This window comes from Hymenobacter sp. YIM 151858-1, from assembly GCF_025979705.1.
Classification (GTDB): domain Bacteria; phylum Bacteroidota; class Bacteroidia; order Cytophagales; family Hymenobacteraceae; genus Solirubrum.
In genome coordinates this window covers 1875700-1933370 of record NZ_CP110136.1, presented here as the reverse complement: position 1 = coordinate 1933370, position 57671 = coordinate 1875700, and the positions used below count along the sequence as shown (strand labels likewise).

The 57671-nt window shown below is 61.7% G+C and carries 49 protein-coding genes and 2 tRNA genes (1 of these 51 running past the window's edge); 22 read left to right on the top strand and 29 right to left on the bottom strand.

All coding sequences use genetic code 11. The annotated features are described in order from the left end of the window. Positions 1–5 precede the first annotated feature (5 nt). From OIS50_RS08610 to OIS50_RS08590, 5 genes are all read right to left on the bottom strand, one after another. Positions 6–554 (bottom strand): ArsI/CadI family heavy metal resistance metalloenzyme, encoded by a 549-nt coding sequence (locus OIS50_RS08610; protein ID WP_264693904.1) that lies wholly within the window; start codon positions 552–554, stop codon positions 6–8. A 52-nt stretch (positions 555–606) separates the two neighbouring features. Continuing rightward, a complete protein-coding gene (locus tag OIS50_RS08605) occupies positions 607–957 on the bottom strand; it encodes an ArsR/SmtB family transcription factor (RefSeq protein ID WP_264693903.1) in 351 nt (116 codons plus the stop codon). A gap of 193 nt (positions 958–1150) precedes the next feature. Beyond that, a complete protein-coding gene (locus tag OIS50_RS08600) occupies positions 1151–1447 on the bottom strand; it encodes a hypothetical protein (RefSeq protein ID WP_264693902.1) in 297 nt (98 codons plus the stop codon). A gap of 113 nt (positions 1448–1560) precedes the next feature. Continuing rightward, on the bottom strand, positions 1561–1827 hold the full coding sequence (locus tag OIS50_RS08595; RefSeq protein ID WP_264693901.1) for a hypothetical protein: 267 nt from the start codon (positions 1825–1827) through the stop codon (positions 1561–1563). 18 nt (positions 1828–1845) lie between these two features. Continuing rightward, on the bottom strand, positions 1846–2031 hold the full coding sequence (locus tag OIS50_RS08590; RefSeq protein WP_264693900.1) for a hypothetical protein: 186 nt from the start codon (positions 2029–2031) through the stop codon (positions 1846–1848). Positions 2032–2161: 130 nt separating this feature from the next. Between OIS50_RS08590 and OIS50_RS08585 the strand changes: the two genes are divergently transcribed. Beyond that, positions 2162–2437, top strand: a complete 276-nt coding sequence (locus OIS50_RS08585; RefSeq protein ID WP_264693899.1) for a GNAT family N-acetyltransferase — start codon at positions 2162–2164, stop codon at positions 2435–2437. A gap of 228 nt (positions 2438–2665) precedes the next feature. Here OIS50_RS08585 and OIS50_RS08580 read toward each other — a convergent pair whose 3' ends face one another. From OIS50_RS08580 to OIS50_RS08555, 6 genes are all read right to left on the bottom strand, one after another. After that, entirely contained in the window at positions 2666–3376 is a 711-nt protein-coding gene (locus OIS50_RS08580; RefSeq protein ID WP_264693898.1) for a hypothetical protein, read from the bottom strand. 175 nt (positions 3377–3551) lie between these two features. Then, a complete protein-coding gene (locus OIS50_RS08575) occupies positions 3552–4058 on the bottom strand; it encodes a fasciclin domain-containing protein (protein WP_264694352.1) in 507 nt (168 codons plus the stop codon). Positions 4059–4510: 452 nt separating this feature from the next. Further along, the gene (locus OIS50_RS08570) at positions 4511–5554 is read right to left on the bottom strand and encodes a DUF1259 domain-containing protein (protein ID WP_264693897.1); all 1044 of its coding nucleotides are present in this window, start codon (positions 5552–5554) and stop codon (positions 4511–4513) included. 517 nt (positions 5555–6071) lie between these two features. Next, complete coding sequence (locus tag OIS50_RS08565; RefSeq protein ID WP_264693896.1) at positions 6072–6476, bottom strand: hypothetical protein; 405 nt, start codon at positions 6474–6476, stop codon at positions 6072–6074. Between the two features lie 271 nt (positions 6477–6747). After that, positions 6748–7443 carry a hypothetical protein gene (locus OIS50_RS08560; protein ID WP_264693895.1) on the bottom strand — a complete coding sequence of 232 codons (696 nt, stop codon included), beginning with the start codon at positions 7441–7443 and terminating at the stop codon, positions 6748–6750. A gap of 154 nt (positions 7444–7597) precedes the next feature. Further along, positions 7598–7672: transfer RNA gene (locus OIS50_RS08555), tRNA-Arg, on the bottom strand. A gap of 145 nt (positions 7673–7817) precedes the next feature. Here OIS50_RS08555 and OIS50_RS08550 point away from each other — a divergent pair. Then, positions 7818–8303, top strand: a complete 486-nt coding sequence (locus OIS50_RS08550; protein ID WP_264693894.1) for an Ohr family peroxiredoxin — start codon at positions 7818–7820, stop codon at positions 8301–8303. A 77-nt stretch (positions 8304–8380) separates the two neighbouring features. On the opposite strand, the gene sucC is transcribed toward OIS50_RS08550, so the two are convergent. Next, positions 8381–9589, bottom strand: a complete 1209-nt coding sequence (gene sucC, locus OIS50_RS08545; RefSeq protein WP_264693893.1) for an ADP-forming succinate--CoA ligase subunit beta — start codon at positions 9587–9589, stop codon at positions 8381–8383. A gap of 327 nt (positions 9590–9916) precedes the next feature. Between sucC and OIS50_RS08540 the strand changes: the two genes are divergently transcribed. The 3 genes from OIS50_RS08540 to OIS50_RS08530 all read left to right on the top strand — a co-directional run bounded on the left by OIS50_RS08540 (position 9917) and on the right by OIS50_RS08530 (position 13932). Continuing rightward, positions 9917–10570, top strand: a complete 654-nt coding sequence (locus OIS50_RS08540; protein ID WP_264693892.1) for an ABC transporter ATP-binding protein — start codon at positions 9917–9919, stop codon at positions 10568–10570. Between the two features lie 391 nt (positions 10571–10961). Next, the gene (locus OIS50_RS08535; RefSeq protein WP_264693891.1) at positions 10962–11687 is read left to right on the top strand and encodes a hypothetical protein; all 726 of its coding nucleotides are present in this window, start codon (positions 10962–10964) and stop codon (positions 11685–11687) included. Between the two features lie 319 nt (positions 11688–12006). Further along, a complete protein-coding gene (locus OIS50_RS08530; protein ID WP_264693890.1) occupies positions 12007–13932 on the top strand; it encodes a RecQ family ATP-dependent DNA helicase in 1926 nt (641 codons plus the stop codon). Positions 13933–14103: 171 nt separating this feature from the next. Here OIS50_RS08530 and OIS50_RS08525 read toward each other — a convergent pair whose 3' ends face one another. The 4 genes from OIS50_RS08525 to OIS50_RS08510 all read right to left on the bottom strand — a co-directional run bounded on the left by OIS50_RS08525 (position 14104) and on the right by OIS50_RS08510 (position 20175). Continuing rightward, on the bottom strand, positions 14104–14403 hold the full coding sequence (locus OIS50_RS08525) for a rhodanese-like domain-containing protein (RefSeq protein ID WP_264693889.1): 300 nt from the start codon (positions 14401–14403) through the stop codon (positions 14104–14106). Between the two features lie 84 nt (positions 14404–14487). Further along, on the bottom strand, positions 14488–16389 hold the full coding sequence (locus tag OIS50_RS08520) for a T9SS type A sorting domain-containing protein (RefSeq protein ID WP_264693888.1): 1902 nt from the start codon (positions 16387–16389) through the stop codon (positions 14488–14490). 132 nt (positions 16390–16521) lie between these two features. Then, positions 16522–17307, bottom strand: a complete 786-nt coding sequence (locus OIS50_RS08515; protein ID WP_264693887.1) for a PASTA domain-containing protein — start codon at positions 17305–17307, stop codon at positions 16522–16524. A gap of 102 nt (positions 17308–17409) precedes the next feature. Next, on the bottom strand, positions 17410–20175 hold the full coding sequence (locus OIS50_RS08510) for a D-alanine--D-alanine ligase family protein (protein ID WP_264693886.1): 2766 nt from the start codon (positions 20173–20175) through the stop codon (positions 17410–17412). Positions 20176–20483: 308 nt separating this feature from the next. Between OIS50_RS08510 and OIS50_RS08505 the strand changes: the two genes are divergently transcribed. Further along, on the top strand, positions 20484–21671 hold the full coding sequence (locus tag OIS50_RS08505; RefSeq protein WP_264693885.1) for a phosphoglycerate kinase: 1188 nt from the start codon (positions 20484–20486) through the stop codon (positions 21669–21671). A 280-nt stretch (positions 21672–21951) separates the two neighbouring features. On the opposite strand, the gene OIS50_RS08500 is transcribed toward OIS50_RS08505, so the two are convergent. From OIS50_RS08500 to OIS50_RS08485, 4 genes are all read right to left on the bottom strand, one after another. Further along, positions 21952–22560, bottom strand: coding sequence for a hypothetical protein (locus OIS50_RS08500; RefSeq protein ID WP_264693884.1), 609 nt, complete (start codon positions 22558–22560; stop codon positions 21952–21954). Positions 22561–22633: 73 nt separating this feature from the next. Continuing rightward, the gene (locus OIS50_RS08495) at positions 22634–23005 is read right to left on the bottom strand and encodes a hypothetical protein (protein WP_264693883.1); all 372 of its coding nucleotides are present in this window, start codon (positions 23003–23005) and stop codon (positions 22634–22636) included. 49 nt (positions 23006–23054) lie between these two features. Next, the gene (locus OIS50_RS08490; protein ID WP_264693882.1) at positions 23055–24269 is read right to left on the bottom strand and encodes a site-2 protease family protein; all 1215 of its coding nucleotides are present in this window, start codon (positions 24267–24269) and stop codon (positions 23055–23057) included. After that, on the bottom strand, positions 24244–24912 hold the full coding sequence (locus OIS50_RS08485; RefSeq protein ID WP_264693881.1) for an HAD family hydrolase: 669 nt from the start codon (positions 24910–24912) through the stop codon (positions 24244–24246). The genes OIS50_RS08490 and OIS50_RS08485 overlap by 26 nt, the downstream gene beginning before the upstream one ends. Before the next feature lie 89 nt (positions 24913–25001). Here OIS50_RS08485 and OIS50_RS08480 point away from each other — a divergent pair. The 3 genes from OIS50_RS08480 (at position 25002) to OIS50_RS08470 (ending at position 27436) form a co-directional block, all read left to right on the top strand. Next, a tRNA-Ile gene (locus tag OIS50_RS08480) sits at positions 25002–25075 on the top strand. A gap of 334 nt (positions 25076–25409) precedes the next feature. Continuing rightward, complete coding sequence (locus OIS50_RS08475; protein ID WP_264693880.1) at positions 25410–26024, top strand: trimeric intracellular cation channel family protein; 615 nt, start codon at positions 25410–25412, stop codon at positions 26022–26024. A gap of 170 nt (positions 26025–26194) precedes the next feature. Next, positions 26195–27436, top strand: coding sequence for a hypothetical protein (locus OIS50_RS08470; RefSeq protein ID WP_264693879.1), 1242 nt, complete (start codon positions 26195–26197; stop codon positions 27434–27436). Between the two features lie 157 nt (positions 27437–27593). Here OIS50_RS08470 and OIS50_RS08465 read toward each other — a convergent pair whose 3' ends face one another. From OIS50_RS08465 to OIS50_RS08455, 3 genes are all read right to left on the bottom strand, one after another. Next, positions 27594–29030 (bottom strand): efflux transporter outer membrane subunit, encoded by a 1437-nt coding sequence (locus OIS50_RS08465; protein ID WP_264693878.1) that lies wholly within the window; start codon positions 29028–29030, stop codon positions 27594–27596. After that, on the bottom strand, positions 29023–32211 hold the full coding sequence (locus OIS50_RS08460; protein ID WP_264693877.1) for an efflux RND transporter permease subunit: 3189 nt from the start codon (positions 32209–32211) through the stop codon (positions 29023–29025). The genes OIS50_RS08465 and OIS50_RS08460 overlap by 8 nt, the downstream gene beginning before the upstream one ends. Before the next feature lie 117 nt (positions 32212–32328). Next, the gene (locus OIS50_RS08455) at positions 32329–33417 is read right to left on the bottom strand and encodes an efflux RND transporter periplasmic adaptor subunit (RefSeq protein WP_264693876.1); all 1089 of its coding nucleotides are present in this window, start codon (positions 33415–33417) and stop codon (positions 32329–32331) included. Positions 33418–33781: 364 nt separating this feature from the next. On the opposite strand from OIS50_RS08455, the gene OIS50_RS08450 reads away from it, so the two are divergent. Both OIS50_RS08450 and OIS50_RS08445 read left to right on the top strand, forming a co-directional pair. Then, positions 33782–34477 carry a response regulator transcription factor gene (locus OIS50_RS08450; protein WP_264693875.1) on the top strand — a complete coding sequence of 232 codons (696 nt, stop codon included), beginning with the start codon at positions 33782–33784 and terminating at the stop codon, positions 34475–34477. Beyond that, on the top strand, positions 34474–35802 hold the full coding sequence (locus OIS50_RS08445; RefSeq protein WP_264693874.1) for a sensor histidine kinase: 1329 nt from the start codon (positions 34474–34476) through the stop codon (positions 35800–35802). The genes OIS50_RS08450 and OIS50_RS08445 overlap by 4 nt, the downstream gene beginning before the upstream one ends. A 116-nt stretch (positions 35803–35918) precedes the next feature. On the opposite strand, the gene OIS50_RS08440 is transcribed toward OIS50_RS08445, so the two are convergent. Next, positions 35919–36443: a GNAT family N-acetyltransferase gene (locus OIS50_RS08440; RefSeq protein WP_264693873.1), complete on the bottom strand. Its 525-nt coding sequence runs from the start codon at positions 36441–36443 to the stop codon at positions 35919–35921. 617 nt (positions 36444–37060) lie between these two features. Here OIS50_RS08440 and OIS50_RS08435 point away from each other — a divergent pair. The 11 genes from OIS50_RS08435 (at position 37061) to OIS50_RS08385 (ending at position 50674) form a co-directional block, all read left to right on the top strand. Then, on the top strand, positions 37061–38458 hold the full coding sequence (locus OIS50_RS08435; RefSeq protein WP_264693872.1) for an undecaprenyl-phosphate glucose phosphotransferase: 1398 nt from the start codon (positions 37061–37063) through the stop codon (positions 38456–38458). A gap of 79 nt (positions 38459–38537) precedes the next feature. Continuing rightward, positions 38538–39314, top strand: coding sequence for a WecB/TagA/CpsF family glycosyltransferase (locus tag OIS50_RS08430; RefSeq protein ID WP_264693871.1), 777 nt, complete (start codon positions 38538–38540; stop codon positions 39312–39314). Positions 39315–39515: 201 nt separating this feature from the next. Next, complete coding sequence (gene rfbF / locus OIS50_RS08425) at positions 39516–40403, top strand: glucose-1-phosphate cytidylyltransferase (RefSeq protein ID WP_319805328.1); 888 nt, start codon at positions 39516–39518, stop codon at positions 40401–40403. Between the two features lie 174 nt (positions 40404–40577). Further along, positions 40578–41144, top strand: a complete 567-nt coding sequence (gene rfbC / locus OIS50_RS08420) for a dTDP-4-dehydrorhamnose 3,5-epimerase (RefSeq protein WP_264693870.1) — start codon at positions 40578–40580, stop codon at positions 41142–41144. A 167-nt stretch (positions 41145–41311) separates the two neighbouring features. Then, positions 41312–42577: a class I SAM-dependent methyltransferase gene (locus tag OIS50_RS08415; protein ID WP_264693869.1), complete on the top strand. Its 1266-nt coding sequence runs from the start codon at positions 41312–41314 to the stop codon at positions 42575–42577. A 52-nt stretch (positions 42578–42629) separates the two neighbouring features. Then, entirely contained in the window at positions 42630–43904 is a 1275-nt protein-coding gene (locus tag OIS50_RS08410) for a DUF4910 domain-containing protein (protein WP_264693868.1), read from the top strand. Between the two features lie 45 nt (positions 43905–43949). Further along, a complete protein-coding gene (locus OIS50_RS08405) occupies positions 43950–45173 on the top strand; it encodes a class I SAM-dependent methyltransferase (RefSeq protein ID WP_264693867.1) in 1224 nt (407 codons plus the stop codon). Between the two features lie 52 nt (positions 45174–45225). Next, entirely contained in the window at positions 45226–46602 is a 1377-nt protein-coding gene (locus tag OIS50_RS08400) for a glutamate-1-semialdehyde 2,1-aminomutase (RefSeq protein WP_264693866.1), read from the top strand. A gap of 302 nt (positions 46603–46904) precedes the next feature. Continuing rightward, the gene (locus tag OIS50_RS08395; protein ID WP_264693865.1) at positions 46905–48218 is read left to right on the top strand and encodes an NAD(P)H-dependent oxidoreductase; all 1314 of its coding nucleotides are present in this window, start codon (positions 46905–46907) and stop codon (positions 48216–48218) included. A 48-nt stretch (positions 48219–48266) separates the two neighbouring features. Further along, positions 48267–49382 carry an NAD-dependent epimerase/dehydratase family protein gene (locus OIS50_RS08390; RefSeq protein ID WP_264693864.1) on the top strand — a complete coding sequence of 372 codons (1116 nt, stop codon included), beginning with the start codon at positions 48267–48269 and terminating at the stop codon, positions 49380–49382. After that, the gene (locus OIS50_RS08385) at positions 49382–50674 is read left to right on the top strand and encodes a UDP-glucose dehydrogenase family protein (RefSeq protein WP_264693863.1); all 1293 of its coding nucleotides are present in this window, start codon (positions 49382–49384) and stop codon (positions 50672–50674) included. The genes OIS50_RS08390 and OIS50_RS08385 overlap by 1 nt, the downstream gene beginning before the upstream one ends. Positions 50675–50847: 173 nt before the next feature. Here the strand turns inward: OIS50_RS08385 and OIS50_RS08380 are convergent, their stop codons facing one another. From OIS50_RS08380 to OIS50_RS08360, 5 genes are all read right to left on the bottom strand, one after another. Beyond that, the gene (locus OIS50_RS08380) at positions 50848–52806 is read right to left on the bottom strand and encodes a glycosyltransferase family 2 protein (protein WP_264693862.1); all 1959 of its coding nucleotides are present in this window, start codon (positions 52804–52806) and stop codon (positions 50848–50850) included. A 71-nt stretch (positions 52807–52877) separates the two neighbouring features. Next, positions 52878–54110, bottom strand: coding sequence for a glycosyltransferase family 61 protein (locus OIS50_RS08375; protein ID WP_264693861.1), 1233 nt, complete (start codon positions 54108–54110; stop codon positions 52878–52880). Between the two features lie 47 nt (positions 54111–54157). Further along, positions 54158–55129, bottom strand: coding sequence for a GDP-L-fucose synthase family protein (locus OIS50_RS08370; protein WP_264693860.1), 972 nt, complete (start codon positions 55127–55129; stop codon positions 54158–54160). A 34-nt stretch (positions 55130–55163) separates the two neighbouring features. Beyond that, a complete protein-coding gene (gmd, locus tag OIS50_RS08365; RefSeq protein ID WP_264693859.1) occupies positions 55164–56279 on the bottom strand; it encodes a GDP-mannose 4,6-dehydratase in 1116 nt (371 codons plus the stop codon). 262 nt (positions 56280–56541) lie between these two features. Next, positions 56542–57671, bottom strand: the 3' end of a protein-coding gene (locus tag OIS50_RS08360) for an Ig-like domain-containing protein (protein ID WP_264693858.1). The gene runs 1768 nt beyond the window's last position; 1130 of the gene's 2898 nt are visible here — the last part of the coding sequence; its start codon lies off the right edge, out of view; the stop codon is at positions 56542–56544.

Sequence of the window (57671 nt, the reverse complement as noted above, 5' to 3'; positions counted from 1 at the left end):
CCGCCTCAGCAGCTGCCGCTGGTGCCGCAGCACGCGGCTGCCGGGGCCGCGGTGTCGAGCAGCGTAAAGGCCATTGGGGCGGTGGTCAGCACCTCGGCCGCGCTGGGGGCAATGCAGCACTGGCTGGCTGCTCCGGCCGTGTCGTGGTCGTCGTAGTGCGGGTCGTTGAACTCGGCGTCCTCATGAAAGTAGTACACCTCCCATTCTACGCCGTCGGGGTCGTTTACCCAAAACTTATCTTGCTTGGCGTAGCAGCAGTTGGTGCCGATTTCCTGGCGCTGTACCAGCCCCGCCGCGTTTGCCACGGCCAGGCGCTGCTGCAGCTGCTCAGGCGTTTCTACCTGAAAGCCCAGGTGGCCGAAGTGACTTTGCACGCGCGTTGGGTTCTGCACAAACGAGATAATCAGCGAGGGCTGCTCGAGCACGTACTTGGCGTAGCCGGGTTTAATCTTATCGGCGGGCTGGCCGAAAAACGTGTCGTAAAAGCTGATGGTGGCCTGGATATCGGACACGTACAGCGAAACGTGCATGCGGGGGAAGGAAGCGGTTTTCATAGATCAGAAGGGCGGAAAAAAGGTTGAGGAATGGGCAGAGAGGCGGCAGCACCTAGCAGGCGCAGCCAGCCGAAGCGTCGGTGGTGTTGCAGCAGGCGGCTTGTTGCAGAAAGGCGCCAAAGTGTTGCTGCACGCGGCTGAGCGTGTCGGTGTCGAGGCAGTAGCACACCGTGAGGCCGTCGATGTCGCCCCTGATCAGCCCGGCAGCTTTCAGCTCCTGCAGGTGCTGCGAAACCGTGGTGCGCGACAAAGGCAGCTCGGCCGCGATGTCGCCCGAAATGCAGGATTTTTTGGCGGCCAGCAGCTCGATGATGGCAATGCGGGCCGGGTGGCTCAAAGCCTTGGCTACCCGGGCTAGCTGCCGCTGGGCTTCGGTGAACCCGGAAAGCTTGGCGTAAGTCATGGATGCTTGAAGTATGACGTAAACATACGTCATAGTCAGAGCGAATGTCAAGCGCTGTTGCAAAAAAATATTCGCAACCAGCTATTTAAATACCAGCAAAGGCTTGATTGGTTGATGTATAGCCCTAGGTAACTATTTGTAAGTAAGCCAAAACAGCACGGCCCGCTACTAGGTGCAGCGGGCCGTGGCAGGGTTAGCGGGTGCGGTTGGTGGGGTCGAACCCGGTGGTATCGTCGGTGAGCGTGGGCGGGCGCGGCGTTTCGGTATCGTCGCTGCCATCGGAGTAAATGCGGTCGGGGGTGCTGCGCGACATAATCTGGCCGTGGGTTTCGCGGTTCAGCATGGCCGTGGTGCTGCCCTCGGTATTGTTGTTTTCTTCGGCGGGAGTGGGGCGGTCCTGCGCGGCGCGCTGCTGCTGTTCCTGGCGCTCCTGGCGGGCCTGGTGGTCGTCTTGCTCGTCGAATTGCGGGTGCTGTGATTTCGATGCCATGGTTGCGGATGTAAGTTCGGTACTGCCTGCGTGTACGTAGCGCGGGGCGCCTAGGTCGATAAAAAAGCCCCGGCCGTGGGGGGCCGGGGCGGGGGTATGGCGGGGGCGCAACGCTACTCGGAGCGGGCGTTGCGGTTTTCTTCGCCCGGCACGCGCTCCTCGTTGCTGAGGTGCTGCGAGGCCGGTTGGTTCAGGCCCGAGGCAAAGTCAGAGGAATCCTCGTCGGGGGCAGGCTGATCCAGAATCTGCCCGTAGGTTTCGCGGTCGAGCAGGCTCGGGGCCTTGGTGCTGGTTTCGCGTTGGTTTTCTTCGGCCGAAACCACTTTGCGCGGCTTGTCGGCCGAGTCGTCGGCGGGGGGAGTGGGGTACTGGGAATGCATGGCAGGGCGGGTAGGGGGTTAGTCGACGGGGTACAGGCTGCGGCTGGCGGGGTCAATCTGCTCCCAGTAGCGCATGCGGGGCCCCGGGGCCGCGGGCTGGGTGGCAGGTTGGGCCGGGGCGGGCGTGGCAACCGGCGCCGGGCTGATGCGGTTGCCGGGCGGTTGGGGCGTTTCGTTGTGGGGGGTGGTAGAAACCTGAGGCATAAGGATGTGGAAAAAACAAAGCCGAGCGGGTGGCAACGGCTGCTTCTTTATACGTAACAAGGGCAGTTGTGGCCAATGGGCACCCCCAAACGCTCCTTGCCACGCCTTACACCTGCTAGCCTGCCAACCCATGCACATCGAACACCAACCCGAAGACCAAACCTTTTACGCCACCTCGCACGGCTACGAAGGCGAGCTTTCGTACAGCCGCCCCGAAAACGGCGTGGTCGATTTCAATCACACCTACGTTGATGAGGAGCTGCGCGGCAAAGGCGTGGCCGATCAGCTGGCCGCCAAGGCGCTTGATTGGGCCGCCGGCGAGAAGCTGCGCGTGCGAACCAGCTGCCCCTACATGGCCAAATTCGTAGAGAAAAACCACGCGAAGTACCAGCAGCTGCTGGCCTGATAACCGCCCTAGGTGCCGCGGCATGCCAGCGCAATGGCGAGCCAGGCAGCCGCCGTGCCCGGTAACCCATCGGGCTGAACCTTGCAGCCACCGGTTTGGCTGCGCCCGACATGGCGCTTGGTTTGGCCGCTGCCTGGCACGCCCTAGGTCTGGGCACGAGCGGCCACAAAAAAGCGGCTCCGGATACCTTATCCGGAGCCGCTTTTGGTTAGCTGAAATCAGCCGGAATTACATTTCCGACTCCGATTTCATTTTCATTTTGTCCTTCTTGGCCTTCATTTTGGTCTCCTTGTTGGGCTTCATGCGGCGGCCTACGCGCATGTCGTCGGAGCCGGTGGCGCCGCTGTTCGATACGTTGGTATCGGTAGTAGTGGTGCTGGTGCCCGACATCGAGCCGCTGGTGCCGGTCGAGGTATCGGTGCCGCTCATCGTGCCGCTGCCGCTCATGGTGCCGGTGCCGGTACCCGAGCCGGTGCTCATCGTGCCGGTGCCCGAGCCCGACATGGTGCCCGTACCGGTGCTGGTGCCCGTGCCGGTGCCCATCGTGCCCGAAGAGTTGGTGTCGGTGGTAGTGCCGGTGCTGGTGCCGGTGCCGGTGCTCATGCTGCCCGAGCTGGAGCCGCTCATCGAGCCCGACGAGTTAATCATCGAACCGCCCGTAGAGGAGCCCGACGTGCCCGTGGAGGTGCCCGAGGCATCCATGGAGCTGCCGTTCATCGGCTTCACCTTCGACTTCATTTTGTCGCCGGCTTCGGTTTTGCCTTTCAGCTTCACGTTGCCATTGTCGTCGTTTTTCACCTTGGTCACGGTGCCATCGGCAGCCGTGGTCTTGGTTTTTTCGTCGTCCGACTTGGTTTTGGTGGTCTGTGCTTCGGCCACGGTGGTCACGGCGCACATAGCCAGCGCCAGCGACAGCAGGGAGATTGTTTTTTTAAGCATGGTTGGTCAGAAGATGGGAGTGGTTGGGAAAACTCAGCCCTTATACGGACAAAACGCAACGAAGGTGAACATCACCAGCTCCTCGGCCGGGCAAAGCGCCCAACCACCTAGGGCCCAAAGCCCAAAAAAGCCGCCTGCGCAACGCAGGCGGCTTTTTTGCGAAGGTAAGCTCGGCTTAGCGCGTAGGCATCAGCACGGTATCCACCACGTGGGTTACGCCGTTGCTCGATACCACGTTCGGGATAGAAACCGTGGCCATGCCGCCTTTGGCATCGCGCAGCATCACCGAGCTGCCTTTCTTCATCACCGTCAGGGTTTCGCCTTCCACGGTGGTCAGCTTTTGGCCGTCTTTCAGGTCGGAGGCCAGGTAGCGGCCGGGCACCACGTGGTACGTCAGGATGGTGGTGAGCTGCTGCTTGTTGGCGGGCTCAACCAGCGTTTGCACCGTGCCCGCGGGCAGCTTATCGAAGGCCGCGTTGGTGGGCGCAAACACCGTGAAGGGCCCCGTGCCCTGCAGCGTCGATACGAGGTCGGCCGCTTTTACCGCCGATACCAGGATGGTGTGCTCCGAGGAGTTCAGCGCGTTGGCCACGATGTCTTTGTCCGGCGTCATCAGGGCACCGCCTACCATCACGCCGCCCGCCGCTGCCGACGAGGCGTTCATCGAAGAACCCGCCGACATGCTCCCCCCGGTGGTGGTGCCGTTCATCGACGATTTCTCCTTCATCTTCATTTTGTCCTCCTTGGCTTTGGTTTTGGTTTGGGCCAGCGCCGAGGTGCTGAAACCGGTACCAACGGCCACTAACAAGGCAAGGGCGGCAAAGCTGTGCTTACGCATGGTGTTTGGGGTTTGGTGTGGATGATGAATGAGGTACTGCCGAACGTACGGCGTTCATCTTCAACCGGATTGGTGCCGCATGGTTTGCCAAGCCATGCCGCAACCTAGGGCCGTGCCGGCAGGGTCAGCAATTGCCAGCCGCCACCCAAGCACGTGCAGCGCCCGGTTCCCGGCAAGCTGAAGCAACCTGCAAGCCGTGCCTTGCTTCTGGCCAGCAAGTGTGTGAAAACGGGCATTCAACAACAAAGCCGGGCAGTGAGGAACGGCCCGGCCTTCGCAGAGTTCAGGCAGCCAGGCTAGTGTTTCATGCCACGCTTTGCCGGTCCATCGTGCGGTGGGCGTTTGCCGAGCTGATCCAGGGCGGCCCGAAAGCCGGCCGCGAGCTGCGGGGCCGGGCCGCGGCCGTAGTAGTGCAAAAACACCATGCGCGGCTGATCGAAGAGCATGTGGTTGTGCACGGCCACCACCTCCAGGTTGTGGGCGCGCAGGGTTTTGATGACGGGATTTACCTCGTGCTCCAGCATGGCAATGTCGCCCGCCACGTGGGCATCGGCCTGGCGGCCGGCAAACGCCGCCCACGAGTTCAGCCCGATGGCGGCGGTCATCTCGGTGTTCATCATCACCACCTGCAAGTCGGCGCGGCCCACGGTGTATTTGTAGGTGGGGCCGTTTACGGCGCCCTGGTAGCCCACCACTTTGTCCAGAGCCGCCAAATCGAACAGCTCCTTGCCCGTGGGGGCTGCGCCGGCGGCGGGCGTGGCGTTGTTGCCGGCCTGCGACGCGGCCGGTGTGGCACTGGGCGGCTGGTTGGCCGGCAGCAGCTTGGAGTTTTTGAGCGCGGCGGCAAACTTTGCGGCCAGCTCGGCCGGGCTGCCCATGCCGTGGATGTGCATGTAAAAAATGCGCGGCTCCTCGTAGAAGAAGTGGTTGTGCACGGCCCCCACCTCGAGCCCCTGGGCCAGCGCCGCCGACATCAGCGGGTTCACTTCTTCCTGCAGCAGCACCGTGTCGCTCATCAGCATCGCCGATTTGCCGTCGAGCGTGTGCTTGATGGCCACCCAACCCCCGAAACCAAACGCAATGGGCACCGGCTCGCCTTTGATGCGCACTTGCAGGTCGTTGCGCGGCAGCGCGGTGCAGTGTGTGGCCTGTGCCTCCACGTAAGTGCCTTTTTTACCTAGGGCCGCTTCGATGCTGGCAATTTCGGCGGCGGTGAGTGGGGGAGTAGGCGCTTTAAGCACTGCAGGAGCCGCGTTAGCGGCGCCCAGGCTCAACCAAGGGGCGGCGCCAAGCAGCGCGGTGTTGCGCAGCGCCTCGCGCCGCGAAATGCGGTGGTTCATGGGAATGAATTGAAAAGCGGATGGCGGAAAATGTAATTCAGCACGGGGCCTGTGCTGATGTTGTACGGCAAGCCCGCCACTACGCCGATATCAATTCATAGAAATAAATGCAACCATAAACAGCTCAGGGTTAGCAGCGCCCTGCGGGGGTGAGCCAGAACTGGGCCTCAGCCTACCGAGGGTTTAGCGTCGCGCGTACCTCTTAAAATGCACAAGCAGGAGCCTCGGCCACCTAACTCAGCTTATGCGCTGCCAGGGAGTATGGGCCAAGGCTGCGTATACACGCACTGGTGTTCCTGCAAAGCAAGCCTTCGCGGGCAGGGTGGTACCCTCCAATAATTGCCTCTAACAACATGAGTTAGAGTGGGCCACGCCAGCCGCTATCAACGGCCATAGCGCTCTGTGCCGCGCACGCAGCGGGGCAAAAAAACAGCTTCAAACCGCTAAAAAACAGCAGCCAACTGCCCGGCCTTTGTGCCGGAAAGCCCGGCAGCGGGTTGGCAGCGCGGGTTACCGGTTAGGGCGCAACGGCCCACTCCCGGGCCTCCGACAAATCGGAGTAAATGCGCAGCTCAAAGCCGTAGTTGTTCAGCACCGATTGGTACGTGCTGTTGATGAGCAGTTGGTTGAGCGGGTCGGTGGCTTCAACGCGGGCAAATTTGGTAATGCCGTACTCGTCCAGCAGCGGCAGCGCGGTGTGCGCAATCCACTCGATGTCGGCCGGGCGAACCGGGCCTAGTTGCCGGTCGTCGGCAATCCAGCTGCTAACGCGGTTGCGCCGCGCCGCTTCGAGGGCATCGAGCACGGCCTGCCGCAGATCGGCGCTGCTGATAAAACCTATCCATTGCGCTTCGAGGGCGCGGGCAGGGCCTTCGTCGTGGAGGTACAGGTTCAGGAAGCGGTAGGAGGCAAGAAGGTGCATGCAAGCGGGTGGTTCGGCGGCAGGGGCAACCGCAAAAAGGGTTGCGGCCCAGGGAGCACGGTTTCGGGGCGCATACTTACGCACTAACCCTGGCAAAACCAACTCGGGCCGGCAGCAGCGCCCGTGGTCCTAGGTGTCGGGGCCGGCCCGGGCCCAGGGTACCTAGGGCCGCGGGCTTGGCTTGGGGGCTTGCGTAGCTGCTGCATCCCGGCCCAAAAAAGATGCTCCGGCACCTAGGGCGTCGGAGCATCGGGTGGCAGCGCGCCGCGGTTTAAAACCGCGCGCCGATGCCCACTTGTATTTCCCGGATGCGGTATTCGGTTTCCGAAATGTAAGGCCCGGCCAGCACGCCCTCGAAGCGCGAAGCCCCCGGAATCAGTACGTTGTAGGGCGTATCGGAAACGGTGGCCGAAAGCAGCAGCCGGTTGCTGGTGTAGTACACACCCGGCTGCAGGTAGGTGTAGCTGTAGCCGTTGCGGCTTAGGTTAATCATCTGCCCCACGGCAATGCCAGGCATCAGCTGGCCGGCCTCGCCCAGCTTCACGCGGTAGTACAGGCCCCAATCGAGGCTGGCGCGCGTCAGCAAACGGCTGATGTGCTCCGAATCGTAGCTGGTAATCATGCTGTTTACGACCCGCTCGGTGTAGCCGGTGCGGTAGTTGAGGTGCTGCATGTTCAGCCCGCCCGTAATGGCCAGCACCACGCGCTCCGACAACGGCTTGAACGCCTTGGCCTGTGCGTAAGCCGAGAATGTGTTGCGCACCTGCACGCGCCGGTCGGCCTCGGTATACAAGTTGCTGCCTTGCTGCGGGCTGTAGGAGCCGCTGTGGGCCATGGTGCGGAACTGGCTGACTTTGGGGCCGCCTTCAAAATAAAATTGCCATTTGGCGGGCTCTTGGGCCATAGCTGGGGCAGCGGCCAAGCTGCCCAACAGCAGCGCAGCGGATAGGGTAAGGGGTAGCTTCATGCGGATTAGCAATTGATAAAGCGTGATGGGAAAGCACGCCCGGCCCAAGGATGATGCCAAATACTCAGTAGAGCGTATATATGAGTAGTTGAGTTTACTTAAGCACCCGCCAAAAAAACGAAAACCCGCTGCCGGTTGGCAGCGGGTTTTGAGGTGGTGGTCGCGCCAGGAATCGAACCTGGATCAAGAGCTTCGGAGACTCCTATACTATCCGTTGTACTACGCGACCAGATAGCAGCTATGGGCGGCAAAAGTAGGCAAAATTGTGGCGCTGGCAAATCGGGTTAGCATTTTCCGCGAAAATGGAGGCGTAACCTTCGACCGGTTTCAAGAGTTAAGCTTTACGCACAACCCGAAACCTAAAGCTCATTTGTATGGCCACATCCGAAAAAAAGAACCTCTACACTGCTGAGGCCCAAGCCGTGGGCGGCCGCAGTGGCCACGTACGCTCTACCACCGGTGTTATCGATCTGGATATGTCGGTGCCGGAGGGCCTCGGTGGCAAACGCGGCGCCACCAACCCCGAAGAGTTATTTGCTGCAGGTTACGCGTCGTGCTTTCAGCAGGCGCTGCTGGTAATTGCCCAGCGTGCCGGCGACCGGCTCGATCCGGATACGACGGTAAACTGCTCGGTGTCCTTGTTTCAGGAAGGCGAGGCGTATGGGCTAAGCGCTGTTCTGGATGTGGATCTGAAGAAATTCGACGATAACAAAACCATCGAGATGGTGCGGCAGGCCCACCAGATTTGCCCGTACTCGGTGGGTACGCGCGGCAACATGGAAGTGGAACTGCGCGTGAAAGGCCAGCAGGTGCCGGTGCAGGCCGAGGAAAACCTTGGCGTAGCCCAAAACGGCAACTAACGGCGCAAAGCCCACCACAACAAAAAGCCCCGCCAGCATGCTGGCGGGGCTTTTTGTTGGCAAAGTACCTAGGGCCATTAAGCCGTCTGCTCCTGGGCAGCCAGTACTTCTTTTACTTTTTGGGCGGCGTCCTTCAGCAGTACAGCCGAGTACACTTTCAGGCCCGATTCGTCGATGATGCGCGCGCCCTCTTCGGCGTTGGTGCCCTGCAGACGAACGATGATCGGCACGCGGATGTCGCCGATGTTCTTGTAGGCTTCAACCACACCGTTGGCAACCCGGTCGCAGCGTACGATGCCCCCGAAGATGTTGATGAGGATGGCCTTCACGTTCGGGTCCTTCAGGATGATGCGGAAGCCGGCTTCCACCGTTTGGGCGTTGGCTCCGCCGCCTACGTCGAGGAAGTTGGCCGGCTCACCGCCCGACAGCTTGATGATGTCCATGGTAGCCATGGCCAGGCCGGCGCCGTTTACCATGCAGCCCACGTTGCCGTCGAGCTTCACGTAGTTCAGGTTCGACTCCGAAGCCTCCACTTCCAGCGGGTCTTCCTCGTTGGTGTCGCGCAGGGCCGCGAAGTCCTTGTGGCGGTACAGGGCGTTGTCGTCGAGGGTTACTTTGGCGTCAACGGCCAGAATCTTGTTGTCCGAGGTCTTCAACACGGGGTTGATTTCGAACATGGCCGAGTCGGTGTCGTCGTAGGCCTTGTACAGGGCCGTTACAAACTTCACCATCTCCTTGTAAGCCTCGCCCTCAACGCCCAGGTTGAACGCGATTTTGCGGGCCTGGAAGCCCTGCAGACCCACGCGCGGGTCGATGTACTCTTTGTGGATCTTCTCGGGGTGCGCTTCGGCAACCTCCTCGATGTCCATGCCACCCTCGGTGGTGTAGATGATTACGTTCTTGCCCGACGTACGGTCGAGCAGCACGCTCATGTAGTACTCCTTGGTTTCCGACTCGCCGGGGTAGTACACGTCCTGGGCTACCAGCACTTTGTGCACTTTGCGGCCTTCGGCGCCGGTTTGCTTGGTCACCAGCTGCATGCCGATGATCTGCTCCGACAGTTCACGTACCTGGTCAAGGTTCTTGGCGAGCTTTACGCCGCCCCCTTTGCCACGGCCACCGGCGTGGATCTGGGCTTTGATTACGTGCCAGCCGGTGCCGGTTTGCTCGGTCAGCTTTTTGGCGGCCTCTACGGCCTCCTCGGCAGTTTCGGCCACGATGCCTTCCTGCACGCGCACGCCGTAGCGCTTAAGAATGTCCTTGCCCTGATATTCGTGAATGTTCATACTTCGGACTTGAGGTGGGTTTTCGGGTTCCGGAAATGTGCCCGCGAAAGTAGGCAATGTAGCGCGAAGTAGCACATAGTAGGGGTGCCGTTGCTCTCACTTTGTGGCGCTGCCCCTTGGGTAGCAATTACCTAGGTGCCGGCATTGCCTGGCCTCGGGCAGGGCGCCGGCCCTGCAATTAAGTGCCGCATATACTAAGCCACTACGGCCGAGTTGCCGTATAAGCCGGCTGGTACGCGTTGGGTGCAACGGCAAGCCTGTTGGCATCGGGCCTTTCTGCGTAGCTTTGTCGCTATTCGCTTCTTCTCTCATTAACACCCAGTCGGTTTGCTGCAGGCCGTCAACATTCGTAAACGCTACGGTTCGCTGGAAGTGCTCAAGGGCATCGATCTGACCATCGAAAAGTCGGAAATCGTGTCGATTGTGGGCTCCTCCGGGGCCGGCAAGAGCACCCTTTTGCACATCCTAGGTACGCTTGATACGCCCGATACCGGCGAAGTGCTATTCGACGGCGAATCGGTAAGCACCTTGAAGCGCTCCGAGCTGGCCAAGTTTCGCAACCGCCACATCGGGTTCGTGTTTCAGTTTCACAACCTGCTGCCTGAGTTCACGGCGCTCGAAAACGTGTGCTTGCCCGCGTACCTGGCCGGCCGCCACGAGCAGGAAACCCGCGTGCGGGCCCGCGAGCTGCTGGGCATGCTGAACCTGGAGCGCCGCGCCGACCACAAACCCTCCGAGATGTCGGGCGGCGAGCAGCAGCGCGTAGCCGTGGCGCGGGCCCTCATCAACTCGCCCGAAATCATTTTCGCCGACGAGCCCTCCGGCAACCTCGACTCGCAAAACGCGCAGGAGCTGCACCAGATCTTCTTTTTGCTACGCAAAGAGCTCGGCCAAACCTTCGTTATCGTAACCCACAACGACCAGCTTGCCGAAATGGCCGACCGCAAAATTACCATGCGCGACGGCTTCATTCTGGAATAGTCGAGCGGCCTGAAGCCAAGTCCGCAAAGCCTCTGAAAACGCGCCCACTCCGGGCGCGTTTTTTTGTGCTCATCACCTAGGGAATTGGCAGGCTCGCCTCAACTTCTTTGCGCTCAATGCGTTGAAGACCTACCCAAGCGGCTGCCTTAAATCAGTCCCCGAAACCCTGGCATGGGGGGCTGCGAGCTGGCTAAAGGCTTTAGCTATTCTATTTTTGAATATTATTTGTAAGTGGCTGATTTACAACAAGAAAAAATGCTAAAAATCAACCCTAAAAATGCACTAATCACCTAGGCGCCCTGTTATGAATCCGTAACACAGGACGTACTACAGGGAAATTAAGAAAGCCATGACTGAGGCACAAAAAGACAACAAAGCACCGGTTCGGAAAATGAAAGCGGAAAGCTATGACATCTCGCGCTCCGACGAGACGCTGTCGTTGGCCAAGGACTTGGCTAACTTCATCAAAGAGAACAAACTCACCACCTCGGTGCAAGGCAAAGAGTTCGTGAACGTGGAAGGCTGGCAGTACGCCGGCTCGCGCCTGGGCATCGTGCCCATCGTCGACCACGTCATCAACATGAGCACCGACACCGAAATTAAATACCAGGCCAAGGTGACGCTCTTCGACATGCGCTCGGAGCACACCGTGGGCGCCGGCTTCGCTATCTGCTCGAACAAGGAGCAAGGCAAGAAATTCTACCAGGAGTTTGCCATTGCCTCGATGGCGCAAACGCGCGCAATCGGTAAGGCTTACCGCAACATCCTGGCCTGGATTATCCGTGCGGCGGGCTACGAGCCCACGCCGGCCGAGGAAATGGAGTACGGCGGCAACGCGCCCGAAGCGCGCAGCGCCGACGCCACGCCCATGAAGGCCGTGAAAGCTGAGCAGACGGCTCCGGCTGCCGAGGCGGCCCCCGCTGCCAACGCGGCTTACGCCACGGCGCAGCAGAAGGAGGAAATCATCCGCCTGCTGAATCACCCGGTAATCACGCGTCAGGAGAAGACCAAGATGCTCCTGAACATCAACAAGCTCGATCAGGAGCGCGCCACGCAGGCCATTGCCAACCTGAAGAAAACCATCGACGACCGCGAGAACGGTCAGGCTGCTGCTTAAGCAAAGCAGTAATTATTACGAAAGCCCGGTTCCGCTAGGAGCCGGGCTTTCGTGTTTAATCGGCTAAGCCGTTCTCTTCGCTGTCATTGCGAGCCAAGCGAAGCAATCCTTCCTGTCGAGGCACAACCATTCACCTCGCACCAACCGAAAAACTTGTCAGCTGAAACAACCGCACGAGGTAAGAAGCGCTAAGTGCAGATGAACGGTTGTGCCCAGCCCAGGACCGATTGCTTCGCTTGGCTCGCAATGACAGCGGGGTGAACGGTTCTGCTCGCTTGCGTTTCGTGCGTAACTTCGTCGTCCGACAAACACCACTGCCGTGCCTGCACCTACCGACGACATCCTTTCCGTACTGCGCCAGCACTGGGGGCACAAGGCGTTCCGGTCGGGGCAGGAGGAAATAATCCGCTCGGTATTGGCCGGCCACGACACCCTGGCCTTATTGCCCACCGGCGGCGGCAAAAGCATTTGCTTTCAGGTGCCCACCTTGGCCAAAGACGGACTTTGTCTGGTCATCTCGCCGCTGATTGCGCTGATGAAAGACCAGGTAGAAAACCTGCGCAAGCGCGGCATTAAGGCCGAGGCGGTGTACGCCGGCATGAGCCACCGCGACATCGACCAGACCCTCGATAACTGCGTGTACGGGCCGGTAAAGTTTCTGTACGTGTCGCCGGAGCGGCTGCTGACTGAAATGTTTAGGGCGCGCGTGGGCAAGATGAAGGTGCAGCTGATTGCCGTGGATGAGGCGCACTGCCTGTCGCAGTGGGGCTACGACTTTCGGCCGCCTTACCTGCAAATCAGTGCCTTGCGCGAGCTGCTGCTGGGTGTGCCGGTGCTGGCCCTTACGGCCACCGCCACCGAGGAGGTGCGCCACGACATTCGGCAGAAGCTGAACTTCGGCCCCGCGGGCCAAACGTTCCAGCGCAGCTTTCAGCGACCCAACCTTTCGTACTCGGTGCTGCACACCGAGGACAAGCTGCAGCGCCTGCTGCAAGTGCTGAAGGGGGTGGGGCCGGGCAAAACGGCGGTGGTGTATGCCCGCACCCGCAAGCAAACCGAGCAGGCCGCGGCCTGGCTGCAGCAAAACGGCCTGAGCGCCGCCGCTTACCACGCCGGCCTCGCCGCCGACCAGCGCACCCGCGTGCAGCAGGACTGGACCAACGACAAAACGCGCATCGTGGTGGCTACCAACGCCTTTGGCATGGGTATCGATAAGCCCGATGTGCGCTGCGTGGTACACCTCGATGCGCCCGATTCGCTCGAAGCCTACTACCAGGAGGCGGGCCGCGCCGGCCGCGACGAGCTGTACGCTTTTGCCGTGCTGCTGTGGGGCCCCAACGACGCCCACGAAATGCGCCGCCGCGTGGCCCTGGGGCATCCGCCCATCGATGTGGTGCGGCGCGTGTACCAAGCCCTGGCCAACTACTCCGGCACAGCCGTGGGCGGGGGCGAGCTCGTGGCGTTCGACTTTGACTTGCAGCAGTTTGCCAGCACGTACCGCCTCAAGCCCATTGATGCGCACAACGCAATGCGCGTGCTTGAAAAGGCAGGTCTGGTGCAACTAAACGAGGCAGTTTTCAGCCCGGCCAAGGTGCATATCCCGCTCGACGTGCGCGATTTATACCGCTTTCAGGTGGCCAACGAGCGGCACGACCAGCTCATCAAAGCCATTCTGCGTTTGTACGGCGGCGAGGTGTTCAGCTCGTTTCAGAATATTTCGGAAGGAGCGTTGTCGCAGCAGCTGCGTTGGAGCACCGTGGATGTGCGCAAAACCCTGGAGTACCTGCACAAATCGGGCATAGTGCAGTACCAGCCGCGGCACGAGTCGCCGCAGGCGCTGTTTACCACCCCGCGGCACGATGCCGCCAAATTGCCGCTCGATGCGAGGGCCCTGGAAACGGCGCGTGAGCGTGATCTGCTGAAAACCGAAGCCGTAATCAACTACGCCAACGGCACGCGCTGCCGCCAGCAACTGTTGCTGGAGTATTTCGGCGAGCTGGATAGCAAGCCCTGCCGCATCTGCGACCATTGCCTTGCCGAAAAACGCCGGCAGCAAAAGCCAGTGGTAGCCACCGATCTGCGCGAGCAGGTACTGGCTCAGCTTCGTACTACGCCGCGTACTCCGCGCGAGCTGCTGGCTGGTTTTCAGCCCAGCCAAGCCGATGCGCTGACCTCGCTGCTGCGCGACCTGGTGGATACCGGCGTACTGCGCTACACCGATGCCGGCCAACTAGAAGCCGCCTAGGTGCTGGTGAGGTTGCGTAGGAACATGAGCATCCGGATTTACAGCGGCTACGTACTTACTGGGCCAAAAATGTAGCGTGGGCTTCAGCCCGCGTATGTCAGAACGATACGACAACGTGCTCGTTCTGATATACGCGGGCTGAAGCCCACGCTACATTACGCCCTAGGTGGGTTACTGCGCGTTGTAGGCCATGATGCCGCCCAACAGGTTGCGCACGTTCTGGAAGCCGTGCTGCTGCATCAGGGCTTTGGCCGTAGCCGAGCGGCCGCCGCCTTTGCAATGCACTACTACTTCCTGGTTTTTCAGGCCTTCGAGGTCCTCCAGCTTAGCGGGCAGCTCGCCCAGCGGAATGTTCTGGCTGCCGTTGATGCGGGTTTCCTCGTGTTCCCACGGCTCGCGCACGTCGATGATAACCGGAGCTTGGTTTTGCTGCTGACGCTCTTTTAGTTCGGTGGGGGTGATGTCGTTCATGTGGGGTTGGATGGGGTGGAAAGTTGGGCGGCACCCAGGCGGAGCCGCACCGCTAAAAAAGCGAATATCCGGCGAAGCGGCGCCTTACGGCTGCAGCACCAGGCGATGCGTGCTCAGGCTGCCGTCGGGCAAGGTGAGGCGTAATAAATACACGCCGGCAGTTACCGCGCGGAGGTTCAGTTGCGGCTGGCCGGCCTCGTTGACCGGCTGCCGCCACACCTCCCGACCTAGGGCATCAACCAGCGCGGCCCGGGCATAACGGCCTGCCACTTGCACGGTGCCGCGGCTGGGGTTGGGGTACACCTGAATGTTGGACGCAGTTTTGGGGGGGCGCGTGCCGGTTACGGTGCCCGTCATTACGGGCCGCAGCATGGGCACCACGTCGCGGTTCGAAAACACCACCCACACGCCGGTTTCGTTGTCGTAGAAAGCGTTGCGCGGCTGGCGGCTGTTTAGGTCGGCCCCGAACTGAATAAACAGGTTGGTGGCGGGCTGAATGTAGCCCACGTAGAAGTTGCCGCTCACCGGCACCGGCTGATCGAATACCACCTCCTGCAGGCCACCTAGGGCAGCATCGGTTTTCAGCGTTTTCGACTTGGTTACCCGGGGCTGCTCGGCGGGCAAGCCGTTGGGCCCGGTGGCGTCCCACACCGCAAAGGTTAAGGTAACGTCGGTGGGTACCGCCGTGCCCGGGGCCGCCGTGGCGCCGGCAAAGTAAAAGCGCACGCTCCGCAGTTGGTCGGGCCGGTTAACCGCAAAGCGCATGGCCCGCGAGGTGGCCCGCGCCTCGCTTTGGCGCAGCAGCGTGGTGCCCTCGGCCGAGCCGTCGTCGTAGGCGAAGTAGTTGTTGAGCTCGGTGATGCGGCGCACGGTGTCGTTGGGGGCGGTGCGCGGGTTGGCGGAGCTATTCAGCAGCGAAATGTAAATGCTGTGCTCGATGCGCTTGGGGTCGGAGGTAACGGGCACGGGGTTGGTGCCCACCGGCCCGCCGATGTAGAATTGCCGGGTACCGGGACCTAGGGAGGCGCCCCCCGTCAGGAACTGCCGGGGCGCGCCCGCGGGCAGCAGGCGCACCGTGCCCGTCCAGGAGAACGGGGTAGGCGGTACCGCGCCCGCATCGAGGTTGTTGAAGGTGGTGAAGGTGCTGTCGTTTAGCTCTTGCGCAGGGTTGGCAGCCGCGTTGTATTGCCACACCGGCATAGCAGTGTAGCGCTCCAGCAACGACGACAGCGGCCGGCTCAACACCACATCGGCATACGATACGTTGGTGGTGTCGCGGTTGCGGTCGAGTACCAGGTAATCGAGGTTCCAGGTGTCGCGCGTGCCAAACTGGTTGCCCGAGCTGCGGAAGCGAAAACGGAAATTGGCGTGCAGAAAACGGGCCTCGTTTACGGCAATAAAGCGCTGGGTGAAATCGGTGCGCAGCCCTTGGCTGGGCTTACGCCACACCACTACCCAGTTTTGGGTGTTGTCGAGAAACTCAAGCTGCAGAAACACCGGCCGCGTGCTTGACTGCGCCGAGGGCGCGCCCACAATGCTGCCCGCCTGCCAGAAAAAACTCAGGAAGGTGCGGTCGGCTGGGCGCACCGCGCTCAGGTCGATGGGGTGCGAGGTAAGCGTGTCGGTGAAGCTGAACGACGAGGTGGTGCCGTACGACCGGCCCTGGGCATTGAGGCCATCGAAGGTGGCAATGCCGCGCGAAGGCGGCGCCAGCGAAAAACGCTCGTTCACGAGCACACCGCCTTTGGGCTCCCAACGGTCGGGGTGGGGCGCGCCCTCGCGCTGGCCGGCAAAGTCTTCGAAAAACGGAAGGGTAAGCAGCACGTTGCCGCGCCGCGCGGTGGGGGCTTGGTGCTGGGCGGCGCGGGCCGGATCGGCCGGCAACGGGAGCGCGCCGGCTTGCTGCGCCAGTACTGCGGCCGGGCGCACGCCTAGGGCCAGCAGTAATGCACAAACGACAAATGGTAAACGTAGCCGATAAATCATGAGCGGGTAAGTTACGCACCGCAAACGTGCCAGCGCCCGAAAAGATTATGCCGCCGGGCGGTAAAGCCTAGGTGCCCGGCAACAAAAAAGCCACCCGGCAGGCCGGGTGGCTTTCGTTACGACGCTCGGTTGTTATTGCACGGCTTTGATAGGCTCCTTGCCCGCCACCCACAGGTCGACGAGCTGACCCGAGCGAATAGTCGCGTTCGGCGTAGCCTCGGGGCGCTGCTTCACAATGGTGCCTTCCTGCTGGCCTTCTTCGGGCTCCTGGTAGAAGGTTTCGCCGGGTACCAGGCCTTGGCCGGCCAACAGCGTAGCGGCTTCGTCGGCGGGCATGCCTACTACGTTGGGCACCGGGAACTCCTGGTTACCGAGGCCGTCGCCCACTACAAGGTCGACGCGGGTGCCTTTGGCAATGGGAGCCCCGGGCTCAATTTCCTTCCCGTTCACCATTTGCTTCAGCACGGCATTCTGGCGCAGATCGGGCACGAAGGTGAGCGTACCCACCGTCAGGCCGTAGCTGCTCAGGATCATCTGGGCGTTTTTCTGCGAGCCTTCCGTCAGCTTGGGCATTTTGATGACGGGCGGGTTCTTCATGGCCACCTGAATGTAGATTTTCCGGCCTTCCTTCACCTTTTCGCCCGGCTTGGGGTCTTGCGTGAGCACGGTGCCGGGCCGTATATCGGGCCGGTACGTGCTGTCGTCGACGAAGTACGCCAGGTCGCGGTCGTCGAGGTAGCTGTCCAGGTCAGCCATTTGCATGCCCGTTACTTTCGGTACCGCAATCGTCTCGCCGTGGTTGGTGGTAACGGGCAGATACACAAAGAAGAACAGGAACAGCAGCAGCAACGACACGCCCGTAATCACCAGCAGGTGCTTCAGCAGGTCGAACCAAGTATCGGATTTAAGGAAAGCCATCGGTGGCGGTTAATGAGGTTGTGAGTTGCTGAGTTTAGTAGTTGTTGAATGGAGGAGTTAGCAGGGAAACCGGTCTGTGCATCGCCCTAACTCTTCAACTCACTACTTCTCTAACTCTTTAACTGAACGCGTTTTGCCGTACTCCAGAATGCGGTCGATGAAGTCGTAGGGCGTGTAGCCGGCCAGCGCCGTTTGGTGGAAGATGCAGGTGGCGGGCGTCATGCCCGGCAGCGAGTTCACCTCGATGATGAGCACCTCTACCTCGCCGTTGTCGCGCACCCGCACAAACGCATCGATACGGGCGTAGCCCTCGATGTTCAGCACTTCGGCCACGCGGCGCAACACCTTCTTTACTTCCTCTGAAACGCGCTGGCGCTCGGCCGGGTCGGCGGCGTAGCGGGCGGGCGTAATGTTTTGCCCTTCGCCGGCCAGGAATTTCTCCTCCAGGCTCAGCACCTCGCCCGTAGCCAGGGCTTCGGAGGCTTCGAACACCTCAATGTCGCGGCCACCATCGTCGCGGCGGTGCGTCAGCAAACCACCCGTGATTTCGAGGAAGTGCTTGGCGCCGTCGCGCGAAATCAGCGTTTCAACCAGGAACACCTCCTTGCGGGGGAATTCCTCTTTAAACCCTAGGTTGAGGGTGCGGGCGGCGTCTTCGTGCAGGTCTTCCTGGTCGCGGAAAATCAGGCGAGTAAAGGCCTCCAGCTCCTGGCGGTTCTTGATCTTCTTCACCGCCGATGAGCAGCCGTCGTCCGAGGGCTTCGCGATGAACGGATAAGCGAACTGCTGTTCCAGCGACGCGAAGAAGCCTTCGGGGTCGGCTTCCCACTCCAGGCGAGCGGCCAGGCGGTGGTCGGCTACGCGCAGGCCGGCTTCGCGCAGCAGGCGGTTGGTTTCGAACTTGTTGATGGTGATGCTGCTCGACTTCACGCCCGAGCCGTTGTAGGGCAGGCCCACACGCTCGAGCTGCTGCTGCAGGGCACCGTCTTCGCCGGGGCGGCCGTGCAAGGCAATAAATACCTCGTCAACGCGCTCGGCCAGCTGCTCGAACGTCAGCTTTTCGGGCACCGCCACGGCTTGCGCGGCGTAGGTGTGCGTGATTTTGGAAGCCTCCTGCCGAATGCGCTCCAGAATGGGGTGCGGGCCGTGGCCGGCCTCGTAATGGCGCACCTTGTCGCGAATGTCGTCGGCGTTGTCCTTCAACATGATATTGATGGGCAGCACGTACAGCTGATAATCCTGCGACGAACCCGTGAGGAACACCGGCACCGGCTCGTACTTCGCCGACGACGACAGCTTCTCGTAGATGTTGCGGCCACTCTCTACCGAAATGTGACGCTCCGACGAATAGCCGCCCATAATTACGGCCACCTTGGTGCGCTGCCGCTCCTCCTGCTGACGACCGGCCACGGCCTGGTCGAGCTGGTGCAGCTTGCGGCCCAGCTTAATGGGCTGCAAACCGCCGCGGCGGCGCGCCGCCAACGAGGTGCGCACAATATAGGTGAGGAACTGCGAGGGGTTGAGCCCGATTTCCGCGGCCTGGTGGAAGAAGAACGAAGCCGGCAGCATGCCCGACGTGGTGTTCGGGTCGTTCAGGAAAATCTCGCCGCTTTCGGTGATGAAGCCATCCAATCGGGCATACACCTGGAAGCCGAACGTGCGAAACAGCTGCTCGCACTGCTCGCGGATGCGCTGAATATCGGCCTCGGGCAGCTCAATGGGCGTCACCTTGCGGGCCATGCCGGGCAGGTACTTCGAGCGGTAGTCGAACACCTCGGTGCCCTTCACGATTTCAGTAGGGGGCAGGGCCAGCGGCGTACCGTCAACATCCTCCACTACGATGCACGAAAACTCGCGGCCCTGCACGAAGGCTTCGACCAGCACCTGCTGCTCGCCCTGCACGTTGGTGAGGCGAACGGAATCCTGAAGCAGGAGGCGCTCATCGAGGGCCCGCAGCAGCTCTTCGGGATGGTAGATGAAGTTGTTAGCTGCTGGCTGTTGGCTGTTAGCTTCTTGTGCTTGAACGCCGCTAACAGCTGATGGCTGATAGCTAAGAGCTTCGTCAATAACTACCGGCAGGCCAATGCCTTCGCGAATGTCGGTGAGGTGCTGCGCCCAGGCAATGCGGTCGTGGGCACCTAGGCGCTGCCAGTCGTCGCGGGTTACGGTGCGGCGGAACAGGCTGCGCTCTACGGCGGCCGTGAACTTGGCCACGTCGGCATCGCGCACAATGCTTACGCCGATGCTCGAGCCCTGGCGCGGCGCTTTCAGTACGAGCGGCAAGCCCAATTCGCGCTGCAGGTAAGCCAGCAGGGCAGCCGGGTCGGCAGCGTCGAACTCCTCGGCCGTGAGCACGCGGAAGGCCGGCGAAGGCAGACCTAGGGCATGGATCAGGGTTTTCTGGGCAATCTTATCGATGCCGAAAGCCGAGGGCAAAATGCCGGAGCCGGAGTAGGGGATGCCGTACCACTCGAGCAAGCCCTGAATGGCGCCGTCTTCGCCGGCCGGGCCGTGCAGGGCCAGGAACGCGAAGTCGATCAGCTCGGCCAGCTCGTCGGGGCGCAGGCGGCGGCCTACCTCCGCGATGATGCGGTCTTGCTCCTGGTGGCTTAGCTCGCCCAGGCTCTCGAGGTACACCTGCAGCTTCAGGTCCGATTGCGGCACAGCCGACACGGGCGGGTAGAAGTCGCGGATGGTACCCTTGTAGAGGTACTGCCAGTCGAGCAGAATGAAGTTGCCGTGGCTGTCTACGAAGACCGGAACGGCCTGAAACAGCGACTTATCGAGGTTATCGTAAACCGTGCGGCCGCCAGCAAAGGAAATTTCCCGCTCACGCGACGGGCCACCGAAGAAAATGCCAATTCTCATGCTGCTGCAAAGTTAGGCGAAAAAAGAGCGCGCAGCCGAACGCCGTGCACGGCGAAAAGCAGCACCGGGGCAAACAAGGCACGGGCTGTAGCGCTGAGCGGTACCCGGCGCAGTCGGCGAGGCCGACCATGCGAGGCTGCGGGGTTACGGGCCATGCGGCGCGGTTCCGGATTGGCGCCTGCGGCGCCGGCGCCGAGTGCGACTCCGTGCTACATTAAGCGCCCGGCGCTTTTTGCATCACTGCCGAAAAACACCGAACTACGCGGCGCCGCGTATAAGGCGGCGTTTTCCCACCTAACCGGTTGCTCATGCAAACCATCGATCAGTACAACTTCGCCGGCAAAAGAGCCCTGGTGCGCGTCGATTTCAACGTGCCCCTCGACAAAGACTTCCGCATTACCGACGACACCCGCATTCGGGCCGCCACCCGCACCATCCGCAAAATCCTCTCCGATGGCGGCTCCGTTATTCTGATGTCGCACCTAGGGCGGCCCAAAGGCGGCCCCGAGGAGAAATACTCGCTGCGCCACCTGGTAAACCGCCTCGGCACGGAGTACGGCATGCCCGTGAAGTTTGCGCCTGATGCCATTGGGGCCGAAGCCGTTGAGCTGGCCCGTACCCTGCAGCCCGGCGAAATTCTGCTGCTCGAAAACCTGCGCTTTTACCCCGAAGAAGAAAAAGGCGACGCCCAGTTTGCCCAGCGCCTGGCTAGCCTGGGAGATGTGTACGTGAACGACGCGTTTGGCACGGCGCACCGCCGCCACGCCTCCACGGCCGTAGTGGCCGAGTCGTTCCCGCAGGCCCGCGTGGGCGGCTATTTGCTGCACAGCGAGGTTGAAAACGCCAACCGCGTGCTCAACAACGCCGAGCGGCCCTTTACGGCCATTATGGGCGGCGCCAAGATTTCGGACAAAATCGAAATCATTGAGCAACTGCTCGATAAGGTGGATAACCTGCTGATTGGCGGCGGCATGGCCTACACCTTCGCCAAAGCGCAGGGCGGCGACATCGGGGCCTCGTTGCTCGAAGCCGACAAGCTAGACCTGGCCCTAAGTCTGATTCAGAAAGCCAAAGAAAAAGGCGTGAACCTGGTGCTGCCCGCCGATAGCATCATCGCCGATAAGTTTGCCAACGACGCGAACGTGGACGTGGCGGCCAACACGCACATTCCGCCTACCTGGATGGGCCTCGACATCGGCCCCACGGCGCGCGAGGAGTTTGCGGCCATCATTCGCAACTCCAAAACCATTCTGTGGAACGGCCCGATGGGTGTGTTCGAGATGAGCAACTTCTCGCTCGGTACCGAGTACGTGGCCCGCGCCATTGCCGAAGCCACCGCCAACGGTGCCTACTCGCTCATCGGCGGCGGCGACTCGGCCGCGGCCGTCAATCAGCTGGGCTTTGCCGACCGCGTTACGTACATCTCGACGGGCGGCGGCGCACTGCTCGAGTACATGGAAGGCAAAACCCTGCCCGGCGTTGCGGCCCTAGGTTAGTAGCCATGCAATAGCATGAAGAAGGCCCCGCAGCAAGCTGCGGGGCCTTTTGCGTTTGGGGGTGAATAACGAAAGCCCGTCATCCTGAGCCCAAGCGAAGGACCTTCTCACGCGAGAACCTCCCCCCGGCCCCCTCTCCCAAAGAGAGGGGTAGTGGTTGCTATCCGGCGTCCGCACGCGAGATGTCCCGGCTGCGCCCGACATGACGTTCAGAACACGCGGTAAAGATGCTTCGCCTGCACCCAGCATCACGTGCTGGGTAGGGATTTCAGCCACGCTCCTAATTCAGGCTGAACCCAACCGGGCCGATGAGCTGGCTGCCCTGGCCGAGGAGCTTTTGCTTGTACTGCTCGTACTCGGCTTGTTTGATCACGTTGTGCTCGCGCAGCCACGTCAGGCGCTCCAGCTGGGCCTCGGTGGGCTCGAAGGGATTTACGCGCAGGTACTTGCGGCGCAAGTGCGCCACGGTGTAGGCGTGCAGCTGGGCCGCCACCGCGGGCAGTTGTTTGCCGGAGGCGCCTAGGTCGAGAAAGGGCAGGTTGCCGCGGCCGGTGGTGATAACGAAGTGCCAGTGCCAATGCTTGGCGGTGTAGGCCACCAGCACCCCCAGCAAGCCCAGCAAAATCAGCAACAGCCAGGCCGCGCTGTTGGGCTGCTCGCCGCGCAGCACGTAATCGTAACACACTTTGCCGCAGCCAAACGCCAAAAACAAGCTCAGCAGCGTAAGGCGCACCGGCACGTAGCGGTGGCGGGCCGTGCCGAGCGGCAGCAGGTCTTCGTACGAAATGGTTAGCTCGTTGTAGGCGTTGAGCGTGCGCTCGGTAAAGCGCAGACCGTCGGGCTCGAGCTTCAGCGAACGACGGGTAAAAAAGGTACGCTGTTCGAACACAGGAATTAGCAGTGAAAAGCCGGCGCAAAGATACGGCCAACGGCCGAGCTTAGGTGCTCAAACAACGCAGCGGCTAGGCGGGCAGGCCGTCTTCTTCGTCGGGGCGGCTGTAGAGGCTGATCCAGACCAGCTGCCGGAAAAAGTTGAAGGTGGCGCAGCACTCGGGGTCGGCTTTGGTAGCCTTGCCGCGGGCGTGGCGCACAAACAATTCGCGGGCTTCGGCCTCGGGCACAATTTCCAAGCCGCGCACATAGGCGGCATCGGCCTTGGGCAGGGCGCCCAGCTGCACCAGGTCGTCGGGGGTGGTGACGTCGCTGATGTCGCGGTGGCTGAGGCCAGCCTCCAGCATGTGGCCAGCAATACGCTCGGCCAAAGCCCAGCGGTATTCGGGGGTGGAGCGGTCGGTAGCGGCGGCAGCGGGGGAGGGAGCAGTGGTGGTAGCCATGGCCCTAGGTACGCACCGGCCGCGCAGGTGTTGCCAACGGCGGCCAGCCTTAGCGGAAGGGCGAAGGTGAAAAGCACAGCACAAACACCACCAGCATCAGCCAGCCCAGCACCTGCCGCCCCGGCGAAAGGGGGCGCTCATCGGTAGCGGGCGGGTGGTAGATGCCCGTAACGCGGCCCAGCAGCAGGCCAAACAACAGCCAGCCCGGGTTGCCCTCGATGCCCGGAAACGCCACCGATACCGCCAGCTGCGCCATGAACACTCCGGCCACCAGCATCCATACCCGGCGCGGCGTGGGCAGCACCCGGCGCAGTACAAAAAACAGATACAGCACGTATACCGGCCCGCCGTACAGCCACGTTTCGCGCGGCGCGCTCAGCGAAAAAAGCCCAAGGCCCGCGTAGAAGATGAAGCCCAGAAACAGCACCGCCGACAGCTGGTTGCCGCGCCGGAACCCCAGCAGGCCGTACAAAATGTGGCCGCCATCGAGCTGGCCGATGGGCAGCAGGTTGAGGGCCGTAAAAAACAGCCCCAGCACGCCCGCCAGCAGGTAAGGGTAGTGCATCAGCTCGTTGCGGTGGGGCAGGCGCGCCGGGTCGGCCAGCAGCTGGGCCAGGGCGTGGTAGAGCAGCGGCGGGTTCACGCCAAACGACTCAGCGTTGTACACGTAGCGGGCATAATCGGCGCCGTAAAAGCGGTACTCCGGATGCACCCGGAAGAGGTATTCGAGCGGCGGCAGATGCGTGAGGCCGTACACCAGCACCGCCACGGCCACCACCAAGCCGGCCAGCGGCCCGGCAATGCCCACATCAAAAAACTCGCGGCGCGAAAAAATCTTGTCGCGGATTTGAATGACCGCGCCGAACGTGCCGATGTCGAGCAGCCCGTTCAGCATGGGTATGTAGTACGGCAGCGAGGTACGGATGCGATTGTAGCGCGCCGTGAAATAATGCCCGAACTCGTGTACCGTCAGAATACCTAGGAAGGGCAACGAATAAGCCAACCCGCGCTGCAGCTCGGCCGCCGAGGGCCACCAGCCGCTCCAGAGCGACTGGGCTGTAACCTGCTCGGCCCCCGCCACCGTGGTGGTGTACAGGGTAATCAGAAACAGCCCTAGGTGCACCAGCACCACGCGCCACACGGGGGGCTCGGGGCGCTCGTAGCGGCGCCAACGCCAGCGCAGCGGCGCGCGGGGCAGGCGGCCAACGGGCGGCGGGGGGGTGGCATCGTCGCCGGCACTAGGCGGAAGGGAGGGAAAAGGCACGGAGCGCAGCAGGTAAGGCGTCGAGAAGGGTAAGCGGCGGCTGCAAAAACAACGTGCGAATGCCCAGCGCTTCGGCCGTCCGGATGTGTTGGATACTATCCTCCACGAAAAGGGTTTCCTCGGGGCGCCAGTTCAGCTCGCGCAGCACGTGCCCGAACACCTCGGGGCCGGGCTTGCGCAGGCCTACCTCCTGCGAGTAAAACACGCGGTCGAGCACATCGGCAATGCCGTTTTGCAGGCCGTACTGGCGGCGCAGCATCTCCCGGATCATGTCGATGTGAATGCTGTTGGTGTTCGAGAGCAACGCGGTTTGGTAGCCCTCGCGCCGCAGCTCCCGGATGTACTCGATGCGTTCGAGCGGCAAATCGAGCACCATGGCGTTCCAGGCTTCGTCGAGCTGGGCATCGGTGGCGTGGTGCAGGTCGTAGTGCTGGCGCAGGCCCGCCCGGAACTCGGCCGGCGAGAGGCGGCCGGTTTCGAGGTCGTCGAACAAAGCCGACTGCGCCGCCTGCGTAAACTCGATGGTAGAGCCCGCCCGGCTCAGGGCGCGCATGGCCTCCAGCGTGCGGTTGTAATCGACGTTGATGATGACGCCGCCGAAGTCGAAAAGCAGATTGGGCAACCGCCGCGCAGGAGCAGGCATAGGAGCAAGATTTGGTAATGAGGCCGCGAAATTGGTAGATTGCGCCGCCGAAACCAACCTACTGGCTTTTCAGTACTGGTTTACAGGCCGGGCCTATAGCTCAATCGGTTAGAGCAACTGACTCATAATCAGTAGGTCGCTGGTTCGATTCCAGCTGGGCCCACCCGAAACCCTGTTTGCACTATGTAAACAGGGTTTTTTGTTTGTGGCTGATGCTGTCGCGAGGTTTAGCGGCGGTTGTTCCTGACTCGCAGCGCTGCCCGGAGGCATTGCAGGCAGCTACGCCCCAACCCATCAGCTGATTACAAGCCCCCATCATGGGTGGGGTTTCGCGCACCTAGGGTTTGCAAGGAGGCAGCCCCGGCCAAGTCAAACGGCAAGCCCATGTGGAGCGCCAACTGCCGGAGCCATTCAGGATGCCGGCAGCAGGCGTGCTACTTTGCCGCTTCGGCTGCCGAAAGCGAAGCGGTGGTCCGTATTTGTTGCCCAGCATTGCCATGAGCATAATTTACCTGACAGATTTAATCGGGACCGGCGTGTTTGCCATTTCGGGCACGTTGGCCGCGTTGCACAAGAAAAAGGACCACGACCTGCTCACGCTGTTCATCTTCGCGTTTGTAACGGCGGTGGGTGGCGGTACCCTGCGCGACGTAATCATTCAGGCCTACCCCGTGGCCTGGATCAGCGACGCCAACTACCTGGTGGTTATAACCGCCAGCGTATTGATTGCCGTGGCGTGCCGGCGCTGGTGGCTGGGCGTGCTGCAGCGCCCCTTGCTGGTGTTCGATACCTTGGGCATCGGGATATTTACCATTCTGGGCCTGCAAAAAGCACTTAACACGGGCGTTAATGCGTGGGCCGCTGTGTTGCTCGGTATCGTTTCGGCACTTTTCGGAGGTGTAATTCGCGATACGCTGGCCAACGAGGTGCCGCTGGTGTTTGAGCGGCAGCTGTATGCTACGCCCTGCCTCACCGGCGCCGTGTTTTACGTGCTGGCGCTGTACCTGGGCCTCGACCCGACGGTAAATTTCCTGGTGGCGGTGGGCCTGATAACCATTTTTCGGTTGCTGGCCGCCCGCAACGGCTGGGCGCTGCCGCCCATTCGGGTTTAAGCCAACGAGTGTTGCCGCCTGGCTCTGGCTGGCCTCAGCCTTGGTAATAAGCCTCGCATAAACCGCACTATTTTTTGCAATACCCAGCCGGTGGTTAGCGCAAGTTTTATAGCTTTGAAACACAAAGTACTTTAATAACCTCTAGTCTTCACCCCACACCGGGCCCCAGCATGGAAAACCCCATCCTCGCCAACCTCCACAATCCCGGCCTGCTGGAAAGGTTGTACCGGGAAGACAAGCCGGCTTTCAAGCGGGCGTTTCAGGCGGCTTACCCCGAGCAGCCCGACAATGTGCTGCTGGGCTACTGGCACGCCCGGCTTACCTATGCCGCTCCCAAGGTTGCCGGGGGCGGGGGGCACCTAGGGTTTGTTGTGGTGGCATCGTTGCTGGCCGGGCTCATCGCCAAGCTGCCGGTCTTTTTCTCCCTCGATGAGGAGTTCTTTTACCCGCGCAACATCGGCTTTATCGTGTTCCCGATGTTGTCGGCCTACTTTGCCTGGCGCAACAAGCTCACCGCCGGCAAAGCCGCTTTTGTGGCGGGGGCCAGCCTGGTGGGCGTGGTATTCATCAACCTGCTGCCCGATGTGCGCACCAGCGACACGCTGCTTTTATCGTGCGTGCACCTGCTGCTGTTTTTGTGGTCGTTGCTGGGGTTTGCCTACGTGGGCGGGGCCGCCAACAACCCCGCTAAGCGCCTGGGTTTTCTGAAGTACAACGGCGACCTGGTCGTCATCACCACGCTTATTCTGATTGCGGGCGTGATCATGACCGGCATTACCATCGGGCTGTTTTCCCTCATCGGGTTGCAAATCGAGGAGTTTTACGTGCAGTACGTGGTAGTATTCGGGCTGGCCGCCGCGCCCATTGTGGGCACTTACCTTACCCAAATAAATCCGCAGCTGGTGGGCAGAGTGTCGCCCGTTATTGCCCGCATCTTCAGCCCCCTGGTGCTGGTTATGCTCGTTATCTACCTAGGGGCCATGGTGTACTCCGGCAAAGACCCCTACAACGACCGGGAGTTTCTGCTGATCTTCAACGCGCTGCTTATCGGCGTGCTGGCCATTATTTTCTTCTCGGTTTCGGAAGGCGCCAACGCCAGCCGAACGCGCCCCGAAATCTGGGTGCTGGCTTTGCTTTCGGCCGTAACGGTTATCGTGAACGGCGTAGCCTTGTCGGCTATTCTGTTCCGGATTTCCGCCTGGGGCATCACCCCCAACCGCGCGGCCGTGTTGGGCGGCAACGTGCTCATCCTCATCAATCTGCTGCTCGTAACGGCCCAGCTGTTCCGGGCCGTGTCGCGCCGAAGCAGCCTGAGCGGGGTAGGAGAGGCCGTTACCGCTTACCTGCCCGTTTACTTTCTCTGGACGGTTATCGTCACCTTCCTCTTTCCTTTTCTCTTCGGCTTCAAATAGCACAACCGGCGCCTGGCCGGGCAGCACGCGGCTGCCCGGCCAGGCGCCGGTTGTGCTGAAGGTAACGTCAGGAGGGCCGTACTACCTGCCGAGAGGCCTCGCCGCGGCCCGGCATGACGTTCCGGGTACAGGGGGCGTCAGGAGGCCCCCGGCGGTATTACTGCCAGCCGCCACCTAGGGCGCGGTACACCTTCACGGAGGCGTTGAGCTGCTGCATCCTGGTTTCGATCAGCTCGAACTTCGATTCCAGGGCCTCGCGCTGGGTAAAAAGCACCTCGGTGTAATCGGCCCGGGCCGAGCTGAACAGGCTGCTCGAAATCGAGGTCGACTGGTTGAGCGCCTGCACCTCGCGGGCTTTCTCGTCGTAGCTCCGGGCCAGGTTGTCGATGCTGGCCAGCTGGTTGGCCACCTCGATGTAGGCGTTCAGCACGGTGCGCTCGTAATGGTACACGGCCTGCGTCTGGCGGGCATTAGCGCTGAAGTACAGCGCCTTGATGCCGTTTTTGTTGACGAGCGGGGCCGCCACGTCGCCGGCCACCGCCAGCAGCATCGACTCGGGCAGCGTGGCCAGCAGCGCCGGGTTGAACGCGGCCGCGCCCACGCCGGCCGTAATGCGCAGCGAAGGGTAGAAGTTGGCGCGGGCCACCTGCACATCCAGCTTGGCAGCCGCCAGGTTTTGCTCGGCCTGCCGGATGTCGGGGCGGTTTTGCAGCAGCTGGGTGGGCACCCCAGCCTGAATGGCTTTCGGCACCAGCTCGTTGAACGTGGCAGCGTTGCGCGCCACCGGCTGCGGATAACGGCCCGCCAGAAAGTTGATGCGGTTTTCCGTTTCCACGATGCGCTGCTGAATGCTGTACTGAATGGCCTGCGTGTGGTGCACCTGCGCCTCGAAGCGGCGCACGGCCAGCTCGGTCACGCGGGCGGCATCCTTCTGCAGCCGCACGGCTTTCAGCGCATTGCCTTGTATTTCCAGGTTCTGCCGCACAATGGCCAGCTGGTTGTCGAGGGCCAGCAGCTCGTAGTACGAGGTGGCAATTTCGGCTACCAGGTTGGTTTGCGTAAAGTTCCGGCCCTCCACCGAGGCCAGGTAGCGCGCGGCGGCCGCCTTCCGGGCGTTGCGCAGCTTGTGCCAGATATCCACCTCCCAGCTGGCGTAGGCCCCCACCCGAAAATCGGGCAGCGGATCGGGCGTGCGGCGCGCCGGCTTTATGTCCACGCTTTCCTCGGTGGCGCCGGGCAGGGTGTAGCGCGGCGCTTTTTCGGCGCCGGCGCCGCCGCCCAGGCCTACCGTGGGCAGGTACTCCCCTTTGCGGGCGCGCACCTCCTGCCGGGCAATTTCAATTTCCTGCCGCGTAATGTTCAGCTCCTGGTTGCGCTGCAGGGCCGTGTCAATCAGGCCCACCAGGTGCGGGTCGGTAAAAAACTCCTGCCACCGCGCCCTGGCCGAGTTGGTGCTATCGGGCGCGCCGCCGGTGTAGCTGGCCGGCACGGCGCGGTTTTCCTTTTGCTGAACCAGAGCCGGCGTTTTGCAGGCCCCCACGGCCAAGGCCAGGCAAGCCGCGCTCAGGCCTTGGTATATGCGTTTCTTAAGCATGGGCTTCTACTTCTTCAACCAAAACGTGGGGCTCGAACTCCGACAGCGGGTGCTCGTTTTCATCCCGGATCAGCTTGCGGCCCGAGGCCAGCGTACCGAAGATGTAGTACAGGCCCGGCACGATGATGACCCCGAATACGGTGCCGAACAGCATGCCACCTAGGGCCGAGGTGCCGATGGTGCGGTTACCGATGGCGCCCGCGCCGTGGGCAATTACCAGCGGAATCAGGCCCGCGATGAAGGCAAACGAGGTCATCAGAATGGGCCGGAAACGCACCTTGGCGCCCTCAATGGTGGCCTCGCGCACCGTCATGCCCTCCTCGTGCTTCTGCACCGCAAACTCCACAATCAGCACCGCGTTCTTGCCGAGCAGGCCCACCAGCATTACCAGGCCCACCTGGGCGTAGATGTTGTTGGCCAGGCCCATGCCCTTAATCAGCAGGAACGAGCCGAAGATGCCCGCCGGCAGCGACAGAATAACCGCCAGCGGCAGCAGAAAGCTTTCGTACTGCGCGGCCAGCACCAGGTACACGAACACGATAACCACCAGGAAGATGTACACAGCCTCGTTGCCGCGGCTCACCTCGTCTTTCGAGAGGCCGCCCCAGTCGATGTCGTAGCCCCTAGGTAGGGTTCGGGCGGCCACCTCCTGCACGGCCTTTATGGCCTCGCCCGAGCTGTAGCCCGGGGCCGCATCGCCCCGAATGGAGGCCGTAGGGTACATATTGTAGCGGGTTATTTCGTTGGCGCCCTGGCTTTTCACGATTTTCATGAAGGCCGAAAACGGCACCATTTCGCCTTTGTCGTTTTTCACCCACATATCGAGCACGTCTTTGGGCAGGCGGCGGTACTCGGGCGAGGCCTGCACGAACACCTTAAAGAAACGCTGGTACTTGATGAAGCCCAGTTCGTAGGTCGAGCCGATCATGATGCTCAAGGTGTTCATGGCGTTGCCGATGCTCACGCCCTTTTGCATGGCCAGCTGGTTGTCGATCTGCAGCTCGTACTGGGGGTAGTTGGCCGAGAAAAACGTGAACAGCCCGCTCAGCTCGGGGCGCTTTTTCAGCTCGCGCATGAAATCGTCGTTCACCTTTTCCAGCGCCTTGTAGTCGCCGGTGCTGGTTTTATCGAGCAGCTGCAGCTGAAAACCGCCCGCCGCGCCGTAGCCGGGCACTGCCGGCGGCTCGAAGAACTCGATGGTGGCGCCGGGTATTTCCTTGGCTTTCTCCTCCAGGCCCTCCACCACGTCGCGGATGCTCTGCTTGCGCTCGGCCCAGGGTTTTAGGTCAATCAGCAGGGTGCCGGCGTTGGAGCCGCGGCCCTCCGTCAGTACCTCGTAACCGGCCAAACTCGACACGCTTTCCACGCCGGGCACCTCCTTGGCCAGCTTCGAGAGCTGCTGCGAGAGGGCATTGGTGCGCTCCAGCGTCGAGCCGGGCGGCGTCTGGATAATGGCGTAGAGCATGCCCTGGTCTTCGGCCGGAATAAAGCCCGAGGGCAGCTTGGCCGTGATGCCGAAAATGCCAAACCCGAACACCAGCAAAATGCCGAAGGTGAGCACGCGGCGGGCGACAATCTTCTCAAGGAAGTTGGTGTAGCGGCCCGTCAGGCGCTCGAAGCCGCGGTTAAACCAGTCGATAAACCGGTTGATGGGCGTTTTCTTGCGGGGCTGGCCGTGCGTGTTCTTCAGAATCATGGCGCACAGCACGGGCGTCAGGGTCAGGGCCACGATGCCCGAAATGACGATGCTGGAGGCCATCGTGATGGAGAACTGGCGGTAGAAAATGCCCACCGGCCCGCTCATGAACGCTACCGGCACGAACACGGCCGTCATCAGCACGGTAATGGCAATGATGGCCCCGCTGATTTCGCCGATTACCTCGCGCACCGCCCCATAGGGCGAGAGGTGCTTTTCCTCCATCTTGGCGTGCACGGCTTCCACCACCACGATGGCGTCGTCGACCACAATGCCAATGGCCAGCACCAGCGCGAACAGGGTAATCATGTTAATCGTCATCCCGAAGGCCTGCATGGCAATGAAGGCGCCCACCAGCGACACCGGCACGGCGATAATCGGAATGAGCGTGGAGCGCCAGTCGCCCAGGAACAGGAACACCACCAGGGCCACCAGAATAAAGGCATCGCGCAGGGTGTGGATTACGTTCTCGGTGGAGGCGTCGAGGAAGTTCGAAACGTCGTAGCTGATTTTGTAATCCATGCCGGGCGGCATGGTTTTCTTCAGCTCCTCCAGCTTGTCCTTCACGCGGGCAATTACCTCCACGGCGTTGGAGCCGTAGGTTTGCTTCAGCATAATGGCCGCCGAAGGGTAGCCGTCGAGGTTGGAGTAGATGTCGTAGAACTCGGAGCCCAGCTCCACGTTGGCCACGTCTTTGAGGCGCAGCGTTTCGCCGTTGGCATTGGCCCGGATGATGACGTTCTTGTACTCCTCTACGTCGTTGAAGCGGCCCTTGTAGGTGAGCACGTACTCCAGCGCCGAGGCCTCTTTGCCGTCGGAGCGGCCGATGCGGCCCGGCGAGCCGATCACGCTCTGGTCGTTGAGGGCCTCCATCACGTCGTCGACCGACAGGTTGTAGGCCCGCATGCGGTCGGGCTTCAGCCACACGCGCATGGCGTACTGGCGCGAACCCAGAATGCTGGCGCGCCCGATGCCGTCGATGCGCTGGATTTCGGGCAGCATGTTTACCCCGGCAAAGTTGAAGAGGTACCGCATGTCGGTATTCTTGTCTTTGCTGTAGAGGTTCACGTACATCAGCATGTTGGGCACCACGCGGTTTACCACCACGCCCTCGCGCTGCACCAGTAGGGGCAAGCGGTTGAGCACCTGGGCAATGCGGGTGTTCACGTTCACCACGGCCTGCTCGGGGTCGGTGCCGAGGTTGAACACGATCTGGATGTTGGCCTCGCCGGCCGACACGGCGTCGGAGGTCATGTACTTCATGCCGGGCACGCCGTTGATGGCCTGCTCCAGCGGAATCAGCACCGACTCGGTAAGCACCTTGGCGCTGGCCCCGGGGTACGCCGTGCTCACCATTACCATGGGCGGCGAAATTTCCGGGAACTGCGAGTTGGGCAGGGTATTGATGGCCAGTAGGCCCAGGAACATGATGACCACCGATATGACGATGGCAAACACGGGCCTGCGAAGGAATTTGCTGAACATGTTTAGTTAGCCGTTAGCTTTTGGCTATTAGCTGTTAGCTCGGTTCTGAATGGAAGTTGCTGGATATGGACTTTCCCGAATAAGAGACTAACGGCCAGCAGCTAACAGCCAATAGCTTTATTCCGAGTACACTTTGAGGTGCGAGATGACCTGCTTTGGGTCTTGGTAGCTGAAGTCGATTTTGTCGCCGTCTTTCACTTTCCGGATGCCTTCGAGCAGGATTTTGTCGCCCGCTTTCAGCCCGCCGCTGATGATAAACAAATCGGGCATTTCGGCGCCCACCGTCACCTCGCGCTGGTGCACCACGTGGTTGGCATCCACCACGTACACGAACTTCTTTTCGAGCACCTCGAAGGTGGCTTTCTGCGGGATAATCACGGCGTGGCGCAGCGGCACGGTCATCAGCACCGAGCCGGTTTCGCCGTTGCGTAGCAGGCCTTTGGGGTTCGGGAAAGTGGCCCGGAATGCGATGTTGCCGGTTTCGTTGTTGAAGTCGGCCTCGATGGTTTTCACCACGCCGGGGTACTCAAATACCTCGTTGTTGGCCATGCGCAGCTGCACGCGCATGTCGCTATCGGGTTTGCCGTGGGTTTTATAGGAGAGGTACTCCGCTTCGGGTACGTTGTAGTACACCCACATCTGGCTGTTGTCGGAAAGCGTAGTGAGCAAGTCGCCCTCGTCCACGAGGGAGCCCAAGCGGGCCTCAAAGTGGTCCATGATGCCGCTGAACGGCGCCCGGATGGTGGTAAACCCTAGGTGCGTTTGGGCCAGCGCCACCTCGGCCTTGGCCTTTTCGAGCTTGGCCTGCGAGAGGGCCAGCTCGTTGGGCGACACGATGTGGCCGTCGGCCAGCTTTTTGGTGTTCTGGTACTCGATGCTCACGAACTTGGCCTCGGCCTCGGCCTTCTTCAGCTCGGCCTGGTAGAGCAGGGGCATGATCTGGAACATCAGCTGCCCTTGCTTCACAAACTGGCCCTCGTCGACGAAGGTCTTTTGCAGGTAGCCTTTTTCGAGGGCGCGCAGCTCGATGTGCTGAATGGAGCGAATTTGCGCCACGTACTCCTGGGTAATGGTAGTATCCTGCTGCAGCGGGCTCGTTACCAGAAATTTGATTTTTTCTTCCTTGGCTTCGTGGTGCTCGGTGCAGCTCCCGCAGCCCCATGCGAGGCCCAAGCCCAGGAGCGTGAGCATGGTTGTCCTTTTCATAAGAACCGGTTTGGTAATCCTGACGCGGATGTGTTGTGGTTTTGAAGTGAGCCGAGCCAGGCAACCCGCAGCGGCGGCTACCGAAACCCACCTGGCGCATGCTGGCACAGCGGAAACGCAGGTGGCAAATCGGGCCGGGCTCGGGGGCCCTAGGTCCGGCTGAGCTGCAAAGCACGCCTGGGCCACATGAACATTTCGTGAGCGTAGATTGGGGCCTGCGCTTGAACAAGGCCGCGTGGCGACGTGCAAGCCACCAGCCGGAAAGCCTGCACCCGAACCGAATTAAAGTGCTTTAATTTGCGGAGCTTGTCGCAAGCAGCCGCCCGGAAAAGGGCCACCCTTCAACCTAACCAACTGCCTTGCCATGAACGTGTTGATCATTGAAGACGACCGGGCCCTGGCGCGCGAGCTGGGCCTGTACCTGCACAACGAGCGGTACCACTGCGACTTTGCCCGCACCGGGCGCGAGGCCTCCGAAAAGCTGTTCGTGAACGAGTACGACTTTGTGCTGCTCGACCTAGGGCTGCCCGACCAGGACGGGTTGCTGCTGCTGGCCGAAGCGCGCAAGGAGCGCAACCAACACGCCTCCATCCTGATTTTGAGCGCCCGCGGCACCGTCGATGACCGCATCAAGGGCCTCGACCTAGGGGCCGACGATTACCTGCCCAAGCCGTTTTCGTTGCTGGAGCTGGTGTCGCGGATGCAGGCCATTACCCGCCGCAAGCACGGCGTGAAGCAGGACGTGGTGGAGCTGGGGCCTTTCCGGCTGAACGTGAGCGACCGAACCCTGCGCCACGGCGAGCAGCTGGTAATCATCACCAAAAAAGAATTCGACCTGCTGCACTACCTGCTGCTGCACCGGCAAAAGGTGCTGACGCGCCTGCAGCTCAGCGAGCATATCTGGGGCAGCATGATCAGCGACGCCGACGAGCGCGACTCCAACTTCATCGACGTGCACGTGAAGAACCTGCGCAAGAAGCTGGCCGCCTATGACCCCGGCGACTGGATTGAAACCGTGCGCGGGGTGGGGTACCGCATCAAGAGCAACCCGGCCGCGTGAGGCTGCGCCAGAAACTGGTTTTGCTCAGCACGCTCTCGAAGGTGCTGATGACGGCCGTGCTGCTGCTGCTGCTGCCCTGGCTGGTGCGTACGCTGGCCCTGCGCCACACCGACGACGCCCTGCGCCGCGAGCTGCAACGGGTGCAGCACCGCATCCGCACGCTGGGCGTAACGGAGTTTTTGCCGCGGGCCCTCTCGGATGGGCACGTGCACTACGACCTGCTGCAGGACGAATACATTGAGCTGCGGCCCGCTCCGCCGGCTGCTACCGCCGCCCCCGATACCATAGCCACGCTGCTGCGCCGGCAGGACGGCGAGCTGGTTGATTTTAGGGTGCTGCGCCACCGGCTGGTGCACCAGGGCCAGGCCTACGTGCTCGAAATCGGGAAAAGCATGGAGTCGGTGGAGGATGTGTACGGGCTGCTGCGCTCGTTGGCGGGCTACGCGTTGCTGTTTGCGGTGCTGAGTACGCTGCTGCTGGAGCTGGGCGTAATCGGCTATTTGCTGCGGCCCGTCGATCAGATCGTGCGGCGGCTGCGGGCGGTGCGCGGCCCGGCGGCGCCCAACCTGCCGCCGCTGCGCACCACCACCTCGGATTTCCGCTACCTCGATGCCACCATTCAGGAGATGCTGCACACCATACAGCGGGTGTTCGAGCAGGAGCGGGAGTTTATCGCCAATGCCTCGCACGAGCTGCTCACGCCGGTTTCGATTCTGCAAAACCGCTTCGAGAACATGCTGCAGGCCGAAAACCTGCCGCTCTCGGCCGAGCTGCAAATTGTGTCGTCGCAGAAAACCCTGCAGCGACTTACGGCCACCTTGCGCACCCTGCTGCTGATTTCGCGGGTGGAAAACGGCCAGTACCCGCGCGCCGGGCACGTGCCGGTGGCCGAGTTGCTGGGCGAGGCCCTGGAGGAGCTGGAAGACCGCCTGCTCGACCGCGACATTACCGTGGCGTGCGAGCTAAGCGGCGCCCCCGCTATACCCAATGCCAACCGCTCGTTGCTGTTTACGCTGTTCTACAACCTGCTCAGCAACGCCGCCAAGTACAACCACCGGGGCGGGCGCATCGGCATTGCGGGCGAGCCTACTGCCGACGAAGGGTATGTACTGCGCATTCACAACACCGGCCCCGCCATTCCGGCCGATCAGCTGCCGCACGTGTTCGAGCGTTTCCGCCGCGCCGATTCGGCCAACAGCCCCGAGGGCAGCGGCCTGGGTTTGGCGTTGGCAAGCACCATCGCCGGCTTTCACGACATTAACCTGCAGATGACCTCGGGCGAGGAAGGCACCACCGTGTACCTGCGTTGGCGGCAGGTGCCCTAAAGGCTAAAACCAGCCGTAGCTGCTGCTGGGGTGTGCTCCCGCGCATCAGCCTTTCGGGTTGAGCTGCCGCCTGGTGCCCCTTGGGTGCTGGCCCGGCGGTTTGGCCCTTGGGGTACCTAGGGCAGCACTTTCAGCATCTCCACCAGCGTAAGGGGCTGGGCCGGCACGCCGAAGCGCGCATCGGCCGGGAAGGGCTGCGTTTCGCCGGAAGCCCGAAAGCCATGCCGCTCGTACCACGCCATCAGCTCGGGCCGTGCCGAGAGCACCGTAATCGTGATGCTGCGGCAGGCGTGCTGGCGAGCGTGGGCTTCGGCCGCGCGCAGCAGCTGTTTGCCGATGCCCTGGGCCTGGGCGTGGGGCTGCACCGCCAGCAAGCCCAGGTAAAGCGTGCCTTGCTGGGGTTGCACAAACACGCACCCCCGCAGCTGGTGGGCAGCGTCGTGGTACGTAAGAATGGTGGCGGCCGGCGTTTGCAGCAGCTCGTGCAGGGCCGCGTCGTCGGTGCGCGGGCCGCTCAGCAGGTGCCCTTCGCCCGTCCAGCCGGCTTGGGCCGGCTCGCTGCGGTACGCACTGTTGATAAGCTGTACGAGGGCGGGCACATCGGCCGCGGTGGCCGCAGCTACCGTGTATGCAAAGTTCATAGCCAAAAATAGCGCAGTACCCGCAACCGGGCTTGCGACTGGGAGCGGGCGGCCAAGCCCGAGCTCGTTGGTGTGGCCTCACCCTGCTAACCGCTTCATTGGCCACCTAGGGCTGAGCAGCCGCGCCAGGGGAGGGGCAAGGCAGATTTGCCAACGATTTCTCAGGCGGCTGGGTAGCCCTGGCCGGGGCGGGCCACGCCGCCACCCAGGCGAGCGGCAAACGGAGCCGAAACCAGCGGGCTGGAAATGAAAAAAATGTGGTTTATCTAAAATAATTTTGTGTATATTAATGAGGCTATATAGGCAGAAACCTCTACTCGCCAGTGCTGCCGGGCGCGTGGAGGAGGCCTGTCAAGCAATTCAATGGCCTTCAGGCTATTACCTGCTAACTAAACCTCGACAGTATTTGGCATTTACGCCGCTTTAAGCTGGACTATACAAGGGTCCGGGAAAGGCGATTTATGGCACTTAAGCAAGGTGTATTATACTTAGGGTTAAATAAGTAATAATTAATAAACGTTAAGTAATATCTTTTTGCTACCTTGCCCGTACTGAGCCCTTGTAACGGACTCCGGCAGCTCCAGGTCCTTACGTCGCAACCACCTGCACCCGTAATTATGGAACGGTACCGCCACTACACCGATGCCTCACGTCTGATCCTGCCCATTACCGATGTATTGCTCATTTTCGGCGCCTTCCGCTGCGCCGGATACATCACCTCGGGCACCTGGGATTTTGAGGGTATTTACCCGGCCGTATTCGTAGTATTTGCCTTGCTCTGGTGGATACTCTCCGGGCAGTATGCCAACGTCTACCGCGTCGATAAGCTCATCACGTACCCCGAGAAGCTGATGTACGTGGTGCGCACCTTTCTGCTGCACGCCGTGCTGCTGCTTACGGGCGCCGTGCTCATGAAGCAGTACTGGGTGCCCGCCCGCTTCTTGTTCGCGGCCTACAGCTTGTCGCTGGTGGCGGTGGTAACGGGGCGCTTTGTTCTCACTTTCGGGTACCGGCAGTACCTGCGGCACGTGGCGCGCCCGGTTAGCCGCTACGTGATTGTGGGCGCCGGCGAAAGCGGCCAAAGCCTCTACCGCTTCCTGGCCTCGCACGACCCGATTGCCAACGAGTTTGCCGGCTTTTTTGCCGACGAGCCGGTACCCGGCGGCCTGCGCAACCTCGTGCGCGGTGGCGTGGCCGATCTGACAACCTTTTGCCAGCAAAACCGCATCGACGAAATCTACTTCGCCCTGCCCCTCGACCGCCGCGACCTGATCGAGGAGCTCTCCCAGTTTGCCGATAAGCACTTCCTCTCGTTCCGCATCGTGCCCGATTTCCGCGGTACCGTGCGCAAGGATGTGAACGTGTACTTCTACGACCACATGCCCATCCTTACCATCCGGCACGAGCCGCTGGGCATTCGTACCAACCAACTGCTGAAGCGCATTTTCGACATTGCCTTCTCGCTGGCCGTTATTCTGCTGGTGTTCCCGATCATCATGCCCGTGCTGGCGCTGCTGATCAAGCTCGATTCGCGGGGGCCAATTTTCTTCAAGCAGATGCGCCCGGGCAAGCACAACCAGCTGTTTCCGTGCTATAAGCTGCGCACCATGAGCGCCAGCCACGGCCGCACCGAGCTGCAGGCCACCAAAAACGATCCGCGCGTAACCCGCGTGGGGGCTTACCTGCGCAAGTACAACCTCGATGAGCTGCCGCAATTCTTCAATGTGCTGCTGGGGCATATGTCGGTGGTAGGCCCGCGCCCGAACATGGTGTCGCAGCTCGAGGAGTACTCCAAGCACATTACCCAGTACCAGATGCGCCACGCCGTAACGCCCGGCATCACGGGCTACGCCCAGGTGAACGGCTACCGCGGCGAAACCCGCGAAGAAGGTACCATGGAAAAACGCGTGGAGTACGACCTGAAATACGTGGAAAACTGGTCGTTTGGGCTCGATATGAAGATTATCGGCCAAACGGTTTGGAACATGGTGCGGGGCGAGAAAAACGCTTACTAACCCGCCCCCGTATTAGCCCCACGCAGGCTCGTGCCGCCGAGTTTACGACTCCTCCTGCCTCCCCTCATCCACCGCTTCTGTGCTACCACGCTACCCCGTCCTGAACACCTGGATTTCTACCGGTACGCCCACTGCCATGGTCGATACCATCCTGAAACTGGGTGCGGCCCGTACCTCTTCCTACGTGTGCTTCGCCAACGTGCACATGGTGGTGGAGGCCTACCGCCAACCATCGTTTAGCGCCATTGTAAACCGGGCCGCCGTGGTAGCCCCCGATGGCAGCCCTGTGGCCGCCGCCGTGCGCTGGTTTGGCGGGCCCCGCCAGCCCCGCGTGGCCGGCATGGATACCCTGCCCATGCTGCTGGCCGAAGCCGCCCGGCGCGGTCAGTCGGTGTACTTCTACGGCACCACCGATAAGGTGCTGCAGGCCATTGAAGACCGCATCCGGCAGGATTTGCCCGCGCTGCGCATTGCCGGCATGTACTCGCCGCCGTTCCGGCCGCTTACGCCGGCCGAAGACGAAGCCGACGTGGCCCGCATCAACGAGGCCAACCCCGATCTGGTATTCGTGGCCCTAGGTTGCCCGCGCCAGGAGCAGTGGATGGCCCAGCACCAAGGGCGCGTAAAAGCGTGCATGCTGGGGGTAGGGCAGGCGTTTCTGACCTACGCCGGCCTGGAGCGCCGCCTGCCCGAGTGGGCCCGCAAGCTGTGGCTGGAGTGGGCCTACCGCCTGTACCTCGAGCCCCGCCGCCTGTGGCGCCGCTACCTCGTTACCAACTCGCGCTTTGTGTGGCTGGTTTCCAAAAAGGCAGTACAACACCTGTCGGGGCGCCCGGCCGAGCCGGCACCGTGGTAACCAGCGCCGCCAGCGCCGCCAGGTTGTAACATTTCGAAGGTGATTTATACTCTTTGAAATTAAATGCCTGCTTTATAATAGGTAAGTTATAATTAAAAATATCTTTAGTCATATCAGATTGCGTGTCCTGCCGGCGCGTTGACCTAGGGCCAGCGTGCGTAGCAGCTCAACAGCTACTCTCCACCAAACTTCACCTAATACATGAAAGCAGTTATCCTGGCGGGGGGCTACGGCACCCGCATCAGCGAGGAAAGCGGCGTACGACCCAAACCGATGGTCGAGGTAGGCGGCCGGCCTATTCTGTGGCACATCATGAAAATTTACGCCCACCACGGCATCACCGATTTTGTGGTGTGCTGCGGCTATAAAGGGCACATGATCAAGCAGTACTTTGCGGATTATTTCCTGCACAACGCCGACATCACGTTCCGCGTCGACCGCAACGAAATGCAGGTGCACCGCCACAACGCCGAGCCCTGGACGGTAACGCTGGTTGACACCGGCCAGGAAACCATGACGGGTGGCCGCCTGCGCCGGGTGCGCGAGTACCTAGGCAACGAAACGTTTTGCATGACCTACGGCGACGGCGTGGGCAACATTGATATTCGGGAGGCCGTGCGCTTCCACCGCGAGCAGGGAGCCACGGCTACCCTCACGGCGGTGCGCCAGCCGGGCCGTTTCGGGGTGTTTAACCTCAGCGAAAACTCGGGCCGCATCGATGCTTTCACCGAAAAGCCCGAAGGTGCCGAAACGCCCTGGATCAACGGCGGCTTCTTTGTGCTGGAGCCAGGCGTGTTCGACTACATCGAGGCCGACAACACCGTGTGGGAAAAAGGCCCGCTCGAGCGGCTTGCCGCCGAAGGCAAGCTGGCCGCGTTCCGCCACACCGGCTTCTGGCAGCCCATGGATACCCTCCGCGACAAAAACCTGCTCGAGGATATGTGGCAGCGCGGCGCGGCGGCCTGGAAGGTGTGGGGCGACGAGCCCACCAAGGTGGCCGACCCGGTGATGGAAGAAATTCTGTCGGCGCCGGTGCAGGCGCCTATCGGCGAGCGTATTGCCGTGCCCACCATTCTGCCTATCGACTAACGCTTTCAAGTTGTCAGCAGCCAGCGGCGGCCTCGGCCGGCACAACTGGCTTCTGGCGTTTGCCCGGCACCGGCCTAGGTGCTGCCGCAAGCGCCCGTGCCCAGGCCGGCGGCCAACGCCGGCACCAACCCCGCCCTTGCCCGCTGCCCCGCCTGTTGCAACTACCCCACTAGCATGATCTTCACCGAGACCGAGCTTCCCGGCGCCTTCATTATCGATGTGGAGCGTATAGCCGATGAGCGGGGCTTTTTTGCCCGCTCCTGGTGCGAAGACGAGTTTGCCGCGCACGGCCTGAGCACGCCGCCGCTGCAGGCCAACCTCTCGCACAATCCGCGCAAGGGCACCCTGCGGGGCCTGCACTACCAAACCGCGCCCTTTGCCGAAACCAAGCTGGTGCGTTGCACACGCGGCGCCCTGTACGACGTGATTGTGGATTTGCGCCCCGACTCGCCCGCCTACGGCCAGTGGCTGGGCGTGGAGCTGACCGCCGAATCGTACCGCATGCTGTACGTGCCGGCCGGTTTTGCCCACGGTTTCCTGACGCTCAAAGACGACACCGACATCAGCTACCAGGTTTCGGCCAAGTACGCGCCCAACCACGAAGGGGGCATCCGCTGGAACGACCCGGCTTTGGGCATCGAGTGGCCGTTTGCACCGGTGCTGGTGTCGGCCCGCGACCAGCAGCATCCCGATTTCAACCTCATCCGTACCAACAAGGCAGTAGCCCTAAGTGCCGAATAACGCGGAAAGCAGCCCTGCCGCCCCGGCTCCGCTTGCTCACCCACGTTTCCTAGGTATCAATCAGCACGCATCGTTAAACACCTAGCAAGGTAGCAGCCCGGAGCCATGCGCTTGCGGACGGCGCAATCTCCTCCTCCACCTGACCTTCCTCAACAGCCCTTTGCACTATGAACTGCCGTCACTGTGAAACAGAACTACACCACGTATTCGCTGACCTAGGCCATTGCCCACCCTCCAACTCGATGCTGAATGCGCAGCAGTTGGAGGAGCCCGAGCTGTTTTACCCGCTCAAAACCTACGTCTGCCACAATTGCTTTCTGGTGCAAATCGGGGAGGTGAAAAAGGCCGTTGAGATTTTCGGCGCCGAGTACACCTACTTCTCCTCGTACTCCACCAGCTGGCTAAACCACGCCAAGCGCTACGTGGACATGATGATGACGCGCTTCGGCTACAACCAGGATTCGCTGGTTATCGAGGCGGCCTCCAACGACGGCTACCTGCTGCAGTATTTCCGCGAGTACGGCGTGCCGGTGCTGGGCATCGACCCCACGGCCAACACCGCGCGCATTGCCGCCGGCAAGGGCATCCGCACGCTGGTCGATTTCTTCACCACCAAGCTGGCCCGCGAGCTGGCCAGCTCCGAGCAGAAAGCCGACCTGATCATCGGCAACAACGTGCTGGCCCACGTGCCCGACATCAACGACTTTGTGGGCGGCATGCAAGTAGCCCTGAAGCCCGGCGGCGTGGTGACGATGGAGTTTCCGCACTTGCTGAACCTGGTGGAGAAGTGCCAGTTCGATACCATTTACCACGAGCACTACAGCTACCTGTCGCTGAGCACCGTAAACCGCATTTTTGCCTCGCAGGGCCTCACGGTGTTCGATGTGGAGGAGCTGCCCACGCACGGCGGTTCGCTGCGCGTGTTTGCCCGCCACACCGCCGATACCACCAAGCCCGTAACCGAAGCCGTGCGCGCTTTGCTTGCCCGCGAGCGGGAAGCCGGCATGCTCACGCTGGAGTACTACCAGGATTTTCAGCCCCGCATCGATACGGTGCGCACCGATTTCCTGGAGTTTTTGCTGGAGCAGAAGCGCCAAGGCAAGCGCGTGGCCGGCTACGGCGCGGCCGCCAAAGGCAACACGCTGTTCAACTACTGCGGCCTGCAGGGCACCGGGCTCATCGAGTTCGTGGCCGATGCCTCGCCCTACAAGCAGGATAAATACCTGCCCGGCAGCCACATACCGGTGCTGGCGCCCGAAATGATTCGGGAAGAAAAGCCCGATTACGTGGTGATTCTGCCCTGGAACCTGCGCGAAGAAATTGCCGAGCACCTCGATTTCATCAACGAGTGGGGCGGGCAGTTTGTGGTGGCCATTCCCCAGCTCGAGGTATTTAGCTATGCACCCAGCACTACCCGCGTTGCACAAGTCTGAGGCTACGGCCCCCGCGTTGGCAGAGCCGCGTGCAACCGGCTCGGGCCGGGCTATGCACGCGCTGCTGCGCGAGCTGTACCCCATTTGCCGGAGCATTACCGGCGATGGGGTGCGCCAGACGTTGCACGTGCTGGCGCGGCACCTGCCGCCCGGCCTGCAGGTGCACGAGGTAGCCAGCGGCACCCCGGTGTTCGACTGGACGGTGCCCGCCGAGTGGAACATTTGCGATGCGTACATAGCCGACCGGCAGGGGAGGCGCGTGGTTGATTTTCGGGAGCACAACCTGCACGTGGTGAGCTACAGCACGCCAGTGCACCGCTGGGTAAGCCGCGCCGAGCTGGAGGAGCACCTGCACTCCTTGCCCGAGCAGCCCGAGCTGATACCCTACCGCACCAGCTACTACAACCCCACGTGGGGCTTTTGCCTGGCGCACAACCAGCGCCAGCAGCTGCTCGACGAGGAATACGAGGTGTGTATCGACGCGACGCTCGACGCCGTCGGCTCGCTTACCTACGGGCAGCTGGTGCTGCCCGGCGAATCGGAGGAAGAAGTGTTGTTTTCGTGCCACATCTGCCACCCCTCGCTTGCCAACGATAATCTGGCGAGCCTGGTAGTGGCCGCCGAGCTGGCGCAGTGGCTGGCCGCGCGGCCCAAGCGGCGCTACACCTACCGCTTTGTGTTTGTGCCCGTTACCATCGGGGCCATTGCCTGGCTGCACGCCCACCAGCACACGGCGGTACCGCGCATCCGGCACGGGTTGGTGTTGTCGCTCCTAGGTGGGCCGGGCAATTTCACCTACAAAAGCTCGCGGCAGGGGCACACCACCACCGACCGGGCCGTTGCCGTGGCCCTGCGCGATGCCGACCTAGGGCCTTTCGGGCAGCGTCGGTTTTCGCCCTACGGCTACGACGAGCGGCAGTACTGCTCGCCGGGCTTCAACCTGCCGGTGGGTTGCCTCACGCGCACCCCGTTCGGCGAGTTTCCGGAGTACCATACCTCGGCCGACAACCCCGATTTCGTGAAGCCCCGCCAGCTGCGCGAGTCGTGGCGGGTGCTGCGCCGGGTGTGCCAGGTGCTCGAACACGATTACGCCTACCAAAACCTCAGCCCCTACGGCGAGCCGCAGCTGGGCAAGCGCGGCCTGTACAAGCACCTGGGCGGCGGGCTCGATGGCCAGCAATGGCAAATGGCCCTGCTCTGGGTGCTCAACCAATCCGACGGGCAGCACACCTTGCTCGATGTGGCCGAGCAGTCGGGTATCGGGTTTCGGCTGTTGCACAAGGCCGCCCGGGCCTTGCGCCGGGTCGGGCTGCTGGCCAAAGCCTAACGCATACGCTTACCTCCCTCCACCAACTTTTCTCTCCACTGGCCTATGGAAGCCCAAGCATTTACAGAAGCTCCCCCGCGAGTGGCGGCCAGCAAGCCCTGCATGGTTTGCGGCACCCACGATTGTGAGATATTCTACGAAGTGCACGGAGTGCCTACCCAAACGGGCATTCTGTGGCCCACGCACGAGGCGGCCCTCAACGCGCCCATCACCGATGTGCGGCTTTCGTTTTGCCCGCACTGCCACTTCATCGTAAACGAGGCCTACGAACCAGCCAAAATCACCCACACCCGCAACGACTTTTCGCTGGAGTTTTCGCCTTCGTTCAAAGCCTTTACCGATGGCTTGGGCGAGGACCTGGTGGAGCGCTACCGCCTGCAGGGCAAGCGTGTGGTGGATATTGGCTGCGGCGACGGCGACTTTCTGCGCACGCTGCTGCGCTCAGGCATGGGCTCGGGCCTAGGTATCGACCCGGGCTATGCCCCGCGGGAGGGCCAGGCCGAACCCGCGGAACTGGAGTTTGTTAAGGAGTTTTTCGGGCCCGAAAAGGCCGATAAGCTACGGGGCGCGGCACTCATCAGCTGCCGCCACATGCTCGATATCATTGCCTCGCACCAGGCCGAGTTTGTGCGCATGCTGCGCCGGGCCATTCCGGAAGGCGAGCAGCCGCTGATCTACTTCGAAGTACCAAATGCGCTCTACAACATCGGCGAGCAGGTGGTTTGGAACATCGTGAACGAGCACTCCGCTTGGTTTACGCCGCAATCGTTGGCGTACCTGTTCCGCAGCTGCGGGTTCGAGGTGCTCGATGTGCAGCCGTGCTGGCACGGCGAGTACATCAGCCTGGTGGCGCGCCCGGCAGGTATGCCGCTCAGCAACCCGGCTTCGTTGCCGCCCACCCACGACCCCACCACGCCCGTGGCCGTGCGGGCCTTTACCGCCGCTGCCGATAAAGTAATTGCCCAGTGGCAACTCCGCGTCGAAGAGCTGCGTAGCAGTGGGAAGCACGTGGTAATCTGGGCGGCCGGCTCGCGCGCCATTACCTTCCTCAACACCTTCGACCTGAACGACGCCGTTGTGGCGGTGGTCGATATCAACCCGCGCCGCCAGGGCCAGTTTATGCCCCGCACGGCACACCCGGTTGTAGCGCCCGAACAGCTGATGAGCTTCCGCCCCGATGTGGTGCTGATCAGCAACCCAACCTACGCTCCCGAAATCGAGGAGCAAGCCCGGCAGCTCGGCTTCCGGGGCGAGTTTCTGGTGCTCTGACCTAGGGCCACACCGCTTACCTCTCTCAGCCTCCACCTCAACACCCTCCCCCATGACTCCGTCTGTGCTCGCGGCCCCCTTGCCGCCGGTAGCCGAAGCGCCTGCCCCCGCGGCTGCCGCCCTGCCCACCAGCGTGCCGGCCCTGCAGAAGCGTTTTCATGCCGTGATTCCGGGCGGCAGCCACACCTATGCCAAAGGCGACGACCAGTTTCCGGAGAGCATGGCTCCGTACCTCGTGCGCGGCAAAGGCTGCCGCGTGTGGGATACCGAGCAAAAGGAGTACATCGAGTACGGCATGGGCTTGCGGGCGGTAACCCTAGGTCATGCCTACGGACCGGTGCTGCGGGCAGCCCAACGCGAAATGCTGCGCGGCACCACCAACGTGGGCCGGCCTACCATGCTGGAGCTGCAAGCCGCCGAGGATTTTCTGGAAACCACCGGCGCCGGCGACATGGTGAAGTTCGCCAAAAACGGTTCCGACGTAACCACGGCCGCCATAAAGCTGGCCCGCGCCGCCACCGGCCGCGATTTGGTAGCCTGCTGCCAGGACCACCCGTTCTTCTCCACCGACGACTGGTTTATCGGCACTACCGCCATTCGGGCGGGCATCCCCGATGCCGTGCGGCAGCTCACGCTGGGTTTCCGCTACAACGACCTAGGTAGTGTAGAGCGCCTCTTTGCCGAGCACCCCGGCCAGATTGCCTGCCTGATTCTGGAAATTGAGAAGGAGACGCCGCCCGCCCCGGATTTTCTGCCGGGTTTGCGCCGCCTCTGCGACCAGCACGGCACGGTGCTCATCTTCGACGAAATCATTACCGGTTTGCGCTGGCACATTGGCGGCGCGCAGGCGCTCTACGGCGTAAAGCCCGACCTCAGCACCTGGGCCAAAGCCCTCGGCAACGGCTTCAGCATTGCGGCCCTCACGGGCAAACGCGAGCTGATGGAGCTGGGCGGCCTGCACCACCAAAAAGAGCGCGTGTTTTTGCTCTCGACCACCTACGGGGCCGAAAGTCACTCGCTGGCCGCGATGCGCGCGGTGCTGGCCACGTACCGCCGCGAGCCCGTGAACGAGCACATGCGCGAAGCCGGCGAATACCTGCGCCGCCTCGTGGCCCAATCCATTGCCGAGTACCACCTTACCGGGTATTTCGCGGTGCTGGGCCAGCCGCAGTGCATGGTGTACGCCACCCGCGACGCCGACCACCAGCCCTCGCAGGGGTTCCGCACCCTGGTGCTGCAAGAGGCCCTGCGCCGTGGCCTGCTGCTGCCCTCGCTCATCGTGAGCTACGCCCACCAGCCCGCCGACATTGAACTAACCGCCGAACGCCTCCACGAGGTGTTGGGTGTGTATCGTAAGGCCATCGACGAAGGCCTCGAGAAGTACCTGCACGGCCGCTCCGTGCAACCCGTGTACCGGGCGCGAAACTGAAAGGTGGAGCAGTTTCGATGCCTTGTGCCGCCCCGTCGGACCCGAAAGGGACCGGCGGGGTTGTTATTTCCGGGCAACGGAAGGTCGTCGTTTCTTATTCCGGTTTTCGGAAATACCGGTTCTTTATTTAGTTTAAAATATCAATGCTAATAATCAATTAAATAGTGTCGTAAAGCCCCGTTTAAGCCTATTTTGCGGGGTAAATAGGTATAATATTTTCCTGTGATTAAATAGAAATATTGTTCTGCTTATCGCTAACTTAAATCGAAATCAGTATAAGCCTTTGCCAACCAAAACCGGTTATGATCATACTTGACAAATTTCTGCAAGCTCGCGAGCAAGAAGGACGGCCAATCCGGGTAGGGCTGTGGGGCGCTGGCGAAATGGCAAAGGGCATGGTGAACCAGGTAATGCGCTACACCCCCGGCATGGTGGTGAGTGTAATTGCCAACCGCACCCTGAGCAAAGCGCACGAAGCCTACGAATACACCGGCCACACAGCCCAGGAATGCAACGATTTAGCGTCGTTGCAGGCGTGTATTTCGGAGGGCGGACTGGCCGTTACCGAAAACGCCGAATTGCTGTGCGAAGTGGAGGGCTTGGATTTGCTGGTGGAGTGCACCGGCACCATTCACTACGCCGCCAATCTGGTGATGAAAGCCATCCAGCACAAAAAGCACGTGCTGCTTTTCAACCCGGAGGTGGATGCCACCATCGGGCCCATCATGAAAGTGTACGCCGACAAGGCCGGCGTGATGCTGAGCGGCTGCGACGGCGACCAGCCCGGCGTAATCATGAACCTGTACCGCTTTGTAAAAGGCCTGGGCCTGACGCCGCTGATTTGCGGCAACATCAAAGGCCTGCAGGATTTCTACCGCAACCCCACCACCCAAAAAGGCTTTGCCGAACGTTGGCAGCTGACACCCGAAATGGTAACCAGCTTTGCCGACGGCACCAAAATCTCGATTGAGCAAGCCTGCGTGGCCAATGCCACCGGCATGGGCGTGGCCCGGCGCGGCATGCTCGGCTACCACCACGATGGCCACGTGGATGACATGACCGGCCTCTACGACGTGGAGGAGCTGAAGCGCCTAGGTGGCATTGTGGATTACGTGGTGGGGCCCAAGCCCGGCCCCGGCGTGTTTGTATTCGCCACCACCGACGACCCCAAAACCAAGCACTACCTCGAGTACGGCAAGCTGGGCACGGGGCCGCTCTACAGCTTTTACACGCCCTATCACCTCATCTACGCCGAAATACCGATTTCCATTGCCCGCATGGTACTGTTCCAGGACATTGTGATGGCGCCCCTGGGCGGGCCGGTGGTGGAGGTAATTACCCACGCCAAAACGCCCCTGAAAGCCGGCCACAAACTCGATGGCCTAGGCGGCTACGATACCTACGGCCAGTGCGAAAACGCCGAAACCGCCCGCCTCGAAAACCTGCTGCCCGTGGGCCTGGCCGAAGGCTGCGTGCTGAAGCGCGACGTGCCCCGCGACCACCCCATTACGTTCGACGACGTGGAGCTGCCCGCCGACAACCTGGTGCAGCGCCTCTACCGCGAGCAAACGGCCATGTTCTTCCCGCATTTGCAACGCAAGCCCGAGCTGGTGTAAGCACCGCCGCCTGGCAATTCGCTCCTCCACCTTTCACCTACCCCATACATGATCGACGCCTTACCTACCAAAACCGACAACCGCATTTTGCGGGAGGATATGGTGGCTATCTATGAAAAGCTTAGCGACCAGGAAAAGGATAAACTGCGCGACTCTACCATTTTGCTGACCGGCTGCGGCGGCTTTCTGGGTTATTACTTCATGCACTTCTTCGCGCACTTTGCCGAGGAGCTGCAGATCAAGCGCATCATCGCCCTCGAGAACTTCCTCACCGGTACCAAAGACTGGCTCGACAACCTGGTGGCCAGCAACCCCGAGGCAATTAAGCTGCACGAGTTCAACGTGATTACCGATTCGGTGGCCGATATCCCCGGCGCGGCCGAGGCCGATCTGGTCATTCACATGGCCTCCATTGCCTCGCCCACGTTCTACCGCATTTACCCCATCGAGACGGTAGATGCCAACATCACGGGCCTGCGTCGCCTGCTCGACTTTTATGCCGAGAAGCAGCTGCGCGGCTTCCTGTTTTTCTCGAGCAGCGAGATTTACGGCGACCCGTTTCCTGAATTCATCCCGACCAAAGAGGAATACCGCGGCAACGTAGCTACCATTGGTCCGCGCGCTTGCTACGACGAGGCCAAGCGCTTCGGCGAAACCCTATGCTACCTGTTTTCGCAGAAGTACAACATGCCCATTGGCATGGCGCGGCCCTTTAATAACTACGGGCCGGGCATGAACATCAACGACAAGCGCCTGCCTGCCGACTTTGCCAAAGCCGTGGTAGAGGGCCGCGACCTGGAAATTTTGTCGGACGGCACGCCCACGCGCACGTTCTGCTACATCTCCGATGCCATTACCGGCTACCTGAAAGTGCTGCTGCACGGCAAGTTCGACGTGTTCAACATCGGCATGGACAACCCCGAGCTGTCGGTGCGCGAGTTTGCCGAAATCTTTGAGCGCAACGGCCGCGAAATTTTCGGGTACACCGGCAAAATCTCCTTCAGCGTGTCGCACGACAAGGAGTACATGACCGACAACCCCAACCGCCGCTGCCCCGACCTCACCAAGGCGCGCACCATCCTGGGGTACGACCCGCAGGTGCGCATCGAAGAGGGCATCCAGCGCTACCTCAAATTCCTCCACCTCAACAACGGCCAGCTATAATGATAACGGTACTCGGACTTGGGTTCGTGGGGCTTACTACGGCCCTGGGGTTCAGCAAGAAAGGTTTCAAGGTGTACGGCATCGACGTAAACCAGGAGCGCGTTGATAAAATCAAGAACTACGAGGTGCCGTTTTACGAGCCGCACCTCGACGAGGCACTGCGCGAAGAGCTGGGCCAGAACTTCATCATCGACGCTTCCCTGAAAGAAGCTGTGAACGACAGCAAGGCCATCATCATTTGCGTGGGCACGCCCGGCAACCCCGATGGCAGCGCCAACCTCACGTACCTGCTCAGCGCCGTGAAGGACGTGTTTGAGGCCAGCGAAGGCGACTTCAAGGTTATCGTGACGAAAAGCACGGTGCCGCCTTCCACGGTGTCGCGGAAGGTGAAGCCCTACGTCGATCAGCTAAACCAGCAGTACAACAAGCCAATCGGGCTGGCCTCGAACCCCGAGTTCCTGCGCGAAGGCTACGCCTGGGACGACTTCATGAACCCCGACCGCATCGTGATTGGGGTAGAAGACGAGCGCTCCAAGGAGGTGCTGAACCAGATTTACCTGCCTTTCAACGCGCCCGTTCATTACGTAACGTACAACTCGGCCGAGTTCATCAAGTACCTCTCGAACACGCTGCTTTCTACGCTCATCAGCTTCTCGAACGAGATGTCGATGATTGCTGAACATATTGGCGACATCGACGTGCCCTCGGCGTTCAAGATTCTGCACCAGGATAAGCGCTGGAGCGGCGCGCCGGCTAACATGGCGAGCTACGTGTTTCCGGGTTGCGGCTACGGCGGTTACTGCCTGCCCAAGGACACCGCGGCGCTGGCCAGCATTGCCAAGGAGAACGGCTTCGAGGCCAAAATCCTGGAAAGCAACCTGCAGATCAACGATGAAATCATGGATTTCATGGCCAACAAGATTGCTGCGGCAGTGCCCAACAAGGAGGCTACCATCGGTATTCTGGGGCTGGCGTTCAAGAGCGGTTCCGACGATGTGCGCCTGAGCCCGAGCAAGTTCATTATTGAAAAGCTGCTGGCCAAAGGCTACACCCGCATCGTGGCCTACGACCCCATGGCCAACGAGGTATTCAGCAAGGAATTTAAGCTACCCATTGCTTACGCCGACTCGCTCGAAAGCGTGGTAGCGCAAGCCGACGAACTGGTGCTGCTGACTAGCTGGGCCGAGTTCAAGCAGAACAAGGAGCTCATTACCAGCAAGCGCCTGTTCGACTTCCGCTACGCATTTGCCGAGCTGCCCAAGCCCCCGGTTACGGCCGAGAGCGTAGCGTAGCAAGCTGCTCATGCCTGCAACAACGCCCTAGGTGCCACCGGCACCTAGGGCGTTTTGCCTGGTGCGAGGGTGCCGGTGCATGTAGCCGGCCCCAAGCACCTAGGAAAAAGAAAAGCCCCGCGGCGCACGTATGCGCCGCGGGGCTTTGCTGCTCAAGCAATTCGTGTGGTGGGCTAAACCGACGGCAACAGCGGACGAACCATGCGCCCATCAAGCCGCGACAACACCGAAAAAGCGGCGCGCACGGGCGCCCAACGCAGCGGCACTTGCAGGCCCCTGAGTTCGGGCGTGCCCAGCAGGCCGAGGATCTGGCGGGCTTCGGCTACGTCGCCGCGCTGCAGGGCGCGGTAAGCGCCGGCCAGGATAAACTGGTAGAAGTAGTTGGCCTGGGCCCGGTCGAGCACGTGGGCAGGCAGGTGTTGCGCCGTTCGCACTTTATCGAACATGCGCAGCAGCTGACCAATGGTTACTTCGTTGAACATCTGGGCCGTAACGGCGCCCTGGTGTATGGTGTAGGCGGCGGGCGTTTCGGGCACGCGCAACACGCCGTGTTGGGCAAACAGCCGCACCCACAGATCAGAGTCGCCGCTGCTGCCTTGTTGTTCGTCGAGGCAACCGGCCTCCATGTAGGCGTCGCGGCTCACGATAATGGCCGGAATGCGCACCATGGAGGAGTTGGTGAGCACCTGTTGCAGGGCCTCGGCCGGTTTCAGAAACACCTCCTGCTTTACGCCCTGGTGCCGCAGCACGCGTTCCTGCATATCCACCAGATCGACGCCGAACAGCACGATGGGGTAGGTGCGCTGCGTGCGGCGGAGGCGGTTGAGCATAAGCATCAGGCCGCCGGGGAAGAAGTAGTCGTCGTCGTGCAGGTGCATGACGTAGTGCCCCTCGGCGCGCAGGATGCACAGGTTGAAGTTGGTGGCGCTGTTGCCGCCGGGCGGGTTGTGGTAATAGCGCCATTGCGCGGCAGGCACATCGGCCAGCAGTTGCTTCACCAGCTCCTCGCTGCGCGTATCCTCGGTAGGCGAGTTGTCGGAAATCAGCAGCTCCACATCGGGGGGCAGCGGGCCGATGGAGCGCAGGGTGCGCTCGAGCAGCTCGGGCCGTTTGTACGTGGGCACGCACAGGCTGAGTACGGGCTTGGTAGTAGCTCCCGAGGCCTGGGGCAACGGGGCACCTAGGCGCGCCCGCGCCTGCACCAGGCGCCGGTTGGCCAGCACCTCGCGCCGATGCCGCCAGATGTAAGCGTAGGCCGACAGCGAGGGGCGCTCCGCCAGCAGCGTGTAGGCCAGCACGGCGGCTTGCCGGGGCAGGGCGCGCAGCCAAAAGCCCGGTTTGGCCGGGGCGTTTTTGGCCAGCAGCATCAGCTGGTTTTTTACGGCATCGGCCTTGATGGCGGCTCCCAGACGGCGGCGCAGCCCTAGGTCGCCGGGGCGGAAAACGCGTGGGTGCACCGCACGGCACTCCGGGTCGAACCAGGTACGCCAGCCGTAGAGCTGCCCGCGCCAGGCAATGTCCCAGTCTTCTTTGTGGGCGAAAAAACGCTCGTCGAAAAACTGCCCCGCTACGCGCAAATCGTCGATAAAGCGGCGGCGGTACAGCGGCAGGGCACCGTCGGCGCCTTCAACCCACCCGGCCTCGGGCCGCGCCTCCGATACGCGTTGGCCGTGCAGGCGCAGCCCAAAGCGGCCGTCGGGGTAGCGGTTCATGCCGGCCGAGTCGATTACGGGGTCGGCATCGGTGCTTTGCACCAGCAGGCCGCACACCGTACCGATGCGCTCGTCGCGCTCCATCTGGCGCATGGCGCGGCTCAGGTAATCGGGCGGCAGCACCACGTCGGGGTTCACGAGCAGCACAAAATCGGTACTGGTGCGGTCGAGGGCGTAGTTGTGGCCGCCGCAAAAACCGGTGTTTTTCGGCAGGGCGTGCAGCTGCGCCCGCGTATCGCCCGCAATCAGGCGCTGCACGCGCGCGCAGGTATCGTCGGCCGAGGCGTTATCAACCACCCAAACCTGAAAGTTGGGGTAATCCTGCGCCAGCACCGAGGCAAGGCATTGCTCAATGGAGTCGGCGCTGTTCCAGGTTACGATGGAGAGCAGCGCCGTAGGAGTAGTAGCGGAAGTAGCCATGTGGTGGAGCGGCTAGCTGAAAAGAGTAGTTGCGGCCGGGGCCGCAAAGCAGGTACGGGAGCGGCAGGCACCTAGGCCAGCTGTTGCTTGGCGGCAACAACCAAGGGCTCTACCTGAGCGCGCAGGGCATCTACGTCAATCAGCAGGTCTTCTTCCCAGGCCTCCCAGCGGTTTTTTACGGGGGTACCTAGGGTCGAGAGCAGAAACTGGTAGCGCATGCCGGCTTTGGTGGCCAGGTCGAGGTAATCGGCCACCACAAAGTGCTCCGGAAACAGCTCCACCAAATCGGAGCCGCTGGGGCAGAACACGAGGTTGGTGAGGCCCGCGCCCACGGGGCTTACGATGATGCGCGCGCCGGCAAACAAGGCCACCTTTTCGGCAAACGAGTAGGGGCTGAGCACGTGCGTTTCGAAGCCGTAGCCGTGCAGCAGCTTTTCCACTTCGGCCTCGTTGCGGGTTTGGCGCACCGAGGCATCGCGCCGGCTGATGTACACGAGCGGCCCGAAGCGGCTGGCCAGGGCCGGATCGGCGGGCAAAAACGCCGCGCGCAGGTAGTCGCAGGCCCATTGCGGCACGTGGTTGCCCGAGCCGCGCACCGAGGTGGTGGCAATCAGCTGGGTAGCCTGCACGTGGCGGTGCGTTTCCACGTCGATGATGCGCTCCGGGCCAATACCCAGGTGGGCGAGGCTCTCGCGCACAAAGCCGTGGTTGCGGTTGTACACCAGAAAGTAGTCGACGGAGCCGAGCAGCCCGGCCTGTTGCAGCAGGTGCAGCCTAGGGAGCGAGTCGATCAGCCAGTGGTAGTAGTTGCCCGAGGCCGCGCCGCCGCCCGAAAGCAGGCTGCACACCGTGCCCTCGATGCGGGTAGGCTCCAGAAACCACTGCTGCCGGAAGATGTTGTTGTGCTGGGGCTGGGTGAGGTCCCAGGAGCCGCCGTACTGAAACGACACGTCGCCCACCAAGCGGTTGTCGGCGCTGATGATGGCTACGCTGTTGGGGTTGTCGGCGTACACGCGGCCGTTGCGCAGCGTCAGCACAAACGCCGTGGGCAGCTGCTCGGTGGTGTTGGGTTTGCCGTGCAAGCCCGAAAAATCGGCCGCGCACTCGTAAAAGCCTTGTGGCAGCTCCAGCGTGGAGGTGTGGGCCGGCTCAATCTCGTAGTAGGTGGCACCGCTGCCAGGCGCTGCAGCCAGCTGAGCGCTGCTTGCGTGCACACCAACCGGGCGGTAGTGGCGGTGGTATGGCACCCACTCGCGCAGCAAGCGCCCGGCCTTGCGCTGAACCCTGCTTAGTACTGCGTGCATAAGTTGGTGGAAAGCCTTATTGCGTAAATAACCTGCAGGTGGGCCGCCTAGGTGGCCAACGCCTGCAACGTGTGCCTGGCCGCTTCGGAGGCATGGGCTTGCCACTCGGCGGCGTCGAGCACCTGCCGGATGCCATCGCGCAGCTCAATGCGGTGGCGCCAGCCCAGCGCGTGCAGGCGGCTTACATCGAGCTGCTTGCGCGGGGTGCCATCGGGCCGCGAGGTGTTGAACACCAGCTCGCCCCGGAAGCCCGTCAGCTCGGCAATGGTTTCGGCCAGCTCACGGATCGTCAGGTCTTCGCCGGTGCCCACGTTGATGGGCTCGCGGCCGTCGTAGTGCAGCAGCAGGTGCAGGCAGGCATCGGCGAGGTCATCCACGTGCAAAAATTCGCGGTACGGCTTGCCGGTGCCCCACACCTCTACCTGCGGCAAACCCAGGGCAGCCGCCTCACCGATTTTGCGCAGCAGCGCCGCCATCACGTGCGAGTGTTCGGGGTGGTAGTTGTCGCCGGGGCCGTACAGGTTCGTAGGCATCACCGTGATAAAGCGGCAGCCGTGCTGGTCGTAATAGGCTTCGCAGAGCTTCAGGCCCGCAATTTTGGCAATGGCGTAGGGCTCGTTGGTTTGCTCCAGCGGCCCGGTCAGCAGGTATTCTTCCTTAATGGGCTGCGGGGCCATCTTGGGGTAGATGCACGACGAGCCCAGGTACAAGAGCTTCTGGACGCCGTGCACCCGCGCCTGCTCCAGCACGTTGGCCTCAATCATGAGGTTGTCGTACAGAAAATCGGCGCGGTAGGTGTTGTTGGCCACAATACCGCCCACTTTGGCAGCGGCCAGCACCACGTACTCGGGTTTTTCTTCGGCGAAGAAAGCAGCCACTGCGGGTTGGTTGCGCAGGTCGAGCTCTTTAGAGCTACGCAGCACGAGGTTGTTGTAGCCGGCTTGTTGCAAACGGCGCACAATTGCCGAGCCCGCCATTCCGCGGTGCCCGGCAACGTAAATCTTGGCGTTCTTTTCCATAAGTGGAGAGGTGGAAAGCAACTCAGGCGCAGGCCTACGATTCGTAGTAGTTCAGCACCTTGTGGCCGGCCTCGCGCAAGGTGGCGTCGCGGCGGAACAGCTCCAAGTCGGCGTGCATCATGTCCTGCACCAAGGCGGGCAGGTCGTACTGCGGTTTCCAGCCCAGCTTTTCCTGTGCTTTCGTAGGATCGCCGATGAGCAGTTCTACCTCGGTGGGGCGGAAGTACTCCGGGTCGACGGCCACGACCTCCTTACCTAGGGGCAGCTGAAACTCGGGGTTGTGGCACGCCACCACGTGGCCGGTTTCCTCGGCGCCTTCGCCAAAGAACGTCAGCTCGATGCCCACCTCGCGGAAAGCCAGGCGCACGAAGTCGCGCACGGTGGTGGTCACGCCGGTGGCGATAACGAAGTCTTCGGGCTGATCCTGCTGCAAAATGCGCCACATGGCCTCTACGTAGTCCTTGGCGTGGCCCCAGTCGCGCTTGGCGTCGAGGTTGCCCAGGTACAGTTTGTCCTGCAGACCTAGGGCAATGCGGGCCGCCGCGCGGGTAATCTTGCGCGTCACGAACGTTTCACCGCGCAAGGGCGACTCGTGGTTGAAGAGGATGCCGTTGCAGGCGTACATGCCGTAGGCCTCGCGGTAGTTCACCGTAATCCAGTAGGCGTAGAGCTTGGCCACGGCGTAAGGCGAGCGGGGGTAGAAGGGCGTGGTCTCGCGCTGGGGCACCTCCTGCACCAGGCCGTAAAGCTCCGAGGTGCTGGCCTGGTAAATGCGCGTCTTGTCCGTCAGGCCCAGGATGCGGATGGCCTCCAGCAAACGCAAGGTGCCCACCCCGTCCACGTCGGCCGTGTACTCGGGCGTGTCGAAGGACACCTTCACGTGCGACATGGCGCCCAGGTTGTAAATCTCGTCGGGTTGCACCTCCTGCACAATCCGGATCAGGTTCGTCGAGTCCGACAAATCGCCGTAGTGCAGCTTAAAGCGGATGTCCTGCTCGTGGGGGTCTTGGTAGAGGTGGTCAATACGTTCGGTGTTAAAGAGGGAGGAGCGGCGCTTGATGCCGTGAACTTCGTAGCCTTTGCTGAGCAGCAGCTCGGCCAGGTACGAGCCGTCCTGGCCCGTAATGCCGGTAATGAGGGCACGCTTCATGGTAGGGGAGCAAAAGAGAGGTGGTGGAGATATGACAAAGCTTTTGCTAGAACTTTGCCGGCAAATAATTGGATTACTTATCTCTTAAACAATGGTTGCGATAAATAAAATTAATTTTTTATTCAGAAAAGTACCATTGCTCACCGTCGAATGCAAAAAGCCCGACCATGCTTATGGTCGGGCTTAGCTAACGCGCTGTAAAACAACAAAGCCCGGCAGTTGCCGGGCTTTGTTTAGTGGAGCGAGATGCGACGATGGAAGCTTACTGCGTGATGCGGTAGATTTCCATGCCCGATACGTTGATGGCGCCGCCGGTGCTACGCAGCTCAATGATGCCGTTGGTAACGGTAACCTTCTGCGGAGCAGTTTTGCGCCAGGTGCCGGGGGCACCGCTGTTGTGGTTCGTCAGCGAGGGCAGGCCATTCAGCGTGGTGCTGTAGGTTTGGGCATAGTTATCTTCGAACACGTAGTACGATACCTCGTAGGTGCCGTTCGGTACGTTGTTCACCGTCAGGCGCAGGTTGTTGCTCCATACAAACGAGCGGATCATCTGGGCGCGGGCGGCGTCGGTAGCGGGGTTAAGCGTTACCGATTGCGTCGAGAGCTTGCCACCGTTGGTGGTGATGTCCTTGAACGTGGTGCCGTCCTCGTAGCTGATGCCGTCGATGGTTTGGGCCGGGCCGTTCAGGTTGATGGCGCGGAACAGCGTGCGGGTTGCAGCCGGAGCCGTGGTGGTGTTGTGCTTCCACACCTCAACACCCGAGAGGTTGGGGTGGCCGCCCGAAGTGCTCAGGGCGATGGTGCCGTTGCTCACCTCAACCTTGAAGGGGCCCACGCGCTGCCACTGGCCAGCACCGCCGGTGTTGTGGCCCGATTTCACCGTTTGGCCGTTCAGCACAATGTTGGTGGTTTCGGCGTTGTTATCCTCCCAGATGTAGGCGTACACCGAGTAAGAGCCGGCGGGCACGCTCGTCAGGGTAGCGCCCACGGTGCTGCCGCCTACGGCCGTTTGCAGCATGCCAGCGCGGGTAGCGTCGGTAGCCGGGCTCAGCGCCGTAGCCGTGTTCGAGAAGTTCATGCCCGTTACCTGCAGGTTAGCAGCGCCAGCCGAAGCTTCCCACTTGTTGCCGTCGAGGGTTACGGCCGTGCCGTTGATGTCGATGCCTCGGAAGAAGGTAGCATCAGCCGGGCCGGCCATGGGCGTGCTGCCCGTGGTGGGAGCGGCCTGTACCGATACCGATACGGCAGCCGAGTTGGTGGTGGCGCCAGCGTTGTCAGTGGCGCGGGCCGTCAGGCTCAGCGTGCCGGCAGCAGCCGGCGTAAAGCTCAGGGTGTAAGGAGCCGAGGTGTCTTCGCCCAGCTTGGTGGTGCCGTTGAAGAACTCAACCTTAG

Bases quoted from the DNA above. Each gene is read 5' to 3' on its own strand.
- OIS50_RS08610 (WP_264693904.1), bottom strand. From the start codon at position 554: ATGAAAACCGCTTCCTTCCCCCGCATGCACGTTTCGCTGTACGTGTCC.
- OIS50_RS08605 (WP_264693903.1), bottom strand. From the start codon at position 957: ATGACTTACGCCAAGCTTTCCGGGTTCACCGAAGCCCAGCGGCAGCTA.
- OIS50_RS08600 (WP_264693902.1), bottom strand. From the start codon at position 1,447: ATGGCATCGAAATCACAGCACCCGCAATTCGACGAGCAAGACGACCAC.
- OIS50_RS08595 (WP_264693901.1), bottom strand. From the start codon at position 1,827: ATGCATTCCCAGTACCCCACTCCCCCCGCCGACGACTCGGCCGACAAG.
- OIS50_RS08590 (WP_264693900.1), bottom strand. From the start codon at position 2,031: ATGCCTCAGGTTTCTACCACCCCCCACAACGAAACGCCCCAACCGCCC.
- OIS50_RS08585 (WP_264693899.1), top strand. From the start codon at position 2,162: ATGCACATCGAACACCAACCCGAAGACCAAACCTTTTACGCCACCTCG.
- OIS50_RS08580 (WP_264693898.1), bottom strand. From the start codon at position 3,376: ATGCTTAAAAAAACAATCTCCCTGCTGTCGCTGGCGCTGGCTATGTGC.
- OIS50_RS08575 (WP_264694352.1), bottom strand. From the start codon at position 4,058: ATGTCGGCGGGTTCTTCGATGAACGCCTCGTCGGCAGCGGCGGGCGGC.
- OIS50_RS08570 (WP_264693897.1), bottom strand. From the start codon at position 5,554: ATGAACCACCGCATTTCGCGGCGCGAGGCGCTGCGCAACACCGCGCTG.
- OIS50_RS08565 (WP_264693896.1), bottom strand. From the start codon at position 6,476: ATGCACCTTCTTGCCTCCTACCGCTTCCTGAACCTGTACCTCCACGAC.
- OIS50_RS08560 (WP_264693895.1), bottom strand. From the start codon at position 7,443: ATGAAGCTACCCCTTACCCTATCCGCTGCGCTGCTGTTGGGCAGCTTG.
- OIS50_RS08550 (WP_264693894.1), top strand. From the start codon at position 7,818: ATGGCCACATCCGAAAAAAAGAACCTCTACACTGCTGAGGCCCAAGCC.
- sucC (WP_264693893.1), bottom strand. From the start codon at position 9,589: ATGAACATTCACGAATATCAGGGCAAGGACATTCTTAAGCGCTACGGC.
- OIS50_RS08535 (WP_264693891.1), top strand. From the start codon at position 10,962: ATGAAAGCGGAAAGCTATGACATCTCGCGCTCCGACGAGACGCTGTCG.
- OIS50_RS08525 (WP_264693889.1), bottom strand. From the start codon at position 14,403: ATGAACGACATCACCCCCACCGAACTAAAAGAGCGTCAGCAGCAAAAC.
- OIS50_RS08520 (WP_264693888.1), bottom strand. From the start codon at position 16,389: ATGATTTATCGGCTACGTTTACCATTTGTCGTTTGTGCATTACTGCTG.
- OIS50_RS08515 (WP_264693887.1), bottom strand. From the start codon at position 17,307: ATGGCTTTCCTTAAATCCGATACTTGGTTCGACCTGCTGAAGCACCTG.
- OIS50_RS08510 (WP_264693886.1), bottom strand. From the start codon at position 20,175: ATGAGAATTGGCATTTTCTTCGGTGGCCCGTCGCGTGAGCGGGAAATT.
- OIS50_RS08505 (WP_264693885.1), top strand. From the start codon at position 20,484: ATGCAAACCATCGATCAGTACAACTTCGCCGGCAAAAGAGCCCTGGTG.
- OIS50_RS08495 (WP_264693883.1), bottom strand. From the start codon at position 23,005: ATGGCTACCACCACTGCTCCCTCCCCCGCTGCCGCCGCTACCGACCGC.
- OIS50_RS08485 (WP_264693881.1), bottom strand. From the start codon at position 24,912: ATGCCTGCTCCTGCGCGGCGGTTGCCCAATCTGCTTTTCGACTTCGGC.
- OIS50_RS08475 (WP_264693880.1), top strand. From the start codon at position 25,410: ATGAGCATAATTTACCTGACAGATTTAATCGGGACCGGCGTGTTTGCC.
- OIS50_RS08470 (WP_264693879.1), top strand. From the start codon at position 26,195: ATGGAAAACCCCATCCTCGCCAACCTCCACAATCCCGGCCTGCTGGAA.
- OIS50_RS08465 (WP_264693878.1), bottom strand. From the start codon at position 29,030: ATGCTTAAGAAACGCATATACCAAGGCCTGAGCGCGGCTTGCCTGGCC.
- OIS50_RS08460 (WP_264693877.1), bottom strand. From the start codon at position 32,211: ATGTTCAGCAAATTCCTTCGCAGGCCCGTGTTTGCCATCGTCATATCG.
- OIS50_RS08455 (WP_264693876.1), bottom strand. From the start codon at position 33,417: ATGAAAAGGACAACCATGCTCACGCTCCTGGGCTTGGGCCTCGCATGG.
- OIS50_RS08450 (WP_264693875.1), top strand. From the start codon at position 33,782: ATGAACGTGTTGATCATTGAAGACGACCGGGCCCTGGCGCGCGAGCTG.
- OIS50_RS08440 (WP_264693873.1), bottom strand. From the start codon at position 36,443: ATGAACTTTGCATACACGGTAGCTGCGGCCACCGCGGCCGATGTGCCC.
- OIS50_RS08435 (WP_264693872.1), top strand. From the start codon at position 37,061: ATGGAACGGTACCGCCACTACACCGATGCCTCACGTCTGATCCTGCCC.
- rfbF (WP_319805328.1), top strand. From the start codon at position 39,516: ATGAAAGCAGTTATCCTGGCGGGGGGCTACGGCACCCGCATCAGCGAG.
- rfbC (WP_264693870.1), top strand. From the start codon at position 40,578: ATGATCTTCACCGAGACCGAGCTTCCCGGCGCCTTCATTATCGATGTG.
- OIS50_RS08415 (WP_264693869.1), top strand. From the start codon at position 41,312: ATGAACTGCCGTCACTGTGAAACAGAACTACACCACGTATTCGCTGAC.
- OIS50_RS08410 (WP_264693868.1), top strand. From the start codon at position 42,630: ATGCACGCGCTGCTGCGCGAGCTGTACCCCATTTGCCGGAGCATTACC.
- OIS50_RS08405 (WP_264693867.1), top strand. From the start codon at position 43,950: ATGGAAGCCCAAGCATTTACAGAAGCTCCCCCGCGAGTGGCGGCCAGC.
- OIS50_RS08400 (WP_264693866.1), top strand. From the start codon at position 45,226: ATGACTCCGTCTGTGCTCGCGGCCCCCTTGCCGCCGGTAGCCGAAGCG.
- OIS50_RS08395 (WP_264693865.1), top strand. From the start codon at position 46,905: ATGATCATACTTGACAAATTTCTGCAAGCTCGCGAGCAAGAAGGACGG.
- OIS50_RS08390 (WP_264693864.1), top strand. From the start codon at position 48,267: ATGATCGACGCCTTACCTACCAAAACCGACAACCGCATTTTGCGGGAG.
- OIS50_RS08385 (WP_264693863.1), top strand. From the start codon at position 49,382: ATGATAACGGTACTCGGACTTGGGTTCGTGGGGCTTACTACGGCCCTG.
- OIS50_RS08380 (WP_264693862.1), bottom strand. From the start codon at position 52,806: ATGGCTACTTCCGCTACTACTCCTACGGCGCTGCTCTCCATCGTAACC.
- OIS50_RS08375 (WP_264693861.1), bottom strand. From the start codon at position 54,110: ATGCACGCAGTACTAAGCAGGGTTCAGCGCAAGGCCGGGCGCTTGCTG.
- OIS50_RS08370 (WP_264693860.1), bottom strand. From the start codon at position 55,129: ATGGAAAAGAACGCCAAGATTTACGTTGCCGGGCACCGCGGAATGGCG.
- gmd (WP_264693859.1), bottom strand. From the start codon at position 56,279: ATGAAGCGTGCCCTCATTACCGGCATTACGGGCCAGGACGGCTCGTAC.